Genomic DNA, 57,671 nt, shown 5'->3' with positions numbered 1-57,671 from the left:
TGCCTGTTCTTCCGTAACACGCAAAGAAGATAATGCACGCAATCGTCTATCGGTTCTAAAACGCAACTCCCCATCCTGCTCAAACAAATTACGATTGACCAATAACCTAGCAGCTTCTTCACTCAAATCTCCGGCTAACGCTCTGGCCTTAACCACAGCATCGTAGCTTTTCGGGTGTTTTGCCTCCCTAGCCTGTAACTTCAAACGACTTTCGATAGATTCTCGCATTTGCACTGGGCTGCTTTTTGCTTCTTTCGTCAACGGACCAAATGATTCAATCGTTATGTAGTGAGAAACGTATTCCGGGAAACAACTTGCGTACATAGAGCCGACAATCCCTCCCATGGAGTGTCCCAATAATATAAATTTTTTATATCCCTGATTTAAAACAAATTCGTGTAAGTCATGGACAAAATCGATCTGATGATAGTGGGCGTCTGCACTACGATGGCTGGAGAGACCGTGCCCTGCGAAGTCAATCGCCACTAGGTGATAATCATTTAAATATTCAGAAAGTGGCAAGAAGCTGGCTGCGTTATCTAACCATCCATGCAATGCGATAATAAGAGGTTTATCGGATTGACCATTGGCAAGACCTGCCAATTCCAAATTTGGCAAAGAAAACCTTACATCAAGCATATTAAAATCCTGTTCAGCGACAATTAAAAACCAAAAAGCGGCAGTAACATGCCGCTTTTTAACACTTTATTGCCGCCACCGGAAATTATCCGCCGTGATACACAGCCATTTTTAAAAATGATATAAGTTTAAAAATGGCTGTGTAAGTCAAACCTACTTGTCGCTATGGCTCTTTATCGACGGTTTTCACACTATTATTTCTTCGTGGTGAACTATTGTTGTTATGACGATTCGATTGAGAACCTCGATTAGGAGTCAATGAACCACCTGATGGACTATCTGAATGACGACGGATAATTACACGTTGATGGTACGGACGATAAGGCCAGCCCCAATATGAAGACGTGTATGGCCACATGCCTAAATTTGTAACATCCACTCGATCTACTTCTTTCCAAAGGTGATAGCCAGAAGATTGAATGGTAGGGAAAAGATATTGATGTTCACCAACCAAACCGCTTTCCATGCCAGTCACTTCACCAGTGAAGGTAACTGAACGGCCTTTTTCAAACAGGACGGGATCGATAAACCCGTCAATATACACTCTAAAGCGCCCCATACTTTGATTTGAAACTAACGGTCTTGCATAAGAACGCAATGGAAAATCGACCATTTCTACCATAGTCGCATCTGGTAAGTTAAGGACATTGGCTATCACACCTCCCCAACGCACTGTTTTACCAACATTCGCTTCTGGATTAGCTGTCACCTTTTGATACTCCACCAAAGTTACGTTATCTTCAACTTTGATACTATCGGGTATGGTTGAACAACCAGCCATCAGTGCAACTGAAAAAAACACTGCTATTTTTGCTAACATGAGAATCCCTCTTTAACCGCTTTATATTAAATAATAGACCATAAGAATGAGCACTTTGTTTAACTCTCTAACTTCCCTTGGCAGTCTATTTAATTTCCCTGATACTAACATTTCGTTTGCTTAATTCGCTTTGAATTAAGGTGAAACCACCTTATTTTAGGATACATAGGTTGTCAGTAAGTTCAATTATCATAATTGATTTGAGAATAAAATTACACATCAGATACGCTCATTGATACAAAGAACTTAGACGAAAGTATCGATACCTAATAAAGATTGAATCTCACTACGTTGCTGTGCATTAGCTAATGATTGATAGGTTTCTATGGCCTGACGAGAACTAAAATCCTGCTGTTGTGCAGTATTATTTTTTTGCTGACGAAAACGCTCTGCCTGTTCGAATGCTTCTGGGTTATTTTGGCGCACCACAACCTGTTGGCGTGGCAACTGAGTGTCACGCCTTTGATTTTGCTGCTCCTGCGTTTCCGCTTGCTTTTGCGGTTCACGCGCAGTGGGAGTTACTGTTAGTTGATTTTGTGCTAAAACTAACGAAGATTCGATTTCCACTTGCTTAAACTTTCAAGTCCTGAGTTACCAACTAAACCACAAACTTCTGCAAAAATCGTGCTCATTTACTACTGCCACAAATGATGTTCCTTTCAATACAAAGCATTTACTCTTTACCTGGTAATTTTTTCCAGGTCACTTTATCGCGTAAATATACTGGTTGAATATGTTCTGCATCACAAAACTGCCCCTGCTCTATAGCCCTAATAGCTAACGGTATCATTGATGCACTTGCGGGAAACAAGATTGTTGGCTCTCCAACCTGTTCAACTACTGAGCTGAGTGCAGGATAAGCCGTCCAGCCAGTTCCACACAAAATGTCCGGATTGGATGTTAAGGTTTCAAGTACTAAATCAGGGGCCGTAACTCTTTCTTCTCCTTGGAGAGTTGCGATTCCATTAATGTTTTCAAACAAACCAAAATACACCTCATCCATTCGAGCATCGATAGCGACAGCAACTAAACGAACTTGCTCTTCATCTATTGCTTGTTGTGCCATTGTCGCTAATGTTGATATGCCAACAACAGGTTTATCTATCCCTAACGATAATCCTTGAACAATACCAGTGGAGATTCGAACACCGGTAAAACTACCTGGCCCTCTGCCGAACACTAGGTAATCCATGTCCGATAGCTGTTGATTATTGCGTGACAATAGTGTCTCCACCATCGGCAATAACTTTTGACTATGTTGTTGAGGACAAACTTCAAACACAGAATCAATTTTTTCATCTAAATAGACCGCTGCAGAGCAGGCTTCGGTGGCGGTATCTATAGCGAGCATTTTCATCAATTCACTAGCCTTCTTTACTGTTTAATGCGTGTAAAAACTCAACTGCAACGTTAAGATCTCTTGTACGTTTCATCGGTGGTAAACTCGCTAAAAACGTTTTTGCGTAATCTTTTGTAATTAATCGATTGTCACAAATAACTAAAACACCTTTATCTTTTTCGTCTCGAATTAATCGACCTGCGCCCTGCTTAAGAGAAATCACCGCCTGTGGTATTTGAATATGAGCAAACGGATTCGCACCAGACTTCCGGCAATCTTCAATGCGCGCTTGTAATAATGGATCATCAGGTGCAGCAAAAGGTAGTTTATCAATCATCACACAGGTTAAATCATCACCTCGCACATCTACCCCTTCCCAAAATGCGCCTGTACCTAACAACACAGCTTGTTTGTTTGCTACATATTCATCTAACAAAGCACGTTTAGTAGTTGTGCCTTGGACTAAGATCGGATTATCAATATATTCAGGCAACTTTTCAGCAATAATTTTCAGCATAGCGTGAGATGTAAAGAGTAAAAAGCATCGACCTTTACTGGCTTTAATCAGCTCTATGGCAACGTCCAACAAGTTTTGTCTCATGTCTCGACTACTCGGTTCTGGTAAATACCGGGGCACGCACAAAATAGCCTGATTTTGATAATCAAAAGGGCTGTCTAATGCTAATGTCTTGGCATCATCTAACCCCATAAGTCGTTGAAAATGTGCAAAGCCTCCGTCAACCATGATCGTAGCAGAAGTGAAAATCCAACTGCGCTTAGGTTCTTCAATAAAACTGGCAAAACGTTTCGCTATGCTCAATGGCGTAAGATGCAAGATTATATGTTTTGGTGTGGTTTCGTACCAGAGACTGACACCAGCTTGATTAATATCAGTTAACACGGCTAGTTTTGTCTTAGCGTGTGTTACCCGCTCAAACAGCGTATCAAGTTCCTTTTCGCGGCCAAGATGAATTTTGATGACTTCATATAAAACACTCAATGCTTCATCTAACTTGCTTATTTGTGACTCAACTTCAGGGCGTTTGAGCATTTGTCGCCAGTTACCTTTTTCAGGTGTAACAGGAAATAGAATGCGTAAATCTGCTGCAATTAATTTACATTTTTCAGCCGCTTTGATTAACTGATCAGCGTCTTTTAATTGTGTTCGTTTCACTATTTCGATATCTCGGACTAAATCATGAACCTGACGACTAGATAGTGCTTCACCAAAATACTCACTAGCAATATCTGGAATTTGATGAGCCTCATCAAATACAACAACATCAGCTTCCGGAATTAACTCGCCAAATCCGGTATCTTTTAACGCCATGTCAGCAAAAAATAAATGATGGTTAACCACAACAACATCGGCATCCATTGCCTTATTACGCGCTTTAACTAGGTAACAATCGTCATAATCGGGACACTCTCTACCTAAACAATTATCGACTTTTGATGTGACAAGCGGCAGCACCCTGGCATTTTCCGGTAAAGTCTTCAGATCTCCCATGTCACCTGTGTTGGTGGTGGAAGCCCATTGTCTAACCTGAGTCAACTCGTGTAATGTTTCTTTTTCCAATAACGTACTGTTACCACTATGTTGACCTAAGCGGTGCAAACACAGATAGTTTGAACGACCTTTTAAAAGCGCAGCTTGTCGATTACTCGCCAACGCTTTTTTGAGTAATGGTAAATCACGGTGGAATAATTGCTCTTGCAGATTTTTCGTACCGGTTGAAATAATCGCTTTTTTGTTACTGAGTAATGCTGGCGCAAGATATGCGAAAGTTTTTCCAGTACCGGTTCCTGCTTCTACAATCAGCGGAATCTGTTCATCAATACACTGTTCTACAGCCAGTGACATTTCGATTTGCGCTTCTCGGGGGTTAAACCCTGCTATAGCGACTGATAAGGCCCCATTTTCAGAAAACAATTCAGAGGTTTTACTCATGCATATGTTGCCTTTCTTTTGTTGTCACAAATTAGTGTCACTTCATTTTTCCATCAAACTAAAAATCACTTCCTGACCTACAGAGCAAGAAAATTGCGGTGAGTATGCCAAAAAATTGTGGATATTGTTAGTCGAGGAGTGTGCTTACTTGCGTCATATGATAAAAATCAGATAAAAAATTGCCCCAAAAAAATACAGTCGCACCAAAGATGTATTTATTAAACGACACTTTTTTAATAAATTAATTAAACTTATCACTAAAAAACCAAAAATAACTATAAATATCATAAAGTTAAATAAATGGCATGAAATAAGCTATATCTCAAATAATATTGTTAAATTCATAAAAGAGAAAGATTTCTCTGTTATTAATTGTATAAGCAATGGGGTATTGACCCCACTTTCAAACCGACACTCAGGAAGGAGTACGATTATGTTATTTTGGTTAATTCTAGCGGCTGTTGTTACCTTGTTGACCGTTTTTAAGCCCGCTGACTTTTCAAGTAAATTGATGTCTGCCACTATTTCGATGATATGCTATATCGGTATCTTTTTATTCGTGACGTTTACGTTTGCACGTTCACTTAAAAAAGAATCCGCACATTAAGAAGGACCAAAGGAAACAAAATGAAAACAATTAATAATAAACTCATCATTGCCGCATTTATTGCTGGCCTTGGTTTAGCGGGATGTACAGATGCTCAACAAGAGTCTGCAAAAGACTCCAAAGCTGAAATGGCTGAGGAAATGGAAGAGTTTAAAGAAGATTCTGCAGAATTTATCGACGAAGTACAGGATGAAGCTAGCGAAATAATGGAAGACGCATCTGATGAAGCTGCAGAGATTAAAGATGCAGCGCAGGAAAAAGCGTCCGAACTTATGGACGAGGCTGAAGATGAAGTAGAAGAAATGAAAAAAGCCAGTGCTGAAAAACTAAAAGAAGCCTGTATCAAAATGAAAGAAAAAACCGGTGGTGATGTCTCTGAATGTGACTAACTCTCACTGGGTGTCTTAAAAAACATACACTGTATGAAAATTGAAAAAAGAGCGAATATCGCTCTTTTTTCGTAGCTAAGTAAATCTATACAAGACATTGATCCCGAGAATTTACATCAGAAATCAGTACGCTTTCAGGTTCAGGTTAAATGCGTTGCCATCTTTAGATAAAGCAGTTCTAATCAAAACCATGGGGTTATACTATCGTTTTCTACTTTCGCCCTGCTTACGTCTGCAATTGAAGAAATGTTGAAATAAAATATAAAGCTAATAACCTCGTTTTTTCCAAAATTGGATTTCGCCATCTGCATACTCTTCCAAGACCGTGAAGGTTTTTTCCGCCACAATTTTGCCTTCGCATTCAATGACCATGCGCCAATCCCCCACTTTGTCATGGATAGGATCCCATAGCGAATCGCCCAAATAGAACTCCCAATTATTAGTTCGCACATACACGTCACCATTGAATGGCTCCATAATATTCCCTTTTTTATCAGGAATATCAGGGTGATAGATAGTGAACTCTAATTTTAATCCCTTGCCTTTTTTAACTTCTAAAATAAAACCAAATTCCACATCCAGTGTAGCGGGTATTTTGGTAGTAAAGTTTCGAATCAATGGCAACTCTTTACTGTTGTTATCCCAGCCTTCGTATAAACCATAACTGGTAATTTCAAACTGCGCTTTATGTTTTGCCATGTCTTACTCTGCGTTTTTTATTCATTAGAAACATAAACTTGATAGCCCCACGGCATTAACGCCATCTCGGCATTTTGCGAAAAAACAACCTTCTTATCTTCAAAAAAAGAATCATATTGGTGAATAAACAAGCTTCCTTCAAAACTTACCTGTAAAGGGATGTCTGATAAATTTAGCACAACGAAAATTTGGCTATTGCTATCCCTGCGTACAAAACTAAAAACACGCGTTGGTTGATTATTTGGTACATGGATCATTCTGGCTCCCCATTGAGCATTATGTAATGCTGTATGAGATTTTTTCAGAGCAATTAATTTCTCATAAAGATCACCAATATAATGTGCTTGCCAATGAATAGGATCTTTTTCGAAAAAGGCCAAACGTTTCGTTTCCCCCGCTTCTTGGCCATTATGAATAAGTGGCATACCTTCACCGATTACTGACAATACAATAGCGGCCTCTAAGCCCTCTTTGAATTGTTCGAATTGAGTGCCATCCCATGCATTTTTATCATGATTACTCACAAACGTCATTCGATGAGCTTCTGCGGGATAGGACTTTTCGTTCCAAGAATAATATTTAAAAAGTTTGCTAATTCGTTGTCCATTGCAGGTTATGTCATGCATGATTTCATTCCAACTCCACGCATAGGTCATATCGAAAGCATTTTGATGTAAATCTTTTGACTCCCACTCGGCCAACATGAAAACAGGCTTAATCGCATCCAAATCCGCTCGCACATTGCTCCAAAAGTCATTAGGAACAAAACCTGCCACGTCGCACCTAAAGCCGTCTATGTCCGCCACTTCCACCCAGTAGCGCATAGCCATGGCCATATACTCTCGCAGTGCTTTTTGGCTGTAATCAAAGTCAATCACATCATCCCAATCCCACCAAGGCGTGGGAGTAAAATCCCCTTTGTAATCACGTGCGTACCAATCAGGGTGTGAAGCAACTAATGGATTGTCCCATGCAGAATGATTGCACACCCAATCGATGATCACTTTGAACCCAAACGAATGAGCCGTACTTACAAAATCCTGAAACGCTGTCAAATCACCAAATTCAGGATTAACCGCCATATAATCTTTCACTGCATAGGGGCTGCCTAGCGTTCCCTTACGGTTTTTTTCGCCTATCGGATGAATAGGCATAATCCAAAGAATATCCACTCCTAGGGTTTTTAAACGTGGAAAGTGAGATTGAGCAGCATTGAAAGTACCAAGGGTCGTAAATTGACGTGTATTAATTTGATAAATAACGGCGTCTTTAGCCCAGTCCGGAGTAACAATTTGCATGTACTGTTTAGGAGAATGATCGATAGGCATTACCACTCCTTAGCTAGCTGATAGAATTGCGGTGATGGATAAAAACAGGATTTGAATGGTTTTCAAATTATAGTCTTGATAACTTGATATGACTATAAAGGAAAAACGTTAGAACGGAAACGCACTAAACCCGAGAATTAATACCCAACTAGCAAAAAACACTTTTAAGTTAGCAGCAGAAAAATACAACACCACTTGTTTTGCCAAAATACCTCCGATAATGGCACCTGCCCCCGCAAACATTACCACAGGCCAATACACGGCATTGGATATTAAGGCATGAAATAAAATTCCTCCCCATACCGAGAATGCACTAAGAATAACCGCAACCGCTATTGAAAACGTGATATTAAATTTGCGAATAATTAAATAAACTGCAACTAACTCGCCTACACCAATAGAGAGATACGCCGTAATTACGCCCCCTACTAAGGCGATGGTCGACAGCCCTATGCGATCTAAAATGTGTAAATTTATCGCAAAATGCTGTTTTTTTAATAATGGAATGCTGGCGAAGATTGAGATTGCTAAACAAATAGAAAAAATGCCAAAACCAGCGTGTAATTTTTCAGCTTCTCCAACTCCACCTTCAACATACTGATAAACTTGAGCAATCCAAATCCCCAATATAGAAAACGGTACTGTCACCTTAAGAGCGGCGCCAAGTTCTTGCCAATGCTGATCTTTTTGGTGTTTACGGCGATAATGAGCCCACCAAGTAACGGCCCCAGCCGTCATACCACAACATTGAATAGCAAAGCTGGTTGCAATAGTGGTGTCTGTATCGAAGTTTAGCTGATTGAAAAAAGGCACAAATACCACGCCACCGCCAGCACCAGTAGCACTCGCAAATACAGCACCTACGACGCCTAAAATGGCAAAAGTGCCATATTCTGCTATTAATAACAGTGGCTCAGCCTGAATAGCTAACACCAAAATCCACATCAGGATAAGTACAAATCGGATTTGATTGGCTGAGAACGCTTGCAACATAGGAAGGAATACTTGTCTAAAGTGGTTAATATTTACTAACTCAAAGTGTATCGCGTTTTAGAACAATATGGTTAAGCAATTTACACAAAATAATCAAACAACAATTACCCTAAGTGCTAATCGTTCAGCGACATGGAATGAGGTGAAATTGGTCGTGTTATTGATGGCCGCGTTTACATTTATGATCGCGATTATTTGGGCGCTATTAGGGGTCTGGTTAATTTTACCTTTTGCCGGATTCGAAGTAGCCTTGCTGGCTTTTCTAATGTATCGGGTTAATTTAAATTGTTTAACGAAACAAATTATCACTATTGATGCCACGCGGATAGTCGTCGAATGCGGCATACGCAAACCAACTATAACTCAGCAACTAGACAGGCGTTTAACACACCTCTCAGTTATCGAAGCACAAGGTGCATTCGATCGTCCACAAATGAAACTAGCAGATGAGAACTGTAGTATTCCTTTAGGGCCTTTTTTGAATCAAACCGATTGTATTATTGCTCGGGATCTACTTAATCAACTGGGCATAATAGAGGTCAGTAATAAATGGTGGAAGCAGCGTTAAAAGCAGGCTTAATCCACGTACTTGACCGCGGTTCCACAAATACTAACCATTAACATGCTGCCATTTTGACCAATCACTTCATAATCGATGTCTACGGCAATCACTGCATTTGCGCCCATTAACCTCGCTTCTTCAGTTAATTCCATAAAGGCAATTTTGCGTGCTTTAGTAAGCTCCTGCTCGTAAGAACCCGAACGGCCTCCAACAATATCTCGAATAGATGCAAAAATGTCCTTGAGTATATTGGCGCCCATAATGGCTTCGCCCACGACTACACCGTAATATTGTTCAATTCTTTTGCCATCTAGGCTATTTGTGGTGGTGACTAACATAACTTATCTCCCAACATTGTCGACATTGCATTAATTAATTTGCTTGATTCTTCAATTGCATAGGGAGTGGCTGTAGACACACCCCAAATCGGTTTTGGCCACGCCACATCATTTTGAAATCGTGCAATATGGTGTATATGCAGTTGCGACACCATATTCCCCAAAGCAGCTAAATTCATCTTAAATGGTTTGAATTGTTGTTTGATGGATTCACTGAGAATTCTCGATTCATACCACAACTGATTTTGTTGAGCTTCGTTTAAGTCAATAATCTCAGATACCTGATTTACTCTTGGCACCTGTATAAACCACGGATACTGACTGTCATTCATTAACAATATTTTGCTTAAAGGCAAGTCACAAACTTCAAAACAGTCTTTAGCAAGTTGCGGATCAAGTTGGAAATCAGCATTGTGCATGCTTTCTCCTTATAATTGTGTTGGTACAACCGTTAATAGCGCCCTTTGACCAATGGCGACATTTTCGTTCGGGAATACTATTGCTTCCCCATCAAACTCACAACGATATTCTGCGCCGGTTTCAGATGCTAACAAATGACCTTTTTCAAAGTCAGTAAAATTGGGAGTCGCGTCTTCAAAATGCAATTTAAAATCATGATGATGTTTGTTTATTACTTGATTCACTCGGTAAATATACATTTTTTCAGAATCAAATGGGGGTAGACTCAAGTGGTCTTCGGATATCAGCGCCTCGAGCGTTTTAATTACTGCAGCAAATTGGCTCATATCATTTTGACCAAAAGGATACACTTTCCCTAATTCCACGGTGAAGGCATGTGCCCCAAACTGACGCGAAGAAAAATAACTAAAAGTCGTGGTAGGACTTTCAGATAATAAAATGGTGTTGACGCCGCAGGCCAACAAAAAAGCCAATTGCTCATGACTATGCCGCCCACCATGCAAAAAAGGATATACCGCAAATTTGTCGTTTTTTGAAGCACGAATGGCGGTATGTAAGTCATAATGAAAACGTGTTGACTCTGATGTACCTGTTTGAAAAAACTGACCAACAACCTTTTCAAGCTCACATGCTCTCAAACGCTCTTGATTTTGTGCAGCTGTCGAATTGGCATGTTCGCCGCTGAACAAACGATTCATATTTTCTTCTACAAAACGTTGTGCAATATCCATTGCTGGTAAATTAGCAAATATGAAAAGTACACGTTGCCGAGGACACAGCTCTAAACGCAATATACGAGAAACTAAATCATCGCATATCTCAATTGGCGCAGTTTCATTGCCGTGCACACCACACGATAACACGATATCTTTGCTTGCCTGATTAGCCGGACTGAATTGAATAATACCGGGGCTTGGAATAGCAACGTTAACGCCATTAGCCAAAGAAAATTCAATAGGACTAGAAAACAAATGGGGATCAAAACGTGAGCAAGCCAAGAATTGGCCCGTTTCGGTAAGTCTATCGACTAGCATAGAACCTCGTGACTATGAATAAATTTATAAGAGTATAGCAAGTTAATATTTTCACCGGCAGCATTAATGTGACACTAAGCTTGTCTGGACAAAAAAGGTTTTGAAGTCCCCACGATTAAATCAGTTCTATATAACTGCACAAACTCTAAACGTGGTATAGCTTTGGAAAATAAAAAACCTTGACCAGATACAATTCCAATTTCTCGCAGCATTTGCATTTGTTCTAGCGTTTCAATTCCTTCAGCTACGATCTCACAATTCAGCGCTGCGCTGATAAGTTGAGCTGCTTGAATAATTGCCAGATTCACTGGGTTTTCTTCTAACCCCATGATAAAGGTTTTATCAATTTTAATCGTATCAATTGATAGGTCTCGAATATAAGCTAAATTTGAATATCCTTTGCCAAAATCATCAACAGCTACTTTCATCCCCAACGAGCGTAATTCAGACAATTGACGTTTAACCATTAGTGAATTCGATAACGCAACATCTTCGGTTAATTCGAGTTCAAGAACACTTAAATCGATTTCATATTTCTTTTGTAAATCGCGTAAGTTAGGAATAAATTTAAAATCATAAAGCTGTGTGGGTGACATATTCACTGACAGCACAATATCAAGCCCTTGCTCTTTAAAGTGAACTGCACTTTGGAAGGCTTTTTCCAGTGTCCAATAACCCAATTCATTCATCATATTGTAGGATTCAGCAGCCTCAATTAAAGCGCCGGGGAATAGCACTCCATCCAAGGGATGGTTCCAACGCAAAAGACATTCTGCCCCCACAATTTTTAACGTCTTTAATTCAACTTTAGGTTGAAAGTAAATTTCAAGTTCATCGTTTAAAAATGCGCGTTTCAGATCGGCTTTTAATGCTAAAGAACGCCCAGTTTGGACTTTCTGAGACATACTCAGAATGTGTAAGTTTTCGTATTTATTTTCTTTTGCTTGTTTGAGCGCAGATTCGGCTGCAGCGAGCAATTTAATGGTATCTTGATTATTTGGTTCGTTAGCTACAGCACCAACGTTAAAGTCAGCGATAAAAGCGTGACCGTCAAAGTTGATGGGAGACTTGAAATGCTCAACTAAATGATTGAAGTGGTACCTTAACTGCTTTTCACCATGGCGGCCCGGAATAACAATACCGAAAATATCGCCACTGATTCTACCCAACAGCATATCTTCACCGAATAAGTATTTAATTCGATTGGCAATCGCTAGTAAAATTGTATCTCCGACTTGATAACCTAAAGAACTGCTTACATCAGAAAATCGCACAACATCAATTAGCATAAGAGATAATTTGTTGTCGTATTTAACTGCGTCATCTATACGATCGAGAAAAGCATATCGATTTGGAATTGTCGCTAACGTCTTATGAGTTTCACCCATTTTTTTATTTTATTCTTATTAGGCGCACTGCTTGGCAATTAAATAGAGTTTAAACGTATCTGCATGTAAAAGAAAAGGCCCAATTCAACAATTGGGCCTTTACACTAGGATATGCCTATTTATTTACTCCCAAAACAGCCATTATCGATTAAAAACATAGACTTCCCTATTCATCTACCTTGCATGCATCTAATTTCCAGATACGCTCCACATAATCTCTAATCGAGCGGTCAGATGTAAATTTGCCCATTCGTGCACAATTTAATATTGCCATGCGCGCCCAATTTTTAGTATCGCGATAGGCAAGGTCAACTTTATGTTGTGCCTTCGAATATGCGTCAAAATCAGCCAAAACCAGATAAGGATCACCACCATCCAATAGGCTGTATTTAAGAGATGACAAAGCGCCAGGTTTTCCAGGAGTGAAGTAATCCGTTTCCAACCAATCTAATATGGCTTTCAGTTCCGCGTTATTGTAGTAATAATCGTAAGGGTTATATCCTTGTGCATGTAATTTGTCGACTTCTTCGACGGTCAGCCCAAAAATGAATATATTTTCTTCACCGACTTCTTCCGCAATTTCAATATTTGCGCCATCCATAGTACCAATTGTCAAGGCACCGTTTAATGACAGCTTCATATTACCGGTACCAGAGGCTTCTTTACCTGCCGTAGAAATCTGCTCAGACACATCTGCAGCTGGGATCATTTTTTCAGCCAAACTAACACGATAATTGGGTAGGAATACGACCTTGAGCTTTTTGTTGACACGTTCATCATTATTGATGCGTTCTGCAACCATGTTGATCGCATAAATAATGTCTTTAGCTAACTTATAGCCCGGAGCCGCTTTGGCACCAAAAATGAATACACGCGGCTCCATGTCATAACTTGGATTCTCTAACAACCTACGATACAACGCCATAATATGTAACAGGTTCAAATGTTGTCGTTTGTACTCATGCAAACGCTTAATTTGGACATCAAATATTGCTTTGGGGTCAATTTCGATACCGGTTAACGATTTTACTTCTTTTGCCAAAGCAACTTTGTTTTTAAGCTTTATTTTCATAAAGTCTTTTTGAAACTTAGCTTCATCAGCAAATTTCACTAAATCATTTAGTTTTTCTAGTTTTACCGGCCAATCATTACCAATTTTCTTATCAATCAATGCTGACAAATCGGGATTACATGCTTTAAGCCAACGGCGTGGCGTAATACCATTGGTGACATTAGTTAGTTTATCTGGCCACATTTGATCGAACTCAGGGAATAAGTTCTTTTTAACTAATTTAGAATGAATTTCTGCAACGCCATTTACAGCAAATGAACCGATTACAGACAAGTTGCCCATGCGCACCATTTTCTGATTGCCTTCTTCTATGATCGACAACTTTTGTTTTATTTTATTATCACCTGGCCACATCTTTTCTACTTCGGCCATAAATCGAAAGTTAATTTCGTATATTATTTCCAAATGCCTAGGTAAGATTTTTTCAATCATTCGGGCAGGCCATTTCTCTAACGCTTCAGGCAGCAGCGTATGATTTGTATAAGCAAAGGTTTTACTACAAATTTCCCATGCGTCATCCCAGCCTAGTTCAGCGCGGTCTACCAAGATGCGCATTAATTCAGGAATTGCGATCGCAGGGTGAGTATCGTTGAGCTGAATAACCACTTGGTCAGAAAAGCGACTCCAATCGTCACCGTGAGCACGCTTGTAACGACGAATAATATCTTTTAGTGAACAAGCACAGAAAAAATATTGTTGAATTAATCTTAGCTCTTTTCCTGCTTCAGTTTCATCGTTGGGATACAAAACTTTAGAGATAGTTTCAGCTTGGACATTTTCCGATTGAGCATCGACGTAACCGCCTGCATTAAATACATCCCAATTAAAATAATTAGACGCTTGGCTTTCCCATAATCGTAATACGTTGACAGTTTTTCCACCAAATCCAACCACGGGAATATCCCAAGGAATTCCTTTCACGATGGAGCCAGGATGCCACTCTTTTTGTATACGCCCGTTTTCACCATATTTAGTTTCTACATAGCCATATAAAGACACTTCTTGAATCGATTCTGGGCGGCATATTTCCCAAGGGTTACCGTAATCACGCCAACTGTCTGGACGTTCAATTTGAGCGCCATTCTTAATTTCTTGGCGGAATAGTCCATGTTCATAGTGGATCCCATATCCCACTGCAGGTAGTTCCATTGTCGCAAGAGAGTCAATAAAACATGCAGCTAGACGACCCAAACCCCCATTACCTAACGCCATGTCAGGCTCTTCTTCCATAATATCGGTAAGGCTCACTCCCAATTCTTGCAATGCTTGATCGGTAATTTCAAACAAACCTAAGTTATGCAGGTTATTCGACATTAAACGACCCATGAGGAATTCCGCAGAGAAATAATGTACTGCGCGTGTGTCGTTTAAATAATGAGATTTTTGTGTTCTACGCAGACGTTCTAGTACCTGCTCTTGAACCGCTGCACATGCAGCCTTCCACCAAGCATGATTGTTAGCTTTATTTTCATCTGTGCCTAATGAACAATGCAGATGACGAACAATAGCGTCTTTGATATCACTTTTATTGAAATTGACCGGCTCAGCAAGTGCTTTACTTTTGAGAGTTGATTTTGGCATGACTGGAATTCCCACTTTTGCGAAATACGATTCAAGTTTAATCTGTAATAAAATTTCAGAATGAATTATGACCGTAGTTTTAGCAGGAATTCCACATCGATTCTGTTAAATAATTGTTAATTTATGCGGTTTTTTCAAAATAATTTAAAAAAACCACTCCAAATTTACAATTAATTAACATTATAAAAACACAATTTAAACATTTTTAGATATGAACACCCCATCAACAAGATTTTGAGCTTCATTAAGCAAGCTATCTAAATGTGAATCACCATTAAAACTTTCGGCATAAATTTTATACACATTTTCGGTTCCGGATGGCCGAGCAGCAAACCAACCATTTTCGGTACTCACTTTTACACCGCCAATCGCAGCATTGTTACCAGGCGCATGAGTTTGAATATTGTTTATTTTTTCTCCGGCAAGTTGTGTGGAGGTTATCACTGACTTATCCATTTTACTCAGTACTTGCTTCTGTTCATGGCTAGCAGCGACATCAATACGCTTGTAGCTTGGCGCGCCAAATTGCTCAGTTAATTTTTGATAGTGCTCACCGGGATCGATACCGGTTACAGCCATAATTTCCGCAGCCAACAAACACAATATAATGCCATCTTTATCGGTAGCCCAAGGCTGGCCATTTCTTCTTAGGAAAATCCCGCCTGCACTTTCTTCGCCGGAAAAACCAAATTCGCTGTTAAGCATGCCTTGAACAAACCACTTAAACCCAACTGGCATTTCACTTAATTCTCGGCCTAAAGATTTAGCGACACGGTCAATCATGCTGCTTGAAACCAGTGTTTTACCGATTTTTAGATTAGCTGACCAATCTTTACGATGTTGATACAGATAATTAATTGCTACTGCTAGATAATGATTAGGATTCATCAAACCGGCGGTTTTAGTGACGATACCGTGGCGATCAAAGTCTGGGTCGTTGCCAAACGCCACATCGAAATCTTGACGTAATTCAATTAGACCGGCCATGGCATAGGGAGATGAACAGTCCATACGAATTTTGCCATCTTTGTCGCGATGCATAAATCCGAATTGTTGATCAACCTTATTATTGACCACTTTAATATTTAAATTATAACGGTCGGCAATTTTGTCCCAATAACCCAGTCCGGCACCGCCTAAAGGATCGGTCCCTAGCGCTAGGCCTGCTTCAGAAATCGATTTTAAGTCTACCACTTGATCAAGTTCGTCAACGTATTGCTGACATAAGTCGACTTCTTCAACAAACTCAGAGCGCATTGCGGCATCAAAATCCATCCGCTTTATCTCTTTACAACCCGCAGCGATAATTTTATTCGCACGGTCTTGAATCCAGTTAGTTGCGTCACTATCCGCTGGTCCACCGTGGGTCGGGTTGTATTTGAAACCGCCATCTTCTGGTGGATTATGCGAAGGTGTGATTACCACACCATCGGCAAGTCCAGATTGTTTACCGCGGTTATAATTAAGAATAGCATGAGACACCACAGGTGTTGGCGTATAACCGCGCTGCTCCTGAACAAACATGTTCACTTGATTTGCTGCCAATACTTCCACTGCAGTTATAAAAGCGGGTTCAGATAAGGCATGCGTGTCCATCCCAATATACATTGGTCCATTAGTATTTTGAGCACTTCTGTATTCTGCCAGCGCCTGACAAATAGCAGCGATATGGACATCCGTAAACGTATTTAGAAAAGCACTACCGCGATGACCTGAAGTACCAAATGCCACGTCTTGTGTGGGATCATCCAAGTTAGGTTTATTAGAATAATAAGCACTTACTAAACGGGCGACATTGACGAGTTGTTCTGGAGCTGCCGGCTGACCAGCTTGCGGGTGAATTGCCATAGTAATCCTAATGGTGAGTTTGGGTTTCTTTACGCTTTAAATAATTGACCTAAGCGCTCGACATTACTTTTAGAATAGCCTAAAACTTTAGCTGTATTAGTGAGCATAGTACACTTTTTATCCGTATTATTATTTGTGACAACCCAATATTCGGAGCCAGGTATTTGTTTAGGATTAGTACTACTTCCGGTCTTTAACAATACGTTTTTGTCAGTCGCAAAATATAGCCGCCCTTTTCCTTTGATTTCTAACACTGCTGCGAAACGATCTGGATGAGTTTGATGTAATGCACCTAGCATTTTCAAAAAGCGCTCTACTTTACTCATGGGTTGATCAAAAGCTTCTTGATTCAATAATTCGAACAACGATGTCGCATCAACCACCTCATCACCTGTGCGTGGTTTTTCAGGCTGGTTGTTTTTAGATTTGTTGATATCTTTTACTTCTTTAGTGACTTCTGCTGGTTTAGAAACGTCTACTTGTGGGTTTTCCCCAGCCTTCAAACCTAACTCGTCAATTAAAATCCGGCGTAAAATATCTGATGCACTTTCGCCAATATGTTTCGTTTGAGAAGCAATAAATCCGTATAATTCATCGTCGATAGTAATCGTTTTCATATTTCCATTAACTACAATTTAAAAGTGTCACTATTATAAGACTAATATAATCGGATTTTCAGCAAAAAATCCAGATCACTAAGCAATTACCTTCGATAGAACGAAATGTAGAGTCCTTACCTTAAGTAAATCTAAAAATATCGCTAACCTTTTTGCATACCTGAGTATTATCCCGAAAGGTTACAGTGCCCGCAGGGTAAGCTAAACTTAAATGATAAGAGCAATAATGTCTTAATTAACTTAAAGATAAAAGGTAGTGCCAACCATGCACCCACAACTCCAAGACGCAATTAAACAAGTATCAGAACAAGTCATTGGCAAGCAACAACAAATAAAATTAGCCTTTACCTGTTTATTAGCAAATGGGCATTTATTAATTGAAGATCTGCCTGGAATGGGTAAAACAACGTTATCACATGCATTAGCAACAGTATTAGGATTAGACTTTTCGCGGATCCAATTTACCTCAGATTTATTACCTGCGGATATGCTCGGACTTAATATATTTGATAGTGCAAAACAATCGTTCGAATTTCATCCCGGCCCAATTTTTAATCAGCTTATTTTGGCAGATGAAATCAATCGAGCCAGCCCGAAAACGCAAAGTGCATTGCTTGAGGCTATGGAAGAAAAGCAAGTTAGTTTAGATGGTGAAACCAGAGCTTTACCTACCCCATTTTTCGTCATAGGAACTCAAAACCCAATGCATCAATCAGGTACCTACCCTTTACCTGAATCTCAGTTAGACAGGTTTTTAATGCGCATCCAGTTGGGATACCCTGACTGGCAAGCAGAAAAGAAAATGTTGTTAGGGCACGATAACACCACATTGAAAAGCAAACCTACCGTTATGTCAGTATCTCACTTTATAGAGATGCAACAACAAATCACCCAGGTGAATGTATCAGAGCCAATCTTAGATTACATATTGAAACTCGTCACTCACAGCAGAGAAACCGATGGATTTCCGAATCCTTTATCGCCTAGAGCGAGCAAAGCACTTTTACAAGCATCAAAAGCCTGGGCATTTTTACACGGTAGAGATTACGTCATTCCTGAGGATATTCAGGCCGTACTGCCTTCAGTCGCAGAACATCGCATGCGAGCTGCGTTATCAGACTTTAATGGACAAACTAGTTTAAGTGAGAAGTTGCTAGAAGCAATTGATCCGTTGGCAGCATAATATGCTTAGTTGGCAATTTACGGCTGAAAAATGGCTGAATAAACGCATTCCAGCCGCCAGTAATTACGAATTAAATTACCGCAGTATTTTTATTTTTCCATCGCGATTTGGTGGTTTGTTTTTGTTCTTGTGTGTTGGTTTATTTGTGCTAGGTACAAATTATCAAAATAATTTAATGATCATTCTATGCTATTTTTTAGTGTCTTTATTTTTATTGAATTTATTTGTGGCTTACTTGAATTTCGCAAAATTAGAAATTCAACTAGGAAAAATTCAAAATGGATTTGCTGGTGAAAAACTGCAAGTCCCGTTATGGTTTAACTATAACAAGCGCACGTCTCACGGTCTGATTAAACTCAATTTTTGGAAATATAAATACAGTATCAATATAGATTTAGACGACTTCTCTAATCCAGTCTATCTGCCCATAGATTGCCATCGTCGCGGAAAACTCATTTTACCCAGAGTCACACTCACCAGTTCATTTCCATTAGGGCTTATTAGTTGCTGGACTCATCTTGCCTTTCCATCTGATATAGTGGTTTACCCCAAGCCAATACACAGTAATATTCGTCTGATCAGCAAACAGGACAGCTTACAAACGAATGAAGCGGATACGTCACAAAAAGGTCATGATGATTTTGATAGTCTAGCACCTTATAAACAAGGAGAACCTCTTTATCACGTGGCGTGGAAACAGGTTGCTAAGGGTTAGGGGATGATTTCTAAACAATTCTCTAATCAAACCGGGGCTACCGGTTGGTTAATGTTAGCCGCGTTACCTTCTCAAGATCTAGAGCTAAAACTAAGCCAACTCTGTTATCAAGTTATTGAATTAACTCGCAACAATAGCATTTTCGGATTGGACTTAGGAAATGTAAAAATTAGCCCTGACAGTGGCCTTGAACATCAAAACACCTGTTTACGCGCGTTGGCATTACACACGCCTTATTTGGCAGGACTTAATTAATGATTTCTTCAGCCAGAAATCACGCACATTTTATTTTAACCTTAGTGTTTTTGTGTATCAGTTTAAGTTTATTAGAGCCAGTGATGGGCTGGATATTAATTTTAGTGGTGTGTGCAGCAGTGATGCGTGGCGCTCTTTATCTTGAACTGCATAAACATGCTCCGTCTATACGCACTCTCAATTTGCTCGCGCTACTGAGCGCAATCGTATTAGCCTATTTTAGTCTACAGCTAGGTGTACTTTTAGGCATGATTAATTTGCTCGTACTAGCCTGTTCGCTAAAACTCATGCTGCTTCGAAGCTTAAAAGATTATTACCAATTAGTGACCTGCTGCGGTTTTTTGATTGGTTGTGGATTTATTTTTCATAACAGCATTGGTTTTAGTATATTTTATTTATTCTTAACCTTATTGCTTTTACTTTCCCTTGCTTGCAACGTTAGCCCAAGCTCAACCCTCAATGCTAATTTCAAGCGTGTTGCTGTGATGGGAGCTCAAGCGTTACCCATCACAGCATTACTGTTTATCGTGTTGCCTCAAATAGGACCATTGTGGCAAATGCCCACTTCAAAAAGCCACCAAACCGGCTTGGCGGAACAGGTTTCTCCTGGCGATATAGCGCAATTGTCGCAAAGTGCAGATTTAGCGTTTAGGGTTATTTTCAAAGATCAGATCCCTGCCCCTCAACAACGATATTGGCGTGCTTTAGTCATGGAGCAGTTTGATGGTAAAACATGGCGTGTAGCGCCCGAACGCAAAGCCATTCAAAACCAATATAAACGCTTTAATAAAGAATTTGATCCAGCACTTCAGGGACCTTACTTTAGTTACACGATAATTGCCGAACCCACTCATCAAAACTGGCTATATAGTATCGACATCGGCATTCCTGACGGGCCTGAAAATGCCAACCGAATATGGCAAAGCCATGAATATCAATTAACCAGTACAACGCCGCTGGTGAGTAATTACCAATATAAGCTACGTTCGTATACGCAAACACCGTTGAACCAAGCTTTATTTAGTGTGGATAGACGTATCAATTTACAATTACCAAGCCAAGGCAATCCAAAAACCCAAGAATGGGTAAAAAGCCTGCGAAGTCAGTATCCCGACGACCAAGACTTAATAAATGCGGTGTTAGCTTATTTTTCAGAGCAGCCCTTTATTTACACTCTGCAACCACCACTCATGCAAATTAACTCAGTGGACACCTTTTTATTCGAACAACAACAAGGGTTTTGCTCACATTACGCATCAGCGATGGCATATGTTTTACGTTTAGCTGGAATCCCGGCAAGGTTAGTGACGGGTTATCAAGGCGGAGAAATGCGCGAAGGCGCGTTCATGAGTGTGTACCAATACGATGCCCATGCATGGATAGAAGCATTGCATTCTGATAAGGGCTGGCAACGCTACGATCCTACAGCGGTTGTGGCACCGAATCGCGTGGAATTTGGTTTAAGGGCAGCAATTCAAGAAGCGGGGGAATTAATTGACTCACCGTTCTCACTAAGTCGCTTTAGTGCGATTGCTTGGTTGAATGAGTTTAGAATGTTACTCAAAGACATTGATTTTATGTGGACAAAATGGATTTTAGGCTTTGACAAAAACTCTCAAAAAGATCTGATAAAATCTTTAATAGGTGAACTTACTCCGCAAAAACTTGCATTATTTGGCGTCAGTGTGATCGGTATTATCATTATTTTATTAGCACTGTTCTTCTTACCGTCCTTGCGTCAGAAAAACCAAGATACAATTACAAAGTACTATCAAAAATCTGAAAAATTACTGCAGAAATTAAAAATATATCGACTTCCACATCAAGGACCAATGGATTTTGCAATGAGCGTAGAAAGCAAATTACCTAATTCGTTGAATCAGCCTTTTATGCAGGTTACTCACGTATACATGCAACACCAATATCAAAAGAATTCACAACAACAAAAGTTACGCAACAAAGTATTAATCAAACACAAATGGTCTGCGCTGAAAAAGGCTGTTAAAAAACAGATAAAACGTTGATATCGCTTAAAGCGTTTTTAAATGAACGGTAACTTCTTCACGGTCATGGTACAAATGTTTAGCCTGCCACTGATACTGACACCCATTTTTCAACATCATTTCGTCAACGATTTGTTTGGCTTGTAACACAGATTCGTATCTTTGTTTCATCGGCAGTTTCAAATTAAAGATTGCCTCTTTACACCAACCTTTAGTTAACCAATTCGCCATGAGTTTAGCGACTCGTTGCGGTTGCTCAATCATATCGCAGACGAGCCAATGCACGTTTTTCTTACGCGGCTCATACTTAAAACCGTCCTCGGCAAAGTATGTGACCTGGCCGGTCTCCATCAGTTTTTCATCCATTGCGCCATTATCAATGGCCTGAACGAATAGCCCTCTTTGTACCAATTGATAAGTCCATCCGCCAGGACAAGCTCCTAAGTCAACAGCGTGCATTCCCGGTACAAAACGAGTTTGCATTTCGCTCTTTGGAATAAATACCTGTATCGCTTCATCAAGTTTGAGTGTTGAACGACTTGGTGCGGCACTGGGAAAGCGCAAGCGCAATATTCCCAAGGGTAATGGGCTATGTTTTTTAGGATTTGAATAGCCGATGATAACTTCAGTTCCAGTCACAAAAAACACAAATAAACAGGGTTTGTTAGTTTGCTCTTTTGCACTAAGCAACTGGCTTTTTCGAAGGCGTTGGCGCAGCGGAACTGCAAGTTTGCGGCATAGTTTTGATAACTCCCGCCCATCAGTGGTATCACTGTGCTCGACTCGAAGCTCACCATAAAATGCGTCAACATCTAAACATTCTATAATTGGCGATATTCTGTCAGACGTGTCACTAAGTGTCATAGGCTCAGTACAGGCAAACATTTGACGAGCAAACACCAAATCATTAACAGCGAGCTTTTGAATCGCCGTTTCCACATCTTTTTGCTGGTGACAAATAAACCGAACAAAACCAGATTGTTTAGTGAAAACCGGGTAACCAAACACCCCTAAGTCAGTTAATTTATCTTGTAATTCAGTACTTAAGTCGGATTCAAAACCTGCTCGACAATACAGCAGTAGCGAATTAACTTTCATATTCGTACGCAGCAACCAACAAACAAACCCAACCAGCAATAAAACAGAGGCCACCTAATGGCGTAATAGGGCCAACCCACTTAATATCCGTTAGGGCTAATATATACAAACTACCGCTGAAAAAGAGAATTCCAAAAGCAAACGAGCGTGCTCCCCAAATCAGCCATTCATTTTTCCATGAGCTGTAAAAAGCCAAATACGCTAACATCGCTATGCTATGTAACATTTGGTATTGCACTGCTGTTTGAAAATAGCCTAATGAGTCAACGCTTATCGTATCCTTTAGTGCATGAGCACCAAATGCCCCTAACATTACTGATAGCGCCGCACTTACCGCAGCCCACATTAATAATAATTTCATATTTTTCCTTTAACAAAATCCATTACACAAGTTGCAGCAGTGTTTATATGTTCAAGAGGTTCAATTCCACTTGACTTCAAAGGAACGAAGCTATGATCAGCAGCGTTCAGAAACTGAACCTCAATATTGTCAGGGAGGTGATATTCGGCCACTCTTTGACGGTTACCAAAGGTATCTCGCTCTCCCTGCACAATTAGTATAGGCAACTTAGTTGAATATAGATGCTCTGTGCGATTTTTTTCAGGCTTGCCTGGTGGATGAAAGGGATATCCCAAACAAATAATGCCTTTACATGACACATTTGGTTCGAGCATAGATGCAACCCTTCCTCCCATCGATTTACCACCTATAAACAGGGGTAAATCTTTATCGGCACTATTTACCATCTCTATAAAATCTTCTTGCAAAATATTCATTCGATCAGGTGGTTGACGCTTTTTCCGCTCAGCCGCTCGCAACATATAGGGAAAATCAAAACGCACGACTTCAATGCCTTGTTGGCACAACTTTTCAGCCATTTGTTGCATAAAATCACTGTCTTTATTGGCACCAGCACCATGAGCAAAAATAAAACGAGCGATGGGATTTTCGGGTCGATCAACTAAGATCTTCATCTTGGTCCTCTTTAACTTGCTCTAACAACCAATGTCTAAATGTTGCTATTTTACCCAACTCTGCTTGAGATTCATGACACACTAAATAATAACTACTTTTACTGATTGCACGCTCTTCAAAAGGGCAAACTAGACGACCAGAAGCTAATTCAGGCCTGGCTAATACACTATTGGCTAATGCTATGCCTTGACCCAGCGCAGCTGCTTGCAGCACCATCATAGTATGACTAAAAATAGGTCCCTGCTCGACTTTTACACCACTGACATGAAATTGGCGAATCCAACTCTTCCAGCTTTCCCGCGTGCTATCGTGCAACAAACGATGATATTTTAAATCATCTAGGCTATCTAAAGGTTTACTGCCGTTGAACAACATGGGAGAACATACTGGAGTTAAATATTCGGTATGAAGTTTGTCCACCTTTAAACCTGACCACTTTCCACGCCCATAGTATATTGCAACATCAACGTCATCTTCCAAAAAACCATCATCAAAATCTACCGCTTTAATCCGCACATCGATTTCTGGATATTGCTGATTAAACTGGTTGACTCGAGGCACTAACCATTGAATGGCAAAACTGGGCGGCATAGCAACCGTTAACGCTCCTTTCGCTCCCGCAGCTAACAATCGTTCAGTAGCTAAATGCAAGGATTCAAATAAGTCCTTGAGTTCTAGATAATAAGCTTGACCTTGTTCAGTCAATAACAATGATCTGTTTTTTCGCAAAAATAATTTTATTGATAAATATTCTTCTAAGCTCTTAATCTGGTGACTAACTGCTGCTTGCGTAACAAACAGTTCATCAGCAGCTTTTGTAAAGCTAAGGTGTCTCGCGGCTGCTTCAAATGCCCGCAAAGCGTTTAACGGCGGCAATCTCCGATTCATAAAATGACTTAAGTAAACTTGAGTTTTTTAATAATAGACTAAAAACGCAATCTATTCATTAGTTTTTCTAATGACCATTCCATAGAAAATGTCATTATCAAGCATCCAAGTTATTGTTTAAAATAGCACCAAGTTAAAATTTTATTTATATAAAACATTAACTTAATTAGACATTTTTGTTAAAGAAATATTACAAAAATGAGAATATTATATGAAAATAATTGAGAGAAAAAACATGAAAAAACTAAAATTTATAACATTAGCTATAGTAGCTAACCTAAGTGTTCTAAGCAACGCAAATGCGAACGAAACTATCGATATTAGCTTGTCACTTACTCATACAATAGATACGCTTTTACAGCAAAATATTGAAGATCTTCAACCATTAAATTTAGCAGAAGAAACTAAACTTTTAATCGTATCCAATACAGCTAATAAAGATTTAAATGGATTCGAAATGAAAGATGCTGAAAAAGTAAATAACAACGCGGCGAAACTAACTGAATAAGTTCGCCGCTAGGGTAACTAGTTAGCACTGGTGTCCAATGGTTCAAAACTTTTAACCAGTTCGTCTAATTGTTTCATTTGTAATAAATAAGGTTCCAACTTATCTAATTGTAAGGCACAAGGTCCATCACATTTAGCTTGATTGGGTTCTGGGTGTGCTTCAATAAATAACCCGGCCAAACCAAGTGACATTCCGCTGCGAGCTAATTGCGCTGCTTGCGCTCGTCGACCATCAGCAGAGTCAGACCTACCACCAGGCTTCTGCAACGCATGTGTTGCATCGAAAATAACCGGAGCATAGTTTTTCATTTCGTCCATACCCAGCATATCTACAACTAAATTATTATAACCGTAGCAAGAACCTCGCTCACACAAAATGACTTTATCGTTACCTGCTTCCATAAATTTATTAATTATGTGGCGCATTTCATGGGCAGCTAAGAATTGTGGTTTTTTTACGTTAATCACAGCGTTAGTTTCTGCCATTGCTACAACCAAATCAGTTTGCCTAGCTAAGAAAGCCGGTAACTGAATAACATCAACTATTTCTGCTACCGGTTTTGCCTGATACGGTTCATGCACATCGGTAATAAGAGGCACGTCAAAAGTACGTTTGATTTCTTCAAAAATCTTTAAGCCTTCATCCATACCCGGGCCACGATATGAATGCACAGATGAACGATTTGCTTTGTCGAACGATGCTTTAAAAACATATGGAATGTTCAAACGAGTGGTGACTTCTTTATAATGCTCCGCTATACGCATCGCTAGATCACGTGATTCGAGGACATTCATGCCGCCAAATAGTACAAAGGGTTTATCGTTAGCAACGTCAATTTTGCCCACAGAAATCGTATGTAGATTTTTCACTTAAATAACATCTCTTTAGTTAGTTGATATAGATAAGTTACGGAGCTTAGCAGAAATAATCAATATTGAAGTGGAAAATAACAGGAAACCGTATGTTTTCCAGAGACTAATGCAAAACCACCTGCACGTGACTATCCCAGTGGCGCATTTGCAGTTTCAGTAGTTGCGCCGAGGGATCTTGAGGGCAATGTTTTATGAAAAACTGGTAGTCAGCTTTAGCAACCTGCGGACACTCCAATTGATGAAGTAGAAAACCACGATCACGACGTTCATAAGGATCATCAGGGCAGAACTCAATTAATAAATCTACGGCGTTCAGTGCCTGATGGTAGTTTTCCTCGCGGATAAACGACGCTTTTAAATTGTGCAATAGACGAACAATAATTTCTTCAGTGGTTGCCATATTTAATGTTTCAGATGGCATCTGTTCTTCATCCGTCTCACCTACAATACTAAAATAAAGCTTCTCGAGCTCTTGCCATTTTATGGTTTTGCCTGTGAGCGGATCGATAAAGTGCAAACGATGATCTTGGCTTTGAAAACGAATTAGAAAATGTCCAGGAAAATTAACTCCGGAAACATTAAACCCTAATTGTTTGGCAATAGCTGCAAAGACGATGGAGATAGTGACGGGGATACCTGTGTGATAGTCAATAACTTGATCTACAAGACTATACTTGGAATTAAAGAAGTCATTTTCATCACCGCTAAATGCTAATTGAGTATAAAAGCTATCGACTAATTGTTGGAACCTATGGTTTTCAGAAGCATTAGGATCTATATGCTTTTTTACTTCATTAGCAAGCACACCAATTTGCGCCACATACATAAGTACATCGACACTATTTTTAAATTGTCGAGTTAATAATAAACTCGCTAACAAAGGGTTTTTATCGCTGATAGCTTGGTGTAGCGCTTTCACATTATCCTCTAACAATTTAACGTTATTTTTTGTTATCGGATCACTACTACTAAACCTTAACACTTATCTAATTCCAGACACTTAAAAGGCGATTAAAGCTTGTTTACTCATCACTAAATGAGCAATTAAACCTAAGCACAGAATCGCCACAATAAATGCGATCCATTGTTTAATTCTTGTGTTGGCAAATTTAAACACGTAAACACCAGTGCCAATATAAGCAATCACAAGAATGATTTTTTGCCATAACCATGGATGCTGAAGCGGATTAAAAGGAATGATAAAACAAAGCGCTATAGCAGATGCGAGCAATATAGTGTCAACGATATGCGGAACTATTTTCACCCATTTCTTATGAAGAAGAGAGGATTGACTTTGTAACCATACAAACCGCAATACAAATAAAAGTATACTCAGAACAACTGCGGTAAGGTGGAGATGTTTTGCCATCATGTACATAAAAAACCCTTTTTTATTATCTTTTTAATAGGGGAATACTGCCACTTCAAACATGTAGTACGCTATAGAAGAGGCGACACTTTATATCAGGTGATACATCAAATCGAGTGGCTTTTAACAGGTTTTTGTTAAGCTGCTGTTACCCCACTGAATTTTCTCCAATACAAAATAAATTAATCTAAAAATTTAAATGGGATCGGGATATCGTTTCTGAATGTCTTCAATTTTCTCAATATTGTTGAGCAAAATATCCACCAGCCTTGGATCGAATTGCTTACCTCGCGCTTGTTTAAACAATTCTAAAACCTGTTCAATTGGCCATGCGTCTTTGTAGTGAAGTTTGCTGCGAAGGGCATCATACACATCAGCGACGGCAGTAATACGACTAAAAATGTGAATATCCTCTCCTTTCAATCCTCTTGGGTAGCCATTACCGTCCCAATGTTCATGATGGTCACGTGCTACCATTGCTGCAGATTGAATTATTTGTCGTCGAGAATCTTTTAATAAATCATAACCAATTGTCGCGTGCTTTCTCGCAATCTCTTTTTCTTCATCATTTAAAGGACCTGGTTTGTTCAATATTTCTGAGGGTACTTTTAGTTTGCCGACGTCATGCAATGGTACAGCCAATTTTAGCATCTCAATTTGAGCTTCGTTGATACCATAGTCTTTTGCCAACAATTTGCACATTTCAACCATGCGCTGAATATGTTTTCCGATACTAAATTGCTTTTCCATAGCATCCCCTAAGCGCTCGATTATTTCGCGTTGGGTATCTTCAATATCTTTCGTCAATAACACATTATCAAATGCGATTTGTACATTATCACTAAAAATTTCCAATAATTTTTTGTCGTGTTGATTCAAACATCTTGGGACACCAGACAAATAAAGAAGTGAGCCTGAGGTGTGTTTCCCTTGACAGTAGGCAGCCACATATTCATCACCATAGACCAGCGTTTTATTCTTCAATGCTTTTTTACAGGCAAGTAATTCATCACCCGAGACAACATCTTCTAAAAGTGCTCCCTCACATCCTTGGTATTCGCCTTTTCCAGAAAACACGTAAAACTCGTCTTGAGTTACCAAGTCAATGGGTTTGGGTCCAGCTACCGCTGAAGTTATGTACGCTGCATCTTTAGTGCCCCCAAGTAATGAAGATAGCTGTTGTATTATCCCTTCTATGAAGCTTTCTAATGAGCGTATAGTGAATAAGTTGGCTGATGCAGAAACGATTTTTTCCAAACCCTGGCGGTTTTCCTCGATGACCATAATGTCGCGATATGAACGCAGTGAAGCGATGACCACAGTAAAAAGCTTTTGCGCAGTGAGCTCTGTTTTTGATTTATAGTCGTTTATGTCATAGTTGACAATGACATCGCGCTCTGGAGCCTGGCCGGGTTGCCCCGTTCTTAAAATAATACGGGTAAAGTTGTTGTGTAATTCATTGCGTACATACTCTGCGACTTCTAGGCCCGCTTCATCCGTTTCCATCACAACATCTAACAACACAATTGCAATGTCGTCGTGCTGATGAAAAAGTTCTTTGGCTTCTTTACCACTATAAGCACTAATAAAGCTAAGGCTTTTTTCTTGAAATACGAAGTCATTTAGAGCAAGTTTCGTGACCGCATGAACTTCCGGTTCATCATCAACAATAAGTACTTTCCATTCGCCTTTTTGCTCTTCAATTTTTTCATCGGTATCTTCAGCAAAAAGAAATGTATCAGACATAGCACAACCTCTTCATTATTCTACAAATTTAATCTAACATTTAGGCGCTGAATGAGCTACAGAAATTTAATTAGGGCGAAAGTATTGCAATTAGATGATAGCCAATTGATAGCAACAAAACTTAAATAAACGGTTTTTGTGCAGCACTAACTCGGGGTTGATTGTTTAGATCATGTTTTTGCTGGAGATGTGTATATTGGTATTTAGAGAACAATTGTGCAATTGCTTCTGCTTGATTGAATCCATGTTCTATTACCAACCAACCACCAGCCTCAAGATGAGTAAATGATTCTTTGATAATATGCTTAATATCGTCTAGGCCGTCCGTGCCAGAGGTTAGCGCCGATGCGGGTTCAAAGCGCACATCTCCTTGAGCGAGATAATGACTATTTGATTCAACATACGGTGGATTACTGACAATCAAATCAAATTGGCGGTTTGGCAGATGACTAAACCAACAACTTTGACTAAATTGTACCTGTGTAAGTTGATTTAAATCGGCATTGCGTTGTGCAAGTAGCACCGCTTCTTCAACTACATCAACACCAAAAACCTGCCAACTCGGTTTTTCACTGGCGAGCGACAAAGCGATTGCACCTGTGCCTGTACCTAAATCTAACACGCGAGCCTGTTTCGGTAAGGTTAACTCCAATGCGTATTCAACCAATAACTCTGTTTCTGGTCTAGGAATTAATGTATCAGGAGTGACTTCTAGGGTTAGAGTCCAAAAATCGCGCTTACCGATTAGGTGTGCAACAGGGTGACCGAGCTTACGTTTCGCAACCAAACCTTCAAAACGAACTTTTACTTCATGCTCAACAACTTTATCTGGCCAGGTCATTAAGTAAGTCGTAGTTTGATTCAGAATATGGGCTAACAATATTCGGGCGTCAGTGTTAGGGCTTTCGCCATCACATAATTCCCGCTTAGCCCATTCTAACAAATCTGCAATGGTATTATTGATAGTCAATTGACGTTAATTCTCATCTGACAAAGAGGATAATAAGTCTGCCTGATGCTCTTGGCGAATCGGTTCAAGCAATGCATTTACATCTCCGGCAATCACATCATCAAGTTTATACAAAGTTAAATTGATTCGATGATCAGTGACTCGGCCTTGCGGGAAATTATACGTGCGGATACGTTCAGAACGATCACCACTTCCCACCAAATTTCTACGCGTAGACGCTTCTTCAGCGGTGCGTTTGTCATCTTCGATTTGGTTTAATCTAGATTGCAGAACCGACATCGCTTTGGCGCGGTTTTTGTGTTGCGAACGTTCATCCTGACACTCTACCACTACGCCTGTTGGAATATGAGTTAAGCGAATAGCGGAATCAGTTTTATTAACGTGCTGTCCACCTGCTCCGGACGCTCTAAAGGTATCTATTCGCAAGTCCGCTGGATTAATTTCAATCGCTTCAGATTCAGGAATTTCTGGCAATACTGCGACGGTACAGGCAGACGTATGTATTCTTCCTTGCGATTCTGTTTCAGGCACACGCTGAACTCGGTGTCCGCCAGATTCAAATTTCATGATGCCATACACACCATCACCAATAATGTTAGCCACGACTTCTTTATATCCGCCATGCTCGCCTTCGTTCGCATTGATAAGCTCTAAACGCCAACCTTGGGTTTCAGCATAGCGACTGTACATTCTAAAAAGATCACCAGCAAAGATTGCGGCTTCATCGCCCCCTGCCCCAGCTCGGATCTCGAGAAAACAGTTACTATCATCATTAGGGTCTCGAGGTAGCAACAAAATTTGCAATTCACCCTCTAAACTCTCGATGCTGGCCTTGGCAACTTTATATTCTTCTTGTGCCATTTCACGCATTTCAGCGTCGTCTTCTTGCATCATTTCTTGTGCTGACTGCAAATCGTCTTGTGCTTGCTGATATTGTTGAAACGCTTTAACTACATCTTCTAATTGAGAGTATTCTTTTGATAGCGCTCTGAATTTTTCCTGATCGGCAATAATTTCAGCATTACTTAACAGCGCTTGCACCTCTTCAAATCGTTCGACTAGCGTTTCTAATTTACTGACAACTGAATCTTTCATGGTTTTCCTGTTTATTCTTTTTCGACATCCAGCCCCAATGTATGCCGAAGCAGTGACAAAGTGTCTTGGTCTTGTTCTGATGCAGCACGACTTAGCGCTTTAGTTGGCGCGTGGAGTAACGCATTGGTCAGTTTGTTGGATAATTCTATCACGACTTCTTGCGGATCTTTTCCTTCCGCTAATTGGCTCAGCGCACGCTGCTGCAATTTAACCTTAACGTCATTGTTTTGTTGTCGAAATAATTTAAGCGAATCTATCGATTCTAATGAGTTTTGCCAATTAAAATAGACTTGCGCTTGTTCTTTAATGATCCGTTCGGCGTCTTGCGCTGCTTGATGACGACTAGCCAAGTTTTGTTCAACTATATGTTGTAAATCATCGACCGTATACAAATAGGCATCATCTAAATCAGCGACTTCAGATTCTATATCTCTGGGCACTGCAAGGTCTACAAAGAAAATGGGTTTGTGTTTACGATCTTTAAGCGCACTTTCAACCATCCCTTTACCAATTATTGGCAACGTACTTGCCGTTGAGCTTATGACGATGTCAGCATTATGTAATACATTGGGAATTTGCGCTAACGTGATCACGTTGGCATTAATTTGTTCCGCCAGTTCTTTTCCCCGACTTACAGTACGATTGGCAACCGTGATATTGGAAACTTCGTTATTGGTTAGATGTTTAGCAACAAGTTCTATGGTTTCACCGGCACCTATAAGCAGTACTTTGGTTTTTTTCAGGGAAGAGAAAATTTGTTTCGCCAATTGCACAGAGGCAAACGCTACTGATACAGCGTTAGCACCAATTTCAGTTTCGGTACGAACTTTTTTAGCGACTGAAAAAGTATGCTGGAACAGTTTTTCAAGTTGACTATTTACTGCACCGTAATTTTTTGCGCTGGTATAGGCTTGTTTTACCTGACCTAAAATTTGTGGCTCACCTAACACCAATGAATCCAAACCACTTGCTACCCGCATTACATGCTCGATAGCAGCTTCGTTTTCGAGCAAATAACTATGACAAAGTAATTCTTTGCTATCTATGTTATGAAAGCTCGCAAGCCAATTAAACAGGGAATCTCCAGAAGGTTTGTCTGTAGAAATATACACTTCAGTGCGATTACAGGTAGATAAAATAACCGATTCTTCTGCACCAATTTGCTCTTGCAAAGACGCAAGCGCATCCACCATAGACTCCACGGGAAAGGCAACTTTCTCACGTAAATCTACGGGGGCAGTTTTGTGGTTAATTCCTACAGCAATCAGTGTCATTGAGAAATGGGTGTAAACCGTGCAACATTATTGGGAGCGGCATTGTACGCAAAAGCCAAAACTATTGAAAGTAGTGGAGCTTCTGTGTTCCCATATAAAAAACAATCCGACTCGTTTTTTGCCTTGAGCAAAATTGAAATCTAGTTGGAATATCAAACACTGGGTAACCCCTAAATCGGCGCTTTGTATGAAATCATGTAATATTATTTGGGTGTATTTAGCCATACTACTTTTGTCTGGCTGCGTATCCTCCACCAAAATTAATCAAAGTGTTGATAGCGATTATCACCAGCAACAACTCACTGCATTAACTCACTGGAAAATTAAAGGCCGCTTAGCATTTCAAAGTGAAGAAGAAAAAGTGAGTGCCTATATGAACTGGCATCAACAAAACAAAGACTTCGACTTGCAGCTAAACACCTTTATTGGCACCAGTATATTGAAAATGCATGGTGAAGAGAGTTTTGCTTGGCTAGAAGTAGATGACCAAACCTTTATAGATAACAATGCAAACGAACTAATATTACAGGTAACCGGCTGGAATATTCCGGTTGAGCGATTGGCCTTATGGGTAAAAGGGCAACATACCGAAGCCGACAATGTCGTTTTTGACGATTTTGGTTTGGTTAGTACGTTAGAGGCAAAATGTAGAAAATGTGCGCCTTGGACACTTTCTTATTCGAATTATAAAAAAGTGGAGGAACTATGGTTACCTCACTCCATTCAATTGGTAAATACGCAAAATGCGATGAATCAAATAAAAATTAAAATTTCTTCTTGGCAAAAATTATAATGATAAAACCAACGCTCCCAACGCAATGGTGGCCTAGCCCCGCTAAATTAAATCTATTTCTGCATATAACCGGACGAAACCCAAAAGGCTACCATCTGCTACAAACATTGTTTCAGTTAGTCGATATCGGTGATGAACTCGCCTTCGAGATTACCGATGTCGGTAAAATATCCCTGCAAACCGCACTTTCTGGGGTAGAAGAAAAAGACAATCTTATATTTAAAGCAGCACAAAAATTACAACAATTTTCAGGTTGTAAATTAGGTTGTAAAATATGGTTAAAGAAAAAATTGCCAATGGGAGGCGGCATTGGCGGCGGATCATCAAATGCGGCAACAACATTAGTCGCATTAAATGCATTGTGGAATACTAAACTCAATGAAGCTGAACTAGCGCAAATCGGTCTCACCTTAGGTGCAGATGTGCCAATATTTATTCATGGTAAAACGGCATTTGCCGAAGGTGTCGGCGAACAGATAACCTCGACAACGCTTCCCGAAAAAACCTATTTGATTGTTTTTCCCAACTGTCATGTATCTACTGCAGAAATATTTGCCGCCGACGATCTTCCTAGAAATTCTGCTAAAATACAGTGGCAAGATTATAATTTTGCTGAAACTCGTAATGATTGCCAAAAAATCGTCTGTGATCGTTATCCTAAAGTTGCAAATTTATTACGGCAGTTGTTAGAATACGCGCCGTCGAGAATGACAGGAACAGGAGCATGTTTATTTTCTGTTTTTGACAGTTTTGACGAAGCGGAACAGGTTAAACGAAGCTTGCCTGAAGATTGTCAGGCATTTGTCGCAAAAGGTATCAATACATCACCCTTATATGAGTATTTAACTAAAGTGCAATTAACCTCGGCCTAACCGCTGACAAACGCAATCTAGTCTATGCTCTCAGCGGCCCTGAAACGCGATGAATCAATGTTACACATTGATTGCCCTTAACACTTTCGCACTGAGGAAATTTCTTGTGCCGGACATGAAGCTTTTCGCTGGTAACGCTGTACCAGAACTCGCCCAAAAAGTTGCAGACAGACTTTACACTAAACTTGGCCACGCTAGTGTTGGTCGCTTCAGTGATGGTGAAATAAGCGTTGAAATCCATGAAAACGTACGTGGATCAGACGTTTTTATAATTCAATCAACTTGCGCTCCTACTAATGATAATTTGATGGAATTGATCGTAATGATCGATGCCTTACGACGCGCGTCAGCGGGTCGTATTACTGCAGTAATTCCGTATTTCGGGTACGCTCGACAAGACCGAAGAGTTCGCTCTGCTCGTGTACCTATCACCGCCAAGGTAGTAGCTGACTTTTTATCTAATGTAGGCGTTGATCGCGTGTTAACAATCGACTTGCACGCTGAGCAAATCCAAGGTTTCTTTGATGTACCTGTGGACAATGCGTTTGGTACACCTATTTTATTGGATGATATGCGTCGCCGTGATTTCCACAACCCAGTAGTAGTATCTCCTGATATTGGCGGTGTGGTCAGAGCGCGAGCTATGGCAAAACTGTTAAATGATACAGACTTAGCTATTATCGATAAACGTCGTCCTAAAGCCAATGTTGCACAAGTTATGCACATTATAGGTGACGTAAATGATCGTGATTGTATTATCGTAGATGACATGATTGATACAGGCGGTACGTTAGGTAAGGCCGCTGAAGCGCTAAAAGCGCATGGAGCAAGAAATGTCTACGCGTATGCAACGCATGCTATTTTCTCCGGCAATGCGGTAGAAAACATTCAAAATTCAGTGATCGATGAAATTATCATTACCGATAGTATTCCATTGGAAGATGACATCAAAGCGCTAAGCAGAGTGAAACAGTTAACGCTGTCGAATATGCTGGCTGAAGCAATACGCAGGGTAAGTAACGAAGAATCAATTTCGGCAATGTTCGAATACTAATTTTCAAACAACTCGTTACGAAAGGCCGCACGATTATGAAATCGCGCGGCTTTTTTTATGCACTAATTGCAAACTTCTGGGTCGAAGTGATACTACTCGTATAAATAAGCGAAACATGATTCAATGTAAATCAATCCACAGACTTGTGAGGTAGAAATGAGGTTTTTACACTATTTTGTTACCGTGCTTTTTATTGCTGGGTGTTCTGGTACAGATACAGCCGATTCAAAGCAAGAATTACCCACTGAAGCTAACGCAAAGGTGCAAAAGAACAATCGATCTGATGCTCCACAAGAGGACACTGAAATGCTGACCATAACAGGCACCATTGTACATAAGAATTTGGAAGGCGGATTTTTTGGTTTAGATGCAAATGATGGTAAAAAATACATGCCTAAAGGAATGAATAAAGAATTATTGCGCCATGGCATGATAGTGCAAGTTAAAGGCTACGTATTAAGCGACGTTTTGACCTTTCAACAGTATGGTGAAGTATTAAAAGTCGTAGAAGCAATAAAAGTTGACGACAGCAATACTGATCACAATGACACTTGGTAGATCTACTCGATTTAGTGACTCTGCAAAGCAACGCGCGGGCTAAAATTATTAAGCGCGTTGCCTCGGGATTCATCGACTAATCAGTTTAAATTTTCTTCCACTGGCACTCCGTCCATTTTGTAAACTGTTCCATTTTTCATTACAAAATCAACTCGTTGCAATAAGTTAATATAGCGTAAAACATCGCCATGAACGGCAATTATATCAGCGGCTTTACCGGCTGACACCGTCCCTGTCTTGTCCCCTACTCCCATCATCACTGCAGGCCAATAAGTGGCTGCACGAATAGTATCCATTGGACTAATATTCATCTGTTCAACCCACACAGCCATTTCATTCCACGTACTTTGACAATGAAATTTCGCTGGAATACCGCTGTCGGTGCCGACCAAAAACACGACCCCAGCTTCACGTAACTGTGCAATTTTACGTTTTAAGGTGGGTTTACGTAATGGTGTTAGTTGCATGTATTCTAACTGTCCAACATTTTGTAATGATGACTTGATGTCTTCAATCGTGTCTTGTTTTAAACCGCGCTTCCAACATTGGCTGTCTAATTTTTCAGGGTTGGCAACCGTCGCCGGATAATTCCATAAACCTTCAACAGTGGGTGTCCAGAATAACGGCCCACCGGCTACTCTGCCAGTGGCGGTGCGCTCTTTTAATAAACGCATGATATCTTCAGGATATTCAGGCGAAGTGGTCAATCCGGTATGTTCAAAATTATCGACACCTATCTCCAGACCTCGTCTAATTTCGTCCGGGCGGTGTGAGTGTGCGACCACTTTAAGGCCGCGAGCATGGGCTTGATCAACAATGGCTTGCGCTTCTTCTAAGGTCATTTTGTCATGATCAATGAGCTTAATGATATCCATTCCTGCATCAGCCAGTTTATTAACTTTTTGTTTTGCGTCACGAACGCCTTTTATTCCCCAACGAAATTGTTCCGTGCCAGGATAGGCTTCGTGCTGCAAAAAAGGACCTGAAACATATAGATTTGGTCCGGGAATTTCGCCATTCTCAATGCGTTTTTTAACACTGACAGTATCGTCTAACGCCGCGCCTAAATCTCGTGCACTTGTGATACCGGCAAGTAATAACTGGACAGCACTGGCAGGCATTATCTCATCTGCCAAGCGATTTACATAAGCCTTATCCCAATGCACATAATCTGAATGACCGTTTAACATCAAATGTGCATGGTTCTCCCAAAGTCCAGGTAATACATCCATGCCATCTGTAGAGATCACCTCGTACCCCTCTGGTACGACTAACGTATCAACGCTTCCAACCTGCTGAATAATACCGTCTTTAATTAAGATGACGCTGTTTGCAATTGGCTGATGCCCAAAACCATCAATCAAACGGCCTCCTACTAAAGCGGTTTGTTCTGCCATTGCAAGTGGAATAGACAAGCTGACACACAAAATCAGCCAACAACGCTTAAATCGACACATACTTATTATTTCCTTGAGTCTAAAGTAGTCATAAAAAGTTAATCTAACGTATTTATGTAAGTCGTACAAAATGTTAATAATCCTGCATAATTAACACCCCCTAAAGCTTGTTAAGTAGACAGCCTAATGGTAGACTTCGCCGCCCGTTTTTATTGGGTTGCAAGATAACCTTGCGTTTATGTAGATTCTGGTCGCAAGAATTTACAATATTTAATTTTAAATTTGGAGTTCCAAAAAAATGTCTGATGCAATTTTCAACTTGGATGCAGAAGTACGTTCTGACTTGGGGAAAGGTGCGAGCCGCCGCCTACGTCGTGAAGACAAAGTTCCTGCTATCCTATACGGTGCTGGTAAAGACCCAGTATCTCTAACGCTTGCTCATAATAAAGTAATTCAAGCACAAGAATTCGAAGCATTTTATAGCCACGTTCTTACCCTTAATATTGCTGGTGAGAAAGTAGATGCGTTAGTAAAAGACATGCAGCGTCACCCTTACAAGCCTAAAGTAACGCACATCGATTTCTTACGTGTTGATAAAAACAAAGAAGTTACAACTAACGTACCTCTTCACTTTATCAACGAAGAAAAAGCTGACTCAATCAAAATTCATGGTGGCCATGCAGAACATCACATGAATGACGTTGAAATTACTTGTTTACCAGGTGTTCTTCCTGAGTTCATCGAAGTTGACTTACAAGCTGTTGAATTAGGTCAAACTGTTCACTTGTCTGACTTAGTTGTTCCAGAAGGTGTGACTTTAGTTGAATTGGCTAAAGGTGAGTCACATGACTTAGCTGTAGCAACAATTAAGACAGCTAAAGGTCCAAGCGTTGAAGAAGAAGCTGAAGAAGGCGATTCTGAAGAAGCTGCATCTGAGGAATAAGTTGCTTGTCTGATATTCAACTTATTGTGGGCCTGGGTAATCCAGGCCCCGAATATCAAAACACTCGCCACAACGCCGGTACCTGGTTTGTTGAAGCTCTGGCGAAACAATTTGGGTGCACGCTCAAATTAGAAAATAAATTTTTTGGATATACTGGCCGTGTTACCTTTGCCGGACAGGATATCAGATTACTGATCCCCACCACTTATATGAACAAAAGTGGTCAGGCAGTGTCCGCTCTGAGCAGTTTTTACCGCATTCCCCCTGAAAATATACTCGTAGCCTTTGATGAACTTGATTTGCCACCCGGCATTGTCAAATTTAAAGTAGGTGGAAGTTCGAGTCAGAACGGAATAAGAGATATTGTTGCCAAGTTAGGTAATTTTAAAGATTTTTTACGCTTACGCATTGGTATAGGTCATCCGGGTGAGAAATCACGTGTGACAGGCCACGTATTGGGTAAAGCGTCGCAACAAGATCAAGAAAAGATGAATGCAGCTATCGACGAAGCTATACGCTGCACTGAAATATTATTAAAAGATGATTTGAAAAAGGCGATGAACCGCCTGCATTCATTCAAAGCAGAATAGTTAAGAGCGCCGGTGAAACTGAGCGCTAAATAGTTTAAGGAACACTAATGGGTTTTAAATGTGGAATTGTTGGTTTGCCCAACGTAGGAAAATCAACCTTGTTCAATGCGTTAACGAAAGCCGGTATTGAAGCCGCTAACTTTCCGTTTTGTACAATTGAACCCAATACCGGTGTTGTACCTGTGCCTGACGAACGCCTAACAGCACTCGCCGATATTGTAAATCCACAACGGGTAATTCCCACCACCATGGAATTTGTTGATATAGCAGGATTGGTTGCAGGAGCATCAAAAGGCGAAGGCTTAGGCAATAAGTTCTTGGCGAACATCCGTGAAACAGATGCTATTGGTCACGTTGTACGCTGCTTTGAAAACGACAACATTGTACACGTAGCAGGGCGCGTAAACCCGCAAGACGATATCGACGTCATCAATACAGAATTAGCCTTATCCGATCTTGAAACCGTTGAAAAAGCGTTATTAAGAGTGGCAAAAAAAGCTAAAAGTGGTGACGCAGACGCCAAATTTGAAATGAAGGTGCTGGAAAAAATTAAACCAGCATTAGACGAAGGTACATTGCTGCGCGCAGTTAAGTTAGAAAAAGAAGAGTTAGCTGCCATCAGTTATATGAACATGCTAACACTTAAGCCAACCATGTATGTTGCAAATGTAAACGAAGACGGTTTTGAAAATAACCCTTACTTAGATCAAGTGCGTGCAATTGCAGAGCAAGAAAATGCGGTTGTGGTTGCGGTTTGTGCTGAAATTGAATCTGAAATCGCCGAATTAGACGAAGAAGAAAAAACAGAATTTATGCAAGAGTTAGGTTTAACAGAGCCAGGCTTAAACCGCGTTATTCGTGCAGGATATAGTTTGTTGACCTTACAAACCTACTTTACAGCTGGTGTAAAAGAAGTACGTGCCTGGACCTTCCCAGAAGGCTCTACTGCACCTCAGGCAGCAGGCAAGATACATACAGATTTTGAAAAAGGTTTTATTCGCGCAGAAGTTATTGGCTACGATAATTATGTTGAATTTAAAGGTGAGCAAGGCGCAAAAGACGCAGGTAAATGGCGTTTAGAAGGCAAAGATTACATAGTTAAAGACGGCGATGTGATCCATTTCCGATTCAATGTTTAATACGATCTCAAACTAACCTTTAGTATACGTATCTGAATAGGCCCCAACGCGGGCCTATTTTTTATATAACCTCATATATCTCGTCGTAACTCCATGTCGACATGGTCGATTCCGCCATCATCGTAAACATCACCACAGGCCTTGAACCCCCACTTAGCGTAAAAATCGGCGACATCGACTTGTGCAGATAATGAACATTGAGTAATTCCAAACTCCGCCGCAGCATGCTCCAATAGTTTGTCCATCATTTTGGCGGCTAACTTTTTTCCGCGTGCGTTTGGATCGACAACGACACGTTCTATTTTAGCGTAAGCTGTTTTAGGTTCGAGCTGCTCAATGAATCGCAATCTTGCATAAGCCATTAACTGCTTATCTGCAGAGATAACACAAAGGTGCTGAGCCTGTTGATCGAGATTATCAATATCTTCGTAAAAACTTTTCTGCTCCAACATAAACACCTGCTGCCGCAAGCGCAAAATCTGATACAACTGGGATAGATTTAAATCGGCAAAAGAGTAAAAGCAGTAATCCATATAATTTTTAACTCTGTAAATAATGTCTGAAAGAATGAGACAACTGTATTTATATTTTTACAGCTAACCAAGGTAGCCCCTAGTATGACATCGCTATGCTTGTTAGCATAGATCCACTAATACTGAGACAAATATTAATAACTTAAAGGATTTTCAATGGAATTAGGCACACTCATCTCGTTAACGTTGTATTTTATCGTGATGCTTGGAATCGGTCTCTACGCGTTTAAAGAGTCAACCTCTGACATGACAGAATACATGTTAGGAGGGAGAACCTTAAGCCCAAAAGTGACAGCACTCTCGGCAGGCGCGTCAGATATGAGTGGATGGATGCTAATGGGCGTCCCCGGTGCCATGTATGTATCTGGTTTATCCAGTATTTGGATTGCGGCAGGTTTAACCATAGGCGCATTCCTTAATTATATTTTAGTTGCGCCGCGCTTACGGGTTTACACCGAGGTAGCCAATAATTCGATTACCCTCCCCGATTATTTTGAAAACCGCTTTGAAGACAAAAGTCGGTTATTACGGGTTATTTCTTCTGTGGTTATCATCGTATTCTTTACGCTTTATACCTCCAGTGGTGTCGTGGCAGGCGGCAAACTGTTCGAGTCATCTTTTGGCTTAACCTATGAAACAGGCTTATATGTTACTGCAGGTGTAGTAGTCGCTTATACCTTGTTTGGTGGATTCTTAGCGGTCAGCATGACTGACTTTGTGCAAGGCTGCATCATGTTTGTATCACTTGTGATGGTGCCTATCGTTGTGTTGTTCGAAGTTGGTGGAATTAACGAAGTGACACAACAAATTTCTAATGTCAGTGAAAATATGATGAGCTTGTGGGTAGATGCTTCCACCGGGCAGGCTCTGTCTGCAATTGGTATTATTTCCTTACTTGCATGGGGGTTAGGTTATTTTGGTCAACCACATATTATTGTCAGGTTTATGGCGATTCGCGATGTAAAAGACATGAAAGTGGCTAGACGCATTGGTATGAGTTGGATGATAGTTTCTCTAGCTGGTGCTGTCGCGACCGGCTTGTTCGGCTTAGCTTATATGACTAAAACACAAGGTGGTATTGAAGATCCGGAAACCATTTTTATTGTTTTATCACAATTACTATTTAATCCATTTGTAGGTGGCTTTTTACTCGCAGCTATCCTTGCCGCCATTATGAGTACCATCTCTTCTCAATTGTTGGTCACTTCCAGTTCCTTAACTGGCGACTTTTATCAAGCATTTTTACGCCGCGGTGCCAGTCAAAAAGAATTAGTAATGGTAGGACGTCTTTCGGTAGCCTTAGTGGCTTTTGTAGCCGTGTTACTGGCTTACGATAGAGATAGCACTGTATTGACGCTAGTAAGTAATGCTTGGGCAGGATTTGGTGCCGCATTCGGACCATTAGTAATTATTAGCTTGTATTGGAAACGCATGACCTTTGCGGGCGCATTAGCCGGCATGATTACTGGTGCCATCACCGTTTTAATCTGGGTGTTTGCCGACTTAACAATTGATGGACAACCTTTGAGTGCGGTGATTTACGAAATAGTCCCTAGATTTATTGTAAGCTGTATATTTACTGTCGTGGTTAGTTTAATGACAGCAAAACCTAAAGAGACCATCTGTGATACATTCGAAGAAGTTGAACGGGAATTTGACAAGGTTTAAACAACAGCCTGCGATTTACACGTTTCAAACGGGGTGTTAACACCCCGTTTACTAATGCTTTTTTTAAACCATTTTGTTGCTAGATATAGAAAATGGTCATACTCATTTCGAAAAAAAATATGTTATTGTTCTATGCATATAATTATTTTATCTAACGTTTGATTTTACATGGAAATAATACATGACTAACTCCATCCCCTCAGTAACGCATTTAAAACAGCTTGAGGCTGAAAGTATTCATATTTTCAGAGAAGTTGCCGCTGAATTCGATAATCCTGTAATGCTATATTCGGTAGGAAAAGATTCTTCAGTTCTGTTGCATCTAGCACGTAAAGCATTTGCTCCAGGCAAAATTCCATTTCCATTGTTACACGTAGATACCACTTGGAAGTTCCGCGAAATGATTGAGTTTCGTGACAAAATGGCCGAAAAGCATGACCTAGACTTATTAGTTCATATCAACCAAGAAGGGGTTGATATGGGTGTAGGTCCTTTCTCTCATGGTAGTGCTAAACATACTGACATTATGAAAACGGCCGGTTTAAAACAAGCGTTAAACAAATATAAATTCGATGCGGCTTTTGGTGGTGCACGTCGAGATGAAGAAAAATCACGTGCAAAAGAAAGAGTTTACTCTTTCCGTGATGATAACCATCGTTGGGATCCTAAAAATCAACGTCCTGAACTTTGGAATATCTATAATTCACAAATTAACAAAGGCGAAAGTATCCGCGTGTTTCCTATGTCCAACTGGACGGAGTTGGATATTTGGCAATACATTTATTTAGAAAATATCGAAATTCCTTCTTTGTATCTCGCCAAGCCTCGCCCGGTTGTTGAGCGTGATGGGATCTTGTTTATGGTTGACGATGACCGTATGCCGTTAGAAGAAGGTGAAGTACCACAAATGAAATCGGTACGATTCAGAACGTTAGGCTGTTACCCGTTAACTGGTGCTGTTGAATCTACCGCAGATACTTTGCCAGAAGTCATTCAAGAAATGTTACTGACCAAAACGTCTGAGCGTCAAGGCCGTGTGATCGACCATGACTCTTCAGGTTCTATGGAGAAGAAAAAAATGGAGGGATATTTCTAATGGCCAACAATATTGTATGGCATCAACACGAGGTTGATAAAAACCGCAGAGCTGAAGCCAAAAAACAAAAACCTTCAGTTATTTGGTTAACTGGATTAAGTGGCTCAGGCAAATCTACCATAGCTAACTTGCTTGAAAAGAAATTAACCGAAGCAAATAAACATACTTATTTGCTAGATGGCGATAATGTTCGTCACGGACTTTGCGGTGATCTAGGATTTAGTAACTCTGATAGAGTAGAAAATATACGTCGAATTAGTGAAGTCGCTAATTTATTTGTCGACTCCGGCCTTATTGTGCTGACTGCTTTCATCTCTCCTTTTAAAACTGACCGTGATTATTGTCGCAGTTTATTGGCTGAAGGTGAGTTTATAGAAGTATTTGTAGATACTCCTCTGGAAGTTTGTGAGCAGCGAGACCCTAAAGGTCTTTATCAAAAAGCCCGTCAAGGTGATATCAAAGACTTTACTGGAATTGATTCAGCTTACGAAACCCCAGAAAATCCAGAAATACATTTAACCTACTCTGGGCAAACTGCAGAAGAATCTGCTGAATTGTTGTTTAACATGTTGCAGGAAAAAGGATTTTTAGACTGATGTTTGAGCATGCTTTAGCTACTCAAGTTGCTGAAATCAGCCATAAAGCGGGCGCAGCAATTTTGGAAATCTATAAAAAAGATTTTGCGATATACGAAAAGTCAGATGAAAGCCCGTTAACAGAAGCTGACTTAGCGGCCCACCATATTATTGTTGATGGGTTAAAAGAAATTTCAGAATTGCCTATATTGTCTGAAGAATCGGCCAGTATTAACTGGAAAACCAGACAAACATGGAAAGACTACTGGTTAGTCGATCCTTTGGATGGCACCAAAGAATTCGTCAAGAAAAATGGTGAGTTTACTGTCAATATCGCGTTAATAAGCAATGGAAAACCCGTCTTAGGCGTTGTCTATGCACCGGTGTTAAATGCCACCTATGTCGGCGTTGATGGATTAGGAGCTTATAAAATTGATGGCGGAGAAATTAACGATATAAGCGTAAAACCGCATCAAGATGGTGAAACTTGGCAAGTTGTAGGAAGCCGCTCACATCAAAGTCCAGAAATAAAATCTTTGCTTGAATCACTGCCGGGAGAGACCGAGTTGGTGGCCATGGGAAGCTCTTTAAAACTGTGCTTAGTTGCTGAAGGTAAAGCGCATCTTTACCCTAGATTAGGCCCTACATCAGAGTGGGATACAGGTGCAGCACACGCTGTAGTTGAAGCCGCGGGCGGTAAAGTAACCGTTATCGATGCTGACAACCCATTGAATCCTGAAGCTCCCCCTTTACGTTACAATCAAAAAGATTCTGTATTAAACCCTTATTTTTTGGTGAGTTGCTAAATTATGAATAGCGAAAACACATTATTACAACAAGATATTCTTTCTTACCTTGATCAACATGAGAAAAAAGACCTACTTCGTTTCCTGACCTGCGGTAGCGTTGATGATGGTAAAAGTACGCTAATCGGTCGCTTATTACACGACTCTAAAATGATCTATGAAGATCAGTTAGCCGCGATCACCAAAGACAGTAAAAAAGTCGGTACCACTGGAGAAAAAGTTGACCTAGCATTGTTGGTTGACGGACTGCAGTCAGAGCGGGAGCAAGGCATAACTATCGATGTTGCCTACCGGTATTTTTCCACTGATAAGCGTAAATTTATCATTGCTGATACCCCGGGACACGAACAGTACACTCGAAATATGGTGACTGGTGCATCTACATGTCAGATGGCAATAATCTTAGTGGATGCGCGTGCGGGAGTAAAAACCCAAACTCGTCGTCACTCCTTCTTAGTCTCGTTGTTGGGTATTAAACACGTCATTGTTGCCATTAACAAAATGGATTTAATGGACTACAGCCAAACTGTTTTTGAACAAATCAAACAAGATTACCTAGAGTTTTCAAAGCGTTTGGATATTCCAGATATCAGCTTTATTCCGTTATCTGCACTTGATGGGGACAACGTAGTGAACAAGAGCGAACATACGCCTTGGTACACGGGTGACACCCTAATGACGGCATTAGAAAACATCGAAATTGGCAAAGACTTGAACTTACAAGATTTCCGCTTTCCAGTACAATATGTGAACCGTCCACACCTTAACTTCCGTGGGTTCGCAGGCACCGTCGTATCTGGTCAAATCGAAGTTGGCGATAAAGTTACTACGCTACCTTCAGGCAAACAATCTAAAGTAAAGTCGATTGTTAATTTTGAAGGTGAACAAGCACTTGCGCATGCCCCCTTAACAACAACTATCACCTTAGAAGATGAGATTGATATCTCACGGGGTGACATGATTGTTAAGTCTGACAATATGCCTTTACATGGAAATATCTTTAAAACTCATCTGGTTTGGATGGATGAAGATGCCATGATCCCTAATAAGCAATATGGCTTCAAGTTCGCAACTAAGTTTGTTCCTGGTTCCATTACCAACATCGATCATTTGATTGATGTTAACACTATGGAAAGAGCAGAAGCGGTCCATTTAAATTTAAACGAGATTGCTGTTGCTAACATTAAGTTGACGCAATCAGTAGCCTGTGACCCTTATACCAAGAATCGTGCTACAGGTGCATTTATCATCATCGACAGAGTCACTAATGGCACTGTAGGTGCTGGGATGATTATTGAGCAAGGTAAAGATACCAAAAATAACAATCAGTTCTCGGAATTTGAAATTGAGTTTAATGAGTTAGTTAGAAAGCACTTCCCACATTGGAATGCTACCGATATAACTAAATTATAATTTCTCGATTTCCCGACTGTGGATATTAATCAAGTTGCTGTTTTAGCGATTTTTTTCGCGACAATTGCGGCGCTTATCATTTCTGATAAGCGCCCTTCTTCTGTGTTCGCAGCGTCAACGTTAGGATTAATGCTCAGCGGCCAGATTTCGTTTTCAGATGTTGCAAATAACCTGACAAACGAAGGTTTGCTTACGCTTATTCTGCTCTTACTGGTTAGTACAGCCGTTGATAAAACGTCATTAATCAAAAACTTGGGTCGAAAACTGATAACGGCGAGCTTTAAAGCCAGTTATTGGCGATTATTCGGACTTACGTTCGCATCTTCTGCAATGCTAAACAACACAGCGGTTGTAGCCAGTATGATTGCGCCGATAAGTCAGAACCAACATCACCCTGCTTCAAGGCTACTGATACCCCTCTCCTATTCAGCTATTTTAGGCGGAACAGTCACTTTAATTGGTACTTCTACCAACTTAATTGTTGATAGCTTCCTAATTGAGCAAGGCCATCCCGGGTTTCAGTTTTGGGACTTTACTTTGTATGGCTTAATTGCAGGTTTAAGCTGTGGCTTATTAATGTTCTTGTTAACGCCAATATTACCCAAAATCGAGACCCGCAAAGGTAAGTTCCAATATTATTTTATTGAAGCTGAAGTTGTTGCCGACTCAGAATTGATCGGTAAAACCGTTGAACAAAATCATTTGCGTAATTTACCTGAATTGTTTTTAGTCGAAGTGATTCGCGATGGCCAATTGATTAGCCCGGTCACGCCTGATTTAATGATTCAGGAACAGGATAAACTGATATTTTCAGGCAATATAAAAAATGTAGACAGCCTATCGCATATTAAAGGGCTGGAGTTATTTGCAGAAACCGACGGATTGTTACGGGATAATCTAACCGAAGTCATCATCTCAAACCGTGCCCCTATTATTGGTAAAACCCTCAAAGCAGTAGGATTTAGAGCTCTGTTCGATGCAGCTGTTGTAGCGATACGTAGAGACGGTGAACAATTGTCAGGTAAACTTGGAGAGATAAAATTACAAGCAGGTGATTTTCTTCTCTTAGCCACAGGACAAGACTTCGAAACGAGGCACAATTTAACCAAAAACTTCTTTATTCTCTCAGAACAAAAAATTTCTACGCGCTTAAATAAAATTCAAGAAACCGTTACCTTGGGTGGATTTTTATTAACGATTTTATTAGCTGCAACGTCGGTAATCGGGCTAGCCACCGGACTTTTATTTTTTATGGCTGTTTTAATCGTGTTTGGCGTGATTAGCAATTCTGAAATGAAACGAAATATACCGATAAATTTAGTGATCGTAATTGTAGGTGCATTAAGTTTAGCATCTGCTTTACAAGCATCCGGCGTGATAGATTTAATCACCGGTTCGCTGAAACCTTATTTAAGCGATAGTAGTCCGTTTATTGCCTTACTTGTGGTCTACGGCTTAACCTTGTTGCTGACTGAATTGGTAACTAATAATGCTGCAGCAGCACTTATGTTCCCGTTTGCCTACGGCGTGGTACAAATGCTAGGTGTACCGCTAATGCCGTTTGCGTTAGCTGTGGCTTTTGCCGCCAGTGCTAGCTTCTTATCCCCATATGGTTATCAAACCAATCTACTGGCATTTAACGCTGCCAATTATAAATTCAAACATTTTATTCATTTCGGTTGGCCAGTTTCATTGCTTTACTCAAGCATAGTTCTGGGCTTGTTGAAATATACATACGATTTATAACGAGACGGGTTAATAATGAAGAAAATGCTGCTGTGCAGAGCCCAAACAGCATTCTTAAATTGGTTTTAACCGATTGACCAAACTCAAATATCCATATTTGAGTTTCGCTAACTACAAAACAAAGTCAGTATAAAAAGTGCGGTTGCTGCATTTACCTAAACAACACTTTTTCTTTGTTGAACCAGTATATACAAAATGCCAAAAGCCCCGTCGCGATTAATGCCGTTGACCCGAATATAGCGATCAGTTGAAAATAATCCATTGTACCTTTTATTAGTTCTTTAATAGCCAACGCAACGTTGGTTAAGGGTACCCATGCCCAAACACCTTTTAGTTCGACGCCAGGTGCCATAGCTAAAAAGATAGGTACAAAGAGTAACATCATCAAGGTCCCCATATAGCTTTGTGCTTCTTTGTAGCTCTTCGCATAAATAGACAAACTTAATAAAATTGATGCAAAAATTGCGACTACTGGGACAAGCATTAAAAACATCAGAATAAAATCGACAGAACCAATTGAAGACATAAATGCGACGACAAATTCAATTGCCATACCCTGACTTAAAATCAATCCCCACAATGCCAAACTGGTCACCGTAATTAAGGCTGAAGTGAGCCCCGCAAATGCGATCGTTAGAAACTTTCCCAACACCAATTTGTAACGTTCGATTGGTGAGATTAATAAGGTTTCCAATGTTCCCCTCTCCTTCTCACCTGCGCCTAAATCGGCGGCTGGAAACATCGCGCCTTGTAAGCACAAAATGAAAATAAAGTAAGGAATTAACCCACCTATTTTTTCCCCCCAGTTTTCACGGGTATCAGCGGTGTTCACTTTTTCCAAAATAATCGGTTTTAGCAATGCAATTTGCTGGTCTTCAGAAAGACTTAATTGTGAAAAAGCGGTTTGCCTTAGTAATTTAACTTGAGCGTCAACAATATCATTTACCCGATTAAATACTCGGTTTAAACCCGAATCATTGAGGTGCAATTTAATTAATGCCTGTCCAGATTGCAAAATATCGTTAGAGTAATTTGCTGGGATCTCCAATATAAAATCTACGGTTTGCGACTTAATTAACTCTTTATAATCAGCGTCTTGCTCTATTTCAACGCGCGCAAAGCCTTCAGTTTTTAACATTTCCGTGTCAATATTGGGCGCATATTGCCCGCCTACTAACGCATAATTTAACACCTTATTTTGTGCTTCTGTCGCTGCGCTGTGGGCAAAATAAATGGCTACTCCTGCAAACGCAGGCATCACTAAAATGGGCACGGCAATCATAAAAAATAAGGTTTTTTTGTCTCTGACTAATTCTTTAATCTCTTTTAAAAACACCAACCACATTATAATTCTCCCTGTTGAATAGTGGCTAAGAACGCACCATGCAAGTTTCCATCTTGTGCTTGATTTTTAAACTCTTGCAAACTGCCATCAAATTGACTGATACCTTTATCTATCACTGTTACTCGATCACAAAGCTCTTCCACTTCACCTAAATGATGGGTGGAAAAAATCACCGGAACCTTGCTCTTTTTCAAGCTGCGAATAAAATCAAGCACAGTTTGCGTAGCCATAATATCTAAGCCTGTGGTAGGTTCATCCAAAATAACCACTTCCGGATTATGAACCACAGCTCGTGCAATTGAGGTTTTTTGCTTCATACCTGTAGAAAAAGTTTCACTGCGTCTGTCTAAAAAAGATTCCATTTCTAACATTGTCGATAATTCACTTATACGACTTTCAATCCCTGATTTACTCATACCATGCAGTTGTCCAAAATATTCTATATTTTCACGTCCGGTCAAACGGCCATATAGCCCCGTTGAACCAGATAAGAAACCGATTTTTTGTCGTGCCAACAAGGGATTTTTCAATACATTAACGTTGTTAATGTCAACGCTTCCTTGATCGGGCTGCAATGCGGTAGACAACATCCTCAAGGTGGTCGTTTTACCTGCTCCATTTGGCCCCAATAATCCTAAGACTTCTCCCTGATTGACTTTAAATGACACATCTAAAACAGAGTGAAAAAAGCGCCCTTTAAGTCTTGGATCTTTCTTTTCTTGTTCGCTGAGCTTTTTTGGATTCTCTACGGCAAACTTTTTAGCTAAGTTTTTAATCTCTATCATTACGTTTCCCTGATATTTTAAGCCTGCTAAACCGTGTAATTTTTATACGCCAACCAAATCGACATATCACTATAGGTTGAGGTATCTTTTACATGTACTTTTCTTGTAGTGTATAACTTACTGGATTTATTACATATAATTTAAAAAGATTATTACAATTCAATTTAAATTGATGAAATTCAACCGATTTACATTTAACCAAAATGAAAAATCTAACCAAATAAGAGTGATAAAGTAATGCAACCAACTAACCCGCTACAAGCATGTTTACAAATATTCAGCAAACCCAGTGGCGTGTTCGATGCAATCAACCAACGTAACAATTGGTCGTGGATACCGTTTATTTTGGTTAGCATTTTTACCCTATCACCCATTTATATGTATTTTAATTTTGTCGATTTTGATTGGTATCGCGAATTTACCGTTAATAGCGTTGCAGGGGATCTAAGTCCAGCGGAGCAAAATAATATTCGAGCGCAATTTAAACCCCAGTTTTTAGTCATTGGGATGTTAATTTTTGCTTTTATGTTCCAAGTTATCATTAATTTAGTCTTGGCCGCTTATCTTAATTTAATGGCTAAATCTGATGAAGAGTGTGTAAATGAGTTTACTGACTGGTATGGGTTTACTTGGTGGGTTTCATTACCTTCTATAATCGGTTTTATCGCTGCCATTGTTGTCATAACTTTCACCGGTGACAATCAAATGCCGTTAGGCCATCTCAATCCGCTAGCGATGTCTTATTGGTTAAATATAGATGACAATTCCAAGTGGTTTGGACTCGCTAACCTTATAAAACCCGAATTATTTTTAAGTGTTTATTTGATAGCAGTTGGGCTGAGTCGTTGGACAACATTCAACAGCACTAAAATTTATGTGGTCGCAATTGCACCTTTTGCGCTATTAATTGGACTGTGGTGTTTATTGCTATTATTGAATTGAATTGAATTCTGTAACCTGTCATTTATTCGATGTGCGTAAAGGTCTGAAGTACGATTCATTCATGTAGAAGTGTTCGTTTTCATTTTCAGAAAACCAACCAGGAATACCCAACAAAGGTAATGGAGGCAATTTAGCGGTTGCAGCAATACAATTCTTTGTGCTCAAACTTTCAAATAAAGCGGAATCTAATTTGTCCAATTGTGCTGCATAACCCAAATTGAAAAAATCGTCTTCGACAATAACAGCTATCCATTTACCGGTTAGCCCTAAAAATGGATTCATCAACATTTCATAATTAGCGTGTCCGAAAACAAAGGGTTTAATTTTCTGAGTTTGTCTTTGCGTTTCTACTACTTTGTTTGCGCTAGCATTTAACCAAAGATGACGATTACGGACAAAAACATTCTGCCATTCATGGCGCATAAGTTGTTCACACAATTGCTGCTTAGACACCGCTAAAACCACACCACACTCGTCAAATAAGGTAATTTGATTGCGTCTTTGCGTACGCGGCGTCAAACCATGGTTTTGAATATCTTCGACATGCCATTGATTTAACAATGACTTGGTTTTGGGAAAACTTAACCAAATCAATCCATTAAATAGATCATGCCAGGAATTGGCACGTGTTGGGATTACTTTATCTTGAAAGATTATCGTTTCGTAATACGAATCTGTTTCAACCATTGAATCCTGACATTGGAAACACTTGCTAAACTCAGAACCAGCATGTTGTTGCTCGCTAAGCCTATTTTTTAATGTATTGAGCGTGTTTGCCTGCAATAAAGCATCATATTCAGTTAACCTGTAACGCTGTTCAAGTTCAGTAAATGGTTGTCTATCTGCAAGCGCTGTCCACAATTCGTGGCAATCTTGCAATGATGGAAGGTTAACAGAAGTCATTGTTCACTAGAGTCTTGTTGATGGATTTCTTATACTGGGCGCAAATGTAATAATAAGAGTGACAATATGCAATCTAGACAGGTAATTTTAGTGCTAATTCTTTCGATATTTGGATTAGCCAGTTGCAAGCAACTTCCCAACAGCAACAGCCCCAAAAGTAACTTCCAAGATGTTTACGATAACATCAGTGAGCAAGAAATAAAGCAGCATGTTAAAACCATTTCCTCTGATGAATTTGAAGGTCGAGCACCGACATCTGCAGGCGAAACAAAAACCTTAGAATATTTGGTAAACAACTTCAAAGCGCTTGGATTCCAGCCAGGCAACGGCAACAGCTATCTTCAAGCCGTTGAATTGATGGAAATAACGGCTGATCCCAACATGCAATTACGCATGGGCTCAAATACGTTTGAATACCAGAAAAATATGGTAGCATCGTCTAAACGCGAAACGCCTGAGGTAAACCTAAACGATTCTGACATCGTTTTCGTTGGATATGGTGTTAATGCACCTGAATATGATTGGAACGATTACGAAGGTCTGGATGTTAAAGGTAAAACGGTGGTTATTTTAGTTAATGATCCCGGTTTCGAAAATCCTGACAGTGGCAAGTTCCAAGGTAAAACCATGACGTATTATGGTCGCTGGACTTATAAATACGAGGAAGCGAGCCGTCAAGGAGCAGAGGCAGCCATTATCGTGCATGAAACCGCACCAGCATCTTATGGTTGGTCAGTTGTTTCGAATAGCTGGAGTGGCCCTCAATACAGTCTTGCATCTAAAAACGGGAATGCAGACAGAGTAGCTATCGAAGGTTGGATAAGCTTAGAAGCAGCAAATAAAGTATTTGCAGAAGCTGGACTCGATTTCAATGCAGAAAAAGCCAAAGCTATGCAAGGCTCTTATTCTAAGGCATTAGGTACAACAGCCTCTATTACAGTTAACAGCAAACTCAAAAAATCGGTCAGCAATAACGTTATTGCTACGCTTACGGGCAGTGTGTCACCCGACGAGCACATCATTTATTCCGCGCACTGGGATCATCTTGGTAAAGATAGCAGTTTAAAAGGTGATCAAATTTATAATGGTGCTCACGATAACGCGACTGGCGTTGGCGCTAGTCTAACCATGGCTAAAGCTTTTTCTGAGCTTTCTATTCGCCCTGCTCGTTCTATTACATTTTTAATTGTAACTGCAGAGGAACAAGGTTTATTAGGCTCTAAGTACTATGCAGAGCACCCCATAATTCCCACAGACAAAACAGTAGCCAATTTGAATATGGATGCGTTGAATGTGTTGGGTAGAACCAAAAACGTCGCTGTAGTTGGCATGGGTAAATCTGAGCTAGAACAATATCTTGAAACCGCTGTAGCAAAACAAGGCCGCGTTCTTACCCAAGAAGATAGGCCAGAAGCCGGTTTATATTATCGTTCTGACCATTTTAGCTTTGCTAAAAAAGGCATCCCCGCGTTATATGCAAAAGGGGGTAATCAACCTATTGATGAGGCAACAGCAAACTATCGTAAGCGCGCAAATGTAATAGTGAAAGCGTGTTATCACCAAGTGTGCGATCAATTCAGAGAAAATTGGGATTTCGGTGGCATCAAAGAAGATACCCAAATGTTATTTGATGTTGGTTACAACATTGCCAACTCGAATGATTGGCCTAAGTGGAGCGAAACCAGCGAGTTCCAGCGTTAATACATAGGTTTTATCATACCAATTAAAAATGCCAGCATAATGCTGGCATTTTTTATATTTGTTGAATTAAGCTCATTTCTGACTTTCTTTGATAAAGTAACTCAATTCTTTAATGCAATGACGAAGCACCGGATTTAAGCGAGTGTTTTTACCGTTCATAACAAACAATTCATGACTAAATTCAAACATTTTACCACCGCCAACAGGCACTAGACCTAAGCCAGCGCCTTGTTCTTTAGTCATGTAATCTGGCAATAAACCGACATATTCACCAGTCATAATCGCAGACATACATCCGTCAAACGAATCGGAGAATGTTTGAATCGCCAAACGACTTTCATCTTGAATATAGTTGGCAGACGATAAACCAGAAATACCGATTGCAGGGTAATCTCCAATTTTGACCCCGGCAGGCAATCCTTCTTTATATTTTGCTAACGGGTGTGAAGGTGCGCAATACAAACGTCCTAAACAGGTATGATTGACCGAATGAAATGTTACAGACTCAGGCTTGACCATATCATACGTCGATATAACCAAATGACATTCACCTGACAAGGCGACATGTTCTACTTCGTTATACAGGCGTGTTTGAATGTTGACGTGAATGTCATCAAACTTTTTCATGGTACTTTTTACGGCTTTACTCACTGCCAAATGCATCGAAAGTGGTAATCCAGCCATTAATACCAATGTAATATGCCCAGAGTAATCGTCATGTAAGCTTTTGAGATTAAATACAAAGTTATCAAAAGCATTGAAAATTCGTTTAGTTTCCTGAAAAACCACCTCACCTTCTTTGGTCATCTGAAAACCGCCCCGACCTCGATGACAAAGTACTAAGTCTAACCGTTCCTCAAGCTTTTTGATGGCCGCACTAATATTAGGACGCTGCATACGCAGCACTGGCTCAGCTGCGGTAAAGCCATTGCACGACGCAACAGCATAAAAAACACGTAACAATTTTATGTCTGATTCTTGTAAGCGGTTTAACATAAAAACACCATATTAAGGTATGGAAATAGATACTATATTGGCTATATTAGGCAAGGCGCTGCGGTATTACAATCTTTTATTACACTTTATTGATGCATTATTTTACCCGGCCCAACAGCTGTTATTAGGAATGCTTTGCCGGGCCTATTTAATATGAGCGTTTTTTTGAATAAGAACTAGTTAATTACATTATTACGATAATTTCACACTTTGCTCACGAAGCTGCTCTACTTCGTCACGCAGGCTGGCGGCCTTTTCAAATTCCAGCTCTCTTGCTGCGGTAAACATTTGTTTTTCCAACTCCGCGATTTTGGCCATAATCTCGGTTGCAGACAGGGCTTTGTAGCTCTTATTCGCTTCGGCAATTTTTCGCAATTTGACCTTGCCGCCCACATCTACAGAATTGCCCTCTCCAATATCCATAATGTCGGTAATAGGTTTATTTAACTGTGTTGGCTTTATGCCATGCTCAATATTATGTTGATGTTGCTTTTCACGTCGTCGTTGAGTTTCATCCATTGCTCGTTGCATTGAACCGGTAATCCGATCTGCATATAGAATGGCTTTACCATTAAGGTTCCTGGCAGCACGTCCCATTGATTGTATGAGTGAGCGGTCGGAGCGTAAAAAGCCTTCTTTATCTGCATCAAGGATAGCAACCAAAGATACCTCTGGCATATCCAATCCTTCGCGCAGTAAGTTAATCCCAACCAGCACGTCGAATTTACCTAAACGCAAATCACGAATGATTTCGATCCGTTCCACAGTATCAATATCAGAGTGCAGATAACGCACGCGAATGCCATGCTCATCTAAATAGTCGGTTAGATCTTCGGCCATCCGTTTGGTTAGTGTGGTTACCAACACTCTTTCATTTTTGGCTACCCGCAGATTTATTTCCGACATCACATCGTCTACTTGTGTCGCTACGGGCCGAACTTCAACTTCCGGATCAAGTAAGCCTGTTGGTCTAACAACCTGTTCAACAATATCATCCCCGGATTTTTCGATTTCATATTTTCCAGGAGTCGCAGATACATAAATAGTTTGTGGTGAAATTTGTTCAAATTCTTCAAATTTTAATGGACGATTGTCTAATGCTGAAGGCATTCGAAAGCCGAACTCCACTAAGGTTTCTTTGCGTGATCGGTCCCCTTTGTACATAGCGCCAATTTGCGAAACCGTAACGTGCGATTCATCCACAAACAATAATCCATCTGCAGGAAAATAATCCAGTAGCGTCGGGGGTGGTTCACCCGGAGCTCGTCCAGAAAGGTAGCGTGAGTAGTTTTCAATACCAGAACAGTAGCCTAGCTCCTGCATCATTTCGATATCAAACTGAGTTCGTTGTGTAATACGTTGTTCTTCAACTAATTTATGAACAGATTTTAATTGTTCTCGTCGCTCTTTGAGCTCTTGTTTGATGTGTTCAATCGCTTCTAAGATTTTTTCTCTGGGTGTCACATAATGAGTTTTTGGAAAGACAGTTGCTCGCGTGACCGTTTGTTCTACGCTACCGGTGAGAGGATCGAATAAACGAATAGCGTCAATTTCCTCATCAAATAACTCTACTCGAATCCCCTGTTTCTCTGAATCTGCAGGAAAAATATCGATGACGTCACCGCGCACTCTAAACGTACCACGTTCAAATGAAACGTCGTTACGCGAGTATTGTAACTCAGCTAAACGACGTAATATCGCACGCTGATCCATTAAATCCCCTTGACGCAAATGCAAAAGCATTTTCATGTAGGACTCTGGATCACCCAAACCGTAAATAGCCGATACACTAGATACTATAATAACGTCACGTCGTTCCATTAACGATTTAGTCGCGGACAAACGCATTTGTTCAATATGATCATTGATAGAGGAGTCTTTTTCTATAAATGTATCCGTGCTGGGTACATAGGCTTCAGGCTGATAATAGTCGTAATAAGAAACAAAGTATTCCACCGCATTGTTGGGAAAAAACTCCTTCATTTCGCCGTATAACTGCGCCGCTAAGGTTTTGTTGTGGGCAAGAATTAACGTCGGCCTTTGTACTTTGGATACGATATTAGCCATCGTGAACGTTTTACCCGAGCCTGTTACTCCCAACAACGTTTGGTTGGCTAAACCGCATTCTAGCCCGTCGACTAATTTTTCAATGGCTTGCGGTTGATCACCGGCAGGTTTGTATTTAGAGGCTAGTTCGAATACTCGACTCAAAATCAGGTTTCCTTAGTTATTTGGATAGGCTGACTATGTTTATTTAAGCTTTGGCTAAACCAAGCGTAGGCCACAACGGCAATACATAAATTGGCTAATATGATGCCAAAAAACATGCCTTTAATATTTAACCATTCGCTGCCTAGATAAGCTAAGGGAACGAAAAACACAAACAGCCTTATTATGCTCAAAATCAGCGCTGACATAGGTTGATGCATTGCATTAAAAGAAGAGTTGGTAAGTATCACCACACCCTGCAATCCATAACCTAAGGGCACGATATACAAAAACAAGACTATCAGGTCTGCGACTTTTTGTTCCTCGGCAAACAATGCTGCTATATAGGGCGCAACTAAACAAAGTATTAAATAAATAGCAAATTGAATAATCAATACAAACTTCAAAGACAAAATATAACTAGAACGAACTCGACTGGTTTTATTTGCCCCATAATTTTGGCTGATAAATGGAGGTAATGACATTGATAAAGCCAACACTAATATGCTTGCTATAGACTCTAAACGGCTGCCGACGCCCCACGCAGCCACCGCCTCAGGTCCGTAGCCAGCCACTATCGCGGTAATGACTCCTCCAGCAATGGGGGTCAACATATTTGCACCTGCAGCAGGCAGACCAATACGTAAAACACCGCCACTGGTGAGCTTTAATTCTGAAAACGTTAGTAGTCGCGGTAGCATTAACTTACGTTTAATAGCCAACAAATAAATAATGTAAACAAGGCCAACACCCCAAGCGATGGCGGTAGCTAACGCGGCCCCTTGAATTCCCATTGCAGGTATTGGTCCCCAACCGAAGATGAATATGGGATCTAAAATGACGTTGATCAACCCACCACTGGCCATAATAATACTAGGGGTTTTAGTGTCACCCGCAGCTCTCAAAACACTGTTACCGACCATAGGCACAGCCAGAAATATCGCGGCTGCATACCACAAATACATATAATCTTTTATATAAGGAAGGAGTTCTTCCGTTGCACCCATAGCACGAAAAACCGGCTCAATTGT

At 40.2% G+C, this 57,671-nt stretch carries 57 protein-coding genes (2 of these 57 cut by a window edge); 23 read left to right on the top strand and 34 right to left on the bottom strand.

The genetic code is table 11. The annotated features are described in order from the left end of the window. The 5 genes from GLIP_RS04455 to GLIP_RS04435 all read right to left on the bottom strand — a co-directional run. Positions 1 to 639, bottom strand: the 5' portion of a protein-coding gene (locus tag GLIP_RS04455; protein WP_008843385.1) for an alpha/beta fold hydrolase. 216 nt of this gene lie to the left of the window's left edge; only the first 639 of its 855 coding nucleotides appear in the window; its start codon is at positions 637 to 639; its stop codon lies beyond the left edge, outside the window. Positions 640 to 802: 163 nt separating this feature from the next. Beyond that, positions 803 to 1,459, bottom strand: coding sequence for a Slp family lipoprotein (locus tag GLIP_RS04450; protein ID WP_008843384.1), 657 nt, complete (start codon positions 1,457 to 1,459; stop codon positions 803 to 805). Positions 1,460 to 1,705: 246 nt separating this feature from the next. Beyond that, the gene (locus GLIP_RS21295; RefSeq protein WP_008843383.1) at positions 1,706 to 2,026 is read right to left on the bottom strand and encodes a hypothetical protein; all 321 of its coding nucleotides are present in this window, start codon (positions 2,024 to 2,026) and stop codon (positions 1,706 to 1,708) included. Positions 2,027 to 2,132: 106 nt separating this feature from the next. Next, a complete protein-coding gene (gene tsaB / locus GLIP_RS04440; RefSeq protein ID WP_008843382.1) occupies positions 2,133 to 2,816 on the bottom strand; it encodes a tRNA (adenosine(37)-N6)-threonylcarbamoyltransferase complex dimerization subunit type 1 TsaB in 684 nt (227 codons plus the stop codon). 7 nt (positions 2,817 to 2,823) lie between these two features. Next, the gene (locus GLIP_RS04435) at positions 2,824 to 4,749 is read right to left on the bottom strand and encodes an ATP-dependent DNA helicase (RefSeq protein WP_008843381.1); all 1,926 of its coding nucleotides are present in this window, start codon (positions 4,747 to 4,749) and stop codon (positions 2,824 to 2,826) included. 433 nt (positions 4,750 to 5,182) lie between these two features. On the opposite strand from GLIP_RS04435, the gene GLIP_RS21875 reads away from it, so the two are divergent. Both GLIP_RS21875 and GLIP_RS04430 read left to right on the top strand, forming a co-directional pair. Next, positions 5,183 to 5,356 carry a hypothetical protein gene (locus tag GLIP_RS21875; RefSeq protein WP_008843380.1) on the top strand — a complete coding sequence of 58 codons (174 nt, stop codon included), beginning with the start codon at positions 5,183 to 5,185 and terminating at the stop codon, positions 5,354 to 5,356. A 20-nt stretch (positions 5,357 to 5,376) separates the two neighbouring features. Then, positions 5,377 to 5,745, top strand: coding sequence for a hypothetical protein (locus GLIP_RS04430; RefSeq protein ID WP_008843379.1), 369 nt, complete (start codon positions 5,377 to 5,379; stop codon positions 5,743 to 5,745). Positions 5,746 to 6,012: 267 nt separating this feature from the next. Here GLIP_RS04430 and GLIP_RS04425 read toward each other — a convergent pair whose 3' ends face one another. From GLIP_RS04425 to GLIP_RS04415, 3 genes are all read right to left on the bottom strand, one after another. Next, positions 6,013 to 6,444, bottom strand: coding sequence for a DUF3859 domain-containing protein (locus GLIP_RS04425; RefSeq protein ID WP_008843378.1), 432 nt, complete (start codon positions 6,442 to 6,444; stop codon positions 6,013 to 6,015). A 17-nt stretch (positions 6,445 to 6,461) separates the two neighbouring features. Continuing rightward, the gene (locus GLIP_RS04420; protein ID WP_008843377.1) at positions 6,462 to 7,772 is read right to left on the bottom strand and encodes an alpha-amylase family glycosyl hydrolase; all 1,311 of its coding nucleotides are present in this window, start codon (positions 7,770 to 7,772) and stop codon (positions 6,462 to 6,464) included. A 108-nt stretch (positions 7,773 to 7,880) separates the two neighbouring features. Further along, entirely contained in the window at positions 7,881 to 8,765 is an 885-nt protein-coding gene (locus GLIP_RS04415) for a sulfite exporter TauE/SafE family protein (RefSeq protein WP_008843376.1), read from the bottom strand. A 67-nt stretch (positions 8,766 to 8,832) separates the two neighbouring features. Here GLIP_RS04415 and GLIP_RS04410 point away from each other — a divergent pair, with 67 nt between their 5' ends. Further along, positions 8,833 to 9,333 carry a DUF2244 domain-containing protein gene (locus tag GLIP_RS04410; protein WP_008843375.1) on the top strand — a complete coding sequence of 167 codons (501 nt, stop codon included), beginning with the start codon at positions 8,833 to 8,835 and terminating at the stop codon, positions 9,331 to 9,333. A gap of 8 nt (positions 9,334 to 9,341) precedes the next feature. Here the strand turns inward: GLIP_RS04410 and GLIP_RS04405 are convergent, their stop codons facing one another. From GLIP_RS04405 to seqA, 7 genes are all read right to left on the bottom strand, one after another. Next, positions 9,342 to 9,665, bottom strand: coding sequence for a heavy metal-binding domain-containing protein (locus tag GLIP_RS04405; RefSeq protein ID WP_008843374.1), 324 nt, complete (start codon positions 9,663 to 9,665; stop codon positions 9,342 to 9,344). Next, entirely contained in the window at positions 9,659 to 10,084 is a 426-nt protein-coding gene (locus GLIP_RS04400) for an HIT domain-containing protein (RefSeq protein ID WP_008843373.1), read from the bottom strand. Before GLIP_RS04400 ends, GLIP_RS04405 begins: the two co-directional genes overlap by 7 nt. Before the next feature lie 9 nt (positions 10,085 to 10,093). Then, positions 10,094 to 11,119, bottom strand: a complete 1,026-nt coding sequence (gene astE, locus GLIP_RS04395) for a succinylglutamate desuccinylase (protein WP_008843372.1) — start codon at positions 11,117 to 11,119, stop codon at positions 10,094 to 10,096. Between the two features lie 74 nt (positions 11,120 to 11,193). Beyond that, entirely contained in the window at positions 11,194 to 12,507 is a 1,314-nt protein-coding gene (locus tag GLIP_RS04390) for a putative bifunctional diguanylate cyclase/phosphodiesterase (RefSeq protein WP_008843371.1), read from the bottom strand. A 166-nt stretch (positions 12,508 to 12,673) separates the two neighbouring features. Further along, positions 12,674 to 15,160 carry a glycogen/starch/alpha-glucan phosphorylase gene (locus tag GLIP_RS04385; RefSeq protein WP_008843370.1) on the bottom strand — a complete coding sequence of 829 codons (2,487 nt, stop codon included), beginning with the start codon at positions 15,158 to 15,160 and terminating at the stop codon, positions 12,674 to 12,676. A 195-nt stretch (positions 15,161 to 15,355) separates the two neighbouring features. After that, positions 15,356 to 17,008, bottom strand: a complete 1,653-nt coding sequence (pgm, locus tag GLIP_RS04380; protein ID WP_008843369.1) for a phosphoglucomutase (alpha-D-glucose-1,6-bisphosphate-dependent) — start codon at positions 17,006 to 17,008, stop codon at positions 15,356 to 15,358. A gap of 29 nt (positions 17,009 to 17,037) precedes the next feature. Further along, complete coding sequence (gene seqA, locus GLIP_RS04375) at positions 17,038 to 17,625, bottom strand: replication initiation negative regulator SeqA (protein ID WP_008843368.1); 588 nt, start codon at positions 17,623 to 17,625, stop codon at positions 17,038 to 17,040. Positions 17,626 to 17,890: 265 nt separating this feature from the next. On the opposite strand from seqA, the gene GLIP_RS04370 reads away from it, so the two are divergent. From GLIP_RS04370 to GLIP_RS04360, 4 genes are read left to right on the top strand one after another with little or no spacing between them, the layout of a single operon-like run. After that, on the top strand, positions 17,891 to 18,808 hold the full coding sequence (locus tag GLIP_RS04370) for an AAA family ATPase (protein WP_008843367.1): 918 nt from the start codon (positions 17,891 to 17,893) through the stop codon (positions 18,806 to 18,808). Between the two features lies 1 nt (position 18,809). After that, on the top strand, positions 18,810 to 19,523 hold the full coding sequence (locus GLIP_RS04365; protein ID WP_052154926.1) for a DUF58 domain-containing protein: 714 nt from the start codon (positions 18,810 to 18,812) through the stop codon (positions 19,521 to 19,523). Positions 19,524 to 19,526: 3 nt separating this feature from the next. Beyond that, positions 19,527 to 19,778 carry a hypothetical protein gene (locus GLIP_RS22215; RefSeq protein ID WP_052154925.1) on the top strand — a complete coding sequence of 84 codons (252 nt, stop codon included), beginning with the start codon at positions 19,527 to 19,529 and terminating at the stop codon, positions 19,776 to 19,778. Next, positions 19,778 to 21,802 (top strand): transglutaminase family protein, encoded by a 2,025-nt coding sequence (locus GLIP_RS04360; protein WP_008843366.1) that lies wholly within the window; start codon positions 19,778 to 19,780, stop codon positions 21,800 to 21,802. Before GLIP_RS22215 ends, GLIP_RS04360 begins: the two co-directional genes overlap by 1 nt. Before the next feature lie 6 nt (positions 21,803 to 21,808). On the opposite strand, the gene rlmM is transcribed toward GLIP_RS04360, so the two are convergent. The 4 genes from rlmM to GLIP_RS04340 are packed head-to-tail and all read right to left on the bottom strand — an operon-like array spanning position 21,809 to position 24,743. Next, positions 21,809 to 22,879, bottom strand: coding sequence for a 23S rRNA (cytidine(2498)-2'-O)-methyltransferase RlmM (gene rlmM / locus GLIP_RS04355; RefSeq protein ID WP_008843365.1), 1,071 nt, complete (start codon positions 22,877 to 22,879; stop codon positions 21,809 to 21,811). Next, a complete protein-coding gene (locus GLIP_RS04350; RefSeq protein WP_008843364.1) occupies positions 22,869 to 23,240 on the bottom strand; it encodes a DUF423 domain-containing protein in 372 nt (123 codons plus the stop codon). The genes rlmM and GLIP_RS04350 overlap by 11 nt, the downstream gene beginning before the upstream one ends. Continuing rightward, positions 23,237 to 23,854 (bottom strand): alpha/beta family hydrolase, encoded by a 618-nt coding sequence (locus GLIP_RS04345; RefSeq protein WP_008843363.1) that lies wholly within the window; start codon positions 23,852 to 23,854, stop codon positions 23,237 to 23,239. Before GLIP_RS04345 ends, GLIP_RS04350 begins: the two co-directional genes overlap by 4 nt. Beyond that, positions 23,838 to 24,743 carry a transcriptional regulator GcvA gene (locus tag GLIP_RS04340; protein ID WP_040521824.1) on the bottom strand — a complete coding sequence of 302 codons (906 nt, stop codon included), beginning with the start codon at positions 24,741 to 24,743 and terminating at the stop codon, positions 23,838 to 23,840. Before GLIP_RS04340 ends, GLIP_RS04345 begins: the two co-directional genes overlap by 17 nt. Positions 24,744 to 24,978: 235 nt before the next feature. Between GLIP_RS04340 and GLIP_RS04335 the strand changes: the two genes are divergently transcribed. After that, the gene (locus GLIP_RS04335) at positions 24,979 to 25,251 is read left to right on the top strand and encodes a hypothetical protein (protein WP_153886262.1); all 273 of its coding nucleotides are present in this window, start codon (positions 24,979 to 24,981) and stop codon (positions 25,249 to 25,251) included. A 17-nt stretch (positions 25,252 to 25,268) separates the two neighbouring features. Here the strand turns inward: GLIP_RS04335 and kdsA are convergent, their stop codons facing one another. The 7 genes from kdsA to hemA form a co-directional block, all read right to left on the bottom strand. After that, positions 25,269 to 26,120 (bottom strand): 3-deoxy-8-phosphooctulonate synthase, encoded by an 852-nt coding sequence (gene kdsA, locus GLIP_RS04330; protein ID WP_008843360.1) that lies wholly within the window; start codon positions 26,118 to 26,120, stop codon positions 25,269 to 25,271. 106 nt (positions 26,121 to 26,226) lie between these two features. After that, positions 26,227 to 27,042, bottom strand: a complete 816-nt coding sequence (locus GLIP_RS04325; RefSeq protein WP_008843359.1) for a SirB1 family protein — start codon at positions 27,040 to 27,042, stop codon at positions 26,227 to 26,229. Between the two features lie 81 nt (positions 27,043 to 27,123). Beyond that, positions 27,124 to 27,501, bottom strand: a complete 378-nt coding sequence (locus GLIP_RS04320; protein WP_040521823.1) for a SirB2 family protein — start codon at positions 27,499 to 27,501, stop codon at positions 27,124 to 27,126. 186 nt (positions 27,502 to 27,687) lie between these two features. Further along, a complete protein-coding gene (locus GLIP_RS04315; RefSeq protein ID WP_008843357.1) occupies positions 27,688 to 29,238 on the bottom strand; it encodes a DUF3369 domain-containing protein in 1,551 nt (516 codons plus the stop codon). Positions 29,239 to 29,359: 121 nt separating this feature from the next. After that, a complete protein-coding gene (gene prmC / locus GLIP_RS04310) occupies positions 29,360 to 30,208 on the bottom strand; it encodes a peptide chain release factor N(5)-glutamine methyltransferase (protein ID WP_008843356.1) in 849 nt (282 codons plus the stop codon). 6 nt (positions 30,209 to 30,214) lie between these two features. Further along, entirely contained in the window at positions 30,215 to 31,303 is a 1,089-nt protein-coding gene (gene prfA / locus GLIP_RS04305; protein ID WP_008843355.1) for a peptide chain release factor 1, read from the bottom strand. An 11-nt stretch (positions 31,304 to 31,314) separates the two neighbouring features. Then, a complete protein-coding gene (gene hemA / locus GLIP_RS04300) occupies positions 31,315 to 32,577 on the bottom strand; it encodes a glutamyl-tRNA reductase (protein WP_040521822.1) in 1,263 nt (420 codons plus the stop codon). Between the two features lie 187 nt (positions 32,578 to 32,764). On the opposite strand from hemA, the gene lolB reads away from it, so the two are divergent. The 4 genes from lolB (at position 32,765) to GLIP_RS04280 (ending at position 35,854) form a co-directional block, all read left to right on the top strand. Further along, positions 32,765 to 33,370 (top strand): lipoprotein insertase outer membrane protein LolB, encoded by a 606-nt coding sequence (gene lolB, locus GLIP_RS04295; protein ID WP_008843352.1) that lies wholly within the window; start codon positions 32,765 to 32,767, stop codon positions 33,368 to 33,370. After that, positions 33,370 to 34,242, top strand: a complete 873-nt coding sequence (gene ispE, locus GLIP_RS04290) for a 4-(cytidine 5'-diphospho)-2-C-methyl-D-erythritol kinase (RefSeq protein WP_008843351.1) — start codon at positions 33,370 to 33,372, stop codon at positions 34,240 to 34,242. The genes lolB and ispE overlap by 1 nt, the downstream gene beginning before the upstream one ends. A 106-nt stretch (positions 34,243 to 34,348) precedes the next feature. Continuing rightward, a complete protein-coding gene (locus GLIP_RS04285) occupies positions 34,349 to 35,296 on the top strand; it encodes a ribose-phosphate pyrophosphokinase (RefSeq protein WP_008843350.1) in 948 nt (315 codons plus the stop codon). A 156-nt stretch (positions 35,297 to 35,452) separates the two neighbouring features. Then, the gene (locus GLIP_RS04280) at positions 35,453 to 35,854 is read left to right on the top strand and encodes a hypothetical protein (protein WP_008843349.1); all 402 of its coding nucleotides are present in this window, start codon (positions 35,453 to 35,455) and stop codon (positions 35,852 to 35,854) included. 80 nt (positions 35,855 to 35,934) lie between these two features. Here the strand turns inward: GLIP_RS04280 and GLIP_RS04275 are convergent, their stop codons facing one another. Beyond that, a complete protein-coding gene (locus tag GLIP_RS04275; RefSeq protein ID WP_008843348.1) occupies positions 35,935 to 37,311 on the bottom strand; it encodes an amidohydrolase family protein in 1,377 nt (458 codons plus the stop codon). 238 nt (positions 37,312 to 37,549) lie between these two features. On the opposite strand from GLIP_RS04275, the gene GLIP_RS04270 reads away from it, so the two are divergent. From GLIP_RS04270 to ychF, 3 genes are read left to right on the top strand one after another with little or no spacing between them, the layout of a single operon-like run. After that, positions 37,550 to 38,194 carry a 50S ribosomal protein L25/general stress protein Ctc gene (locus tag GLIP_RS04270; protein ID WP_008843347.1) on the top strand — a complete coding sequence of 215 codons (645 nt, stop codon included), beginning with the start codon at positions 37,550 to 37,552 and terminating at the stop codon, positions 38,192 to 38,194. 5 nt (positions 38,195 to 38,199) lie between these two features. Further along, on the top strand, positions 38,200 to 38,784 hold the full coding sequence (gene pth, locus GLIP_RS04265) for an aminoacyl-tRNA hydrolase (protein WP_008843346.1): 585 nt from the start codon (positions 38,200 to 38,202) through the stop codon (positions 38,782 to 38,784). Between the two features lie 47 nt (positions 38,785 to 38,831). After that, positions 38,832 to 39,923 (top strand): redox-regulated ATPase YchF, encoded by a 1,092-nt coding sequence (gene ychF, locus GLIP_RS04260; RefSeq protein WP_008843345.1) that lies wholly within the window; start codon positions 38,832 to 38,834, stop codon positions 39,921 to 39,923. A 71-nt stretch (positions 39,924 to 39,994) separates the two neighbouring features. Here the strand turns inward: ychF and GLIP_RS04255 are convergent, their stop codons facing one another. Continuing rightward, complete coding sequence (locus tag GLIP_RS04255; RefSeq protein WP_008843344.1) at positions 39,995 to 40,456, bottom strand: GNAT family N-acetyltransferase; 462 nt, start codon at positions 40,454 to 40,456, stop codon at positions 39,995 to 39,997. 156 nt (positions 40,457 to 40,612) lie between these two features. Here GLIP_RS04255 and putP point away from each other — a divergent pair, with 156 nt between their 5' ends. The 6 genes from putP (at position 40,613) to GLIP_RS04225 (ending at position 47,760) form a co-directional block, all read left to right on the top strand. Then, the gene (gene putP / locus GLIP_RS04250) at positions 40,613 to 42,124 is read left to right on the top strand and encodes a sodium/proline symporter PutP (protein WP_008843343.1); all 1,512 of its coding nucleotides are present in this window, start codon (positions 40,613 to 40,615) and stop codon (positions 42,122 to 42,124) included. Positions 42,125 to 42,305: 181 nt separating this feature from the next. Continuing rightward, entirely contained in the window at positions 42,306 to 43,220 is a 915-nt protein-coding gene (gene cysD / locus GLIP_RS04245; protein ID WP_008843342.1) for a sulfate adenylyltransferase subunit CysD, read from the top strand. Beyond that, positions 43,220 to 43,816, top strand: coding sequence for an adenylyl-sulfate kinase (cysC, locus tag GLIP_RS04240; protein WP_008843341.1), 597 nt, complete (start codon positions 43,220 to 43,222; stop codon positions 43,814 to 43,816). The genes cysD and cysC overlap by 1 nt, the downstream gene beginning before the upstream one ends. Beyond that, positions 43,816 to 44,601, top strand: coding sequence for a 3'(2'),5'-bisphosphate nucleotidase CysQ (cysQ, locus tag GLIP_RS04235; protein ID WP_008843340.1), 786 nt, complete (start codon positions 43,816 to 43,818; stop codon positions 44,599 to 44,601). Before cysC ends, cysQ begins: the two co-directional genes overlap by 1 nt. Before the next feature lie 3 nt (positions 44,602 to 44,604). Beyond that, on the top strand, positions 44,605 to 46,014 hold the full coding sequence (gene cysN / locus GLIP_RS04230; protein WP_008843339.1) for a sulfate adenylyltransferase subunit CysN: 1,410 nt from the start codon (positions 44,605 to 44,607) through the stop codon (positions 46,012 to 46,014). 18 nt (positions 46,015 to 46,032) lie between these two features. After that, positions 46,033 to 47,760 carry an SLC13 family permease gene (locus GLIP_RS04225; protein WP_008843338.1) on the top strand — a complete coding sequence of 576 codons (1,728 nt, stop codon included), beginning with the start codon at positions 46,033 to 46,035 and terminating at the stop codon, positions 47,758 to 47,760. 151 nt (positions 47,761 to 47,911) lie between these two features. On the opposite strand, the gene GLIP_RS04220 is transcribed toward GLIP_RS04225, so the two are convergent. Next, on the bottom strand, positions 47,912 to 49,105 hold the full coding sequence (locus GLIP_RS04220; RefSeq protein WP_008843337.1) for an ABC transporter permease: 1,194 nt from the start codon (positions 49,103 to 49,105) through the stop codon (positions 47,912 to 47,914). After that, on the bottom strand, positions 49,105 to 49,890 hold the full coding sequence (locus GLIP_RS04215; protein ID WP_008843336.1) for an ABC transporter ATP-binding protein: 786 nt from the start codon (positions 49,888 to 49,890) through the stop codon (positions 49,105 to 49,107). The genes GLIP_RS04220 and GLIP_RS04215 overlap by 1 nt, the downstream gene beginning before the upstream one ends. Before the next feature lie 237 nt (positions 49,891 to 50,127). On the opposite strand from GLIP_RS04215, the gene GLIP_RS04210 reads away from it, so the two are divergent. Then, positions 50,128 to 50,832 carry a Yip1 family protein gene (locus GLIP_RS04210; RefSeq protein WP_008843335.1) on the top strand — a complete coding sequence of 235 codons (705 nt, stop codon included), beginning with the start codon at positions 50,128 to 50,130 and terminating at the stop codon, positions 50,830 to 50,832. A gap of 18 nt (positions 50,833 to 50,850) precedes the next feature. Here the strand turns inward: GLIP_RS04210 and GLIP_RS04205 are convergent, their stop codons facing one another. Then, positions 50,851 to 51,735, bottom strand: a complete 885-nt coding sequence (locus GLIP_RS04205; protein ID WP_008843334.1) for a DUF3025 domain-containing protein — start codon at positions 51,733 to 51,735, stop codon at positions 50,851 to 50,853. A gap of 66 nt (positions 51,736 to 51,801) precedes the next feature. On the opposite strand from GLIP_RS04205, the gene GLIP_RS04200 reads away from it, so the two are divergent. Then, positions 51,802 to 53,436: a M28 family metallopeptidase gene (locus tag GLIP_RS04200; protein WP_008843333.1), complete on the top strand. Its 1,635-nt coding sequence runs from the start codon at positions 51,802 to 51,804 to the stop codon at positions 53,434 to 53,436. A gap of 72 nt (positions 53,437 to 53,508) precedes the next feature. Here GLIP_RS04200 and GLIP_RS04195 read toward each other — a convergent pair whose 3' ends face one another. The 3 genes from GLIP_RS04195 to GLIP_RS04185 all read right to left on the bottom strand — a co-directional run. After that, positions 53,509 to 54,432, bottom strand: a complete 924-nt coding sequence (locus GLIP_RS04195) for a LysR family transcriptional regulator (RefSeq protein ID WP_008843332.1) — start codon at positions 54,430 to 54,432, stop codon at positions 53,509 to 53,511. A gap of 192 nt (positions 54,433 to 54,624) precedes the next feature. Then, a complete protein-coding gene (gene uvrB / locus GLIP_RS04190) occupies positions 54,625 to 56,643 on the bottom strand; it encodes an excinuclease ABC subunit UvrB (RefSeq protein WP_008843331.1) in 2,019 nt (672 codons plus the stop codon). A 2-nt stretch (positions 56,644 to 56,645) separates the two neighbouring features. Then, positions 56,646 to 57,671 carry the 3' portion of an MATE family efflux transporter gene (locus tag GLIP_RS04185; RefSeq protein ID WP_008843330.1) on the bottom strand. The gene runs 357 nt beyond the window's last position, so the window shows 1,026 of its 1,383 coding nt (coding positions 358–1,383); its start codon lies beyond the right edge, outside the window; the stop codon is at positions 56,646 to 56,648.

This window comes from Aliiglaciecola lipolytica E3 (assembly GCF_000314975.1).
Lineage (GTDB): Bacteria > Pseudomonadota > Gammaproteobacteria > Enterobacterales > Alteromonadaceae > Aliiglaciecola > Aliiglaciecola lipolytica.
The sequence above is the reverse complement of the archived record's forward strand: the minus strand, read 5'-3'. Positions and strand labels throughout refer to the sequence as shown.

Excerpts from the sequence above, each read along its gene's own strand:
- GLIP_RS04450 (WP_008843384.1), bottom strand. The coding sequence starts at position 1,459 with ATGTTAGCAAAAATAGCAGTGTTTTTTTCAGTTGCACTGATGGCTGGT.
- tsaB (WP_008843382.1), bottom strand. The coding sequence starts at position 2,816 with ATGAAAATGCTCGCTATAGATACCGCCACCGAAGCCTGCTCTGCAGCG.
- GLIP_RS04435 (WP_008843381.1), bottom strand. The coding sequence starts at position 4,749 with ATGAGTAAAACCTCTGAATTGTTTTCTGAAAATGGGGCCTTATCAGTC.
- GLIP_RS21875 (WP_008843380.1), top strand. The coding sequence starts at position 5,183 with ATGTTATTTTGGTTAATTCTAGCGGCTGTTGTTACCTTGTTGACCGTT.
- GLIP_RS04430 (WP_008843379.1), top strand. The coding sequence starts at position 5,377 with ATGAAAACAATTAATAATAAACTCATCATTGCCGCATTTATTGCTGGC.
- GLIP_RS04425 (WP_008843378.1), bottom strand. The coding sequence starts at position 6,444 with ATGGCAAAACATAAAGCGCAGTTTGAAATTACCAGTTATGGTTTATAC.
- GLIP_RS04420 (WP_008843377.1), bottom strand. The coding sequence starts at position 7,772 with ATGCCTATCGATCATTCTCCTAAACAGTACATGCAAATTGTTACTCCG.
- GLIP_RS04415 (WP_008843376.1), bottom strand. The coding sequence starts at position 8,765 with ATGTTGCAAGCGTTCTCAGCCAATCAAATCCGATTTGTACTTATCCTG.
- GLIP_RS04410 (WP_008843375.1), top strand. The coding sequence starts at position 8,833 with ATGGTTAAGCAATTTACACAAAATAATCAAACAACAATTACCCTAAGT.
- GLIP_RS04405 (WP_008843374.1), bottom strand. The coding sequence starts at position 9,665 with ATGTTAGTCACCACCACAAATAGCCTAGATGGCAAAAGAATTGAACAA.
- GLIP_RS04400 (WP_008843373.1), bottom strand. The coding sequence starts at position 10,084 with ATGCACAATGCTGATTTCCAACTTGATCCGCAACTTGCTAAAGACTGT.
- astE (WP_008843372.1), bottom strand. The coding sequence starts at position 11,119 with ATGCTAGTCGATAGACTTACCGAAACGGGCCAATTCTTGGCTTGCTCA.
- GLIP_RS04390 (WP_008843371.1), bottom strand. The coding sequence starts at position 12,507 with ATGGGTGAAACTCATAAGACGTTAGCGACAATTCCAAATCGATATGCT.
- GLIP_RS04385 (WP_008843370.1), bottom strand. The coding sequence starts at position 15,160 with ATGCCAAAATCAACTCTCAAAAGTAAAGCACTTGCTGAGCCGGTCAAT.
- pgm (WP_008843369.1), bottom strand. The coding sequence starts at position 17,008 with ATGGCAATTCACCCGCAAGCTGGTCAGCCGGCAGCTCCAGAACAACTC.
- seqA (WP_008843368.1), bottom strand. The coding sequence starts at position 17,625 with ATGAAAACGATTACTATCGACGATGAATTATACGGATTTATTGCTTCT.
- GLIP_RS04370 (WP_008843367.1), top strand. The coding sequence starts at position 17,891 with ATGCACCCACAACTCCAAGACGCAATTAAACAAGTATCAGAACAAGTC.
- GLIP_RS04365 (WP_052154926.1), top strand. The coding sequence starts at position 18,810 with ATGCTTAGTTGGCAATTTACGGCTGAAAAATGGCTGAATAAACGCATT.
- GLIP_RS22215 (WP_052154925.1), top strand. The coding sequence starts at position 19,527 with ATGATTTCTAAACAATTCTCTAATCAAACCGGGGCTACCGGTTGGTTA.
- GLIP_RS04360 (WP_008843366.1), top strand. The coding sequence starts at position 19,778 with ATGATTTCTTCAGCCAGAAATCACGCACATTTTATTTTAACCTTAGTG.
- rlmM (WP_008843365.1), bottom strand. The coding sequence starts at position 22,879 with ATGAAAGTTAATTCGCTACTGCTGTATTGTCGAGCAGGTTTTGAATCC.
- GLIP_RS04350 (WP_008843364.1), bottom strand. The coding sequence starts at position 23,240 with ATGAAATTATTATTAATGTGGGCTGCGGTAAGTGCGGCGCTATCAGTA.
- GLIP_RS04345 (WP_008843363.1), bottom strand. The coding sequence starts at position 23,854 with ATGAAGATCTTAGTTGATCGACCCGAAAATCCCATCGCTCGTTTTATT.
- GLIP_RS04340 (WP_040521824.1), bottom strand. The coding sequence starts at position 24,743 with ATGAATCGGAGATTGCCGCCGTTAAACGCTTTGCGGGCATTTGAAGCA.
- GLIP_RS04335 (WP_153886262.1), top strand. The coding sequence starts at position 24,979 with ATGAAAAAACTAAAATTTATAACATTAGCTATAGTAGCTAACCTAAGT.
- GLIP_RS04320 (WP_040521823.1), bottom strand. The coding sequence starts at position 27,501 with ATGTACATGATGGCAAAACATCTCCACCTTACCGCAGTTGTTCTGAGT.
- GLIP_RS04315 (WP_008843357.1), bottom strand. The coding sequence starts at position 29,238 with ATGTCTGATACATTTCTTTTTGCTGAAGATACCGATGAAAAAATTGAA.
- prfA (WP_008843355.1), bottom strand. The coding sequence starts at position 31,303 with ATGAAAGATTCAGTTGTCAGTAAATTAGAAACGCTAGTCGAACGATTT.
- hemA (WP_040521822.1), bottom strand. The coding sequence starts at position 32,577 with ATGACACTGATTGCTGTAGGAATTAACCACAAAACTGCCCCCGTAGAT.
- lolB (WP_008843352.1), top strand. The coding sequence starts at position 32,765 with ATGAAATCATGTAATATTATTTGGGTGTATTTAGCCATACTACTTTTG.
- ispE (WP_008843351.1), top strand. The coding sequence starts at position 33,370 with ATGATAAAACCAACGCTCCCAACGCAATGGTGGCCTAGCCCCGCTAAA.
- GLIP_RS04280 (WP_008843349.1), top strand. The coding sequence starts at position 35,453 with ATGAGGTTTTTACACTATTTTGTTACCGTGCTTTTTATTGCTGGGTGT.
- GLIP_RS04275 (WP_008843348.1), bottom strand. The coding sequence starts at position 37,311 with ATGTGTCGATTTAAGCGTTGTTGGCTGATTTTGTGTGTCAGCTTGTCT.
- GLIP_RS04270 (WP_008843347.1), top strand. The coding sequence starts at position 37,550 with ATGTCTGATGCAATTTTCAACTTGGATGCAGAAGTACGTTCTGACTTG.
- ychF (WP_008843345.1), top strand. The coding sequence starts at position 38,832 with ATGGGTTTTAAATGTGGAATTGTTGGTTTGCCCAACGTAGGAAAATCA.
- GLIP_RS04255 (WP_008843344.1), bottom strand. The coding sequence starts at position 40,456 with ATGGATTACTGCTTTTACTCTTTTGCCGATTTAAATCTATCCCAGTTG.
- putP (WP_008843343.1), top strand. The coding sequence starts at position 40,613 with ATGGAATTAGGCACACTCATCTCGTTAACGTTGTATTTTATCGTGATG.
- cysD (WP_008843342.1), top strand. The coding sequence starts at position 42,306 with ATGACTAACTCCATCCCCTCAGTAACGCATTTAAAACAGCTTGAGGCT.
- cysC (WP_008843341.1), top strand. The coding sequence starts at position 43,220 with ATGGCCAACAATATTGTATGGCATCAACACGAGGTTGATAAAAACCGC.
- cysQ (WP_008843340.1), top strand. The coding sequence starts at position 43,816 with ATGTTTGAGCATGCTTTAGCTACTCAAGTTGCTGAAATCAGCCATAAA.
- cysN (WP_008843339.1), top strand. The coding sequence starts at position 44,605 with ATGAATAGCGAAAACACATTATTACAACAAGATATTCTTTCTTACCTT.
- GLIP_RS04220 (WP_008843337.1), bottom strand. The coding sequence starts at position 49,105 with ATGTGGTTGGTGTTTTTAAAAGAGATTAAAGAATTAGTCAGAGACAAA.
- GLIP_RS04215 (WP_008843336.1), bottom strand. The coding sequence starts at position 49,890 with ATGATAGAGATTAAAAACTTAGCTAAAAAGTTTGCCGTAGAGAATCCA.
- GLIP_RS04210 (WP_008843335.1), top strand. The coding sequence starts at position 50,128 with ATGCAACCAACTAACCCGCTACAAGCATGTTTACAAATATTCAGCAAA.
- GLIP_RS04205 (WP_008843334.1), bottom strand. The coding sequence starts at position 51,735 with ATGACTTCTGTTAACCTTCCATCATTGCAAGATTGCCACGAATTGTGG.
- GLIP_RS04200 (WP_008843333.1), top strand. The coding sequence starts at position 51,802 with ATGCAATCTAGACAGGTAATTTTAGTGCTAATTCTTTCGATATTTGGA.
- GLIP_RS04195 (WP_008843332.1), bottom strand. The coding sequence starts at position 54,432 with ATGTTAAACCGCTTACAAGAATCAGACATAAAATTGTTACGTGTTTTT.